Raw genomic sequence first — 55,961 nt, 5'->3', positions numbered from 1 at the left:
GATGCGGAAAAGCGTTCCAGCACGACCTTGGCGGTCAGCGTCACCAGCGCCAGCAGCGCCAGCAGCGATGCGACCGCAAAGGACGCCATGAACTGATACTCGTTGTAGAGAATTTCGATGTGCAGCGGCATGGTGTTGGTCTCGCCGCGGATGTGACCCGACACCACCGCGACCGCGCCGAACTCGCCCATGGCGCGTGCGTTGCACAGAAGCACGCCGTAGAGCAGCGCCCATTTCACGTTCGGCAGGGTCACGCGCCAAAAGGTCTGCAGACCGGACGCGCCGAGCGAGATCGCGGCTTCCTCTTCCTGCGTGCCCTGCTCCTGCATCAGCGGGATCAGTTCGCGCGCCACGAAAGGGAAGGTCACGAGCACGGTTGCGAGCACGATGCCGGGCAACGCGAAGATGATCTTGATGTCGTGCTCGATGAGCCAGGCGCCGAAGAAACCCGACGCGCCGAACAGAAGCACGAAAACGAGGCCCGAGATCACCGGCGAGATCGAAAACGGCAGATCGATCAGCGTGATCAGGAAGCTCTTTCCGGGGAACTCGAATTTCGCGATCGCCCAGGCCGCGACCACGCCGAAGATCAGGTTCAGCGTCACCGAGATCGCGGCAACGATCAAGGTCAGCTTGATCGCCGCCACGGCATCCGGCTCGGTCAGCGCGTTCAGATACGGCACCACGCCGCGCGCGAACGCCTGCACGAATACGGTGACCAGCGGCAGCAGAAGGAAAACGCCGAGAAACGCCAGCGCCGTTGCGATGATCAGCCAGCGCACGAATGCCGGCTCGCTGCGGGTCGCCCGATAGCGCTCCGCGCCTTTCGCGCGCGCGCGGCCGTTGAGTGTGGTTGCCGGACCGGCCATGTCAGCCTCCCGCTTGTCCGGTACGGGTTGCCGACCAGCGTTGCAGCCGGTTGACGGCGAACAGGATCGCGAACGACGCGAGCAGCATCACCACGGCAATCGCGGTGGCATCGGCGTATTTGAACTCCTCCAGCCGGATCACGATCAGCAGCGGGGCGATTTCCGAGACATTCGGCAGATTGCCGGCAATGAAGATGACCGAACCGTATTCGCCGACCCCGCGGGCGAAAGCGAGCGCGAAGCCCGTCAGCAGGCTCGGCAGCACGATCGGCATCAGCACACGGGTAATGGTCTGCCAGCGGGTCGCGCCGAGCGTCGCCGCGGCCTCCTCGATTTCGGAATCGAGATCTTCCAGCACGGGCTGCACGGTACGCACCACGAACGGCAGCCCGATGAACACCAGTGCAACCAGAATGCCGAGCGGCGTGAACGCAACCTTGATCCCCAGGGGAGCCAGCAATCCGCCGAGCCAGCCATTCTCGGCAAACAATGTAGTGAGCGCGATGCCGGCCACCGCCGTCGGCAGCGCAAACGGAATGTCGATCGTCGCGTCGACCAGCCGCTTGCCGAAGAAGTCATAGCGAACCAGCGCCCACGCAACGACCGCACCGAAGAACAAATTCACGAACGCCGCGACGAGCGACAACCCAAAGCTGATCCTCAGGGCGTTGAGCGTGCGCGTGCTGGTGATGATGTCCCAGAATTGCGCAGGACTCAGTTCCGCGGTCTTGATGAACAGACCGGCGACCGGAATCAGCACGATCAGGGCAAGCCAGGTCAGCGTCAGCCCGAGCGTGAGACCAAAACCGGGTATCACGCTCCGGCGGCGCTGGTTGCGACGGCGATCCAACGATGTCGTCCCGCGACTGTCCAGACGATCGAGAAGTGTATGGGTGACGACGCTCATTGGCTATAGATTTCGTCGAACACGCCCTTGTCGTCGAAATGCTTCTTCTGCGCGGCACGCCAGCCGCCGAACGCTTCATCGACCGTGATCAGATTCACGTCCGGGAATATTTCCGCGAAGCGCTTTGCGACTTCGGGATCCCGCGGGCGGTAATAGTGTCTGCCCGCGATCCGCTGGCCTTCGTTGCTGTAGAGGTAATTCAGATAGGCTTCGGCTACGGCGCGCGTTCCTTTCCGGTCGACAACCTTGTCGACGATCGTCACCGGGGGTTCGGCGAGAATCGATATCGATGGAACCACGATCTCGAACTTGTCCTTGCCGAGTTCATTGATGGCGAGGAATGCCTCGTTCTCCCACGAGATGAAGACGTCGCCGACACCACGCTCGACAAAAGTGATGGTCGAGCCGCGCGCACCGGTATCCAGCACCGGCACATTCTTGAAAACGGCGCGCACGAAATCCTTTGCCTTGTCCTCGGAGCCGTATTTCTTCAGCGCGTAGCCCCAGGCCGCGAGGTAATTCCAGCGCGCGCCACCCGATGTCTTCGGATTGGGCGTGATCACCTTGACGTCGGGACGGACGAGATCGTCCCAGTCCCTGATCTTCTTCGGATTGCCGGCGCGGACCAGCAGCACGATGGTCGAGGTATAGGGAGACGAATTCTGCGGCAGCCGCTTCTGCCAGTTCTTGTCGATGAATCCTCGGTCGGCGATGGCATCGATGTCGTAGGCCAGCGCGAGCGTCACCACGTCGGCGCCGAGGCCATCGATCACCGAACGCGCCTGCCGGCCGGAGCCGCCATGCGACTGCCGCACCCTTACGGTCTTTCCGGTATCCGCCTTGTATCTGGCGGCGAAGGCCTTGTTGAATTCGGAATAAAGCTCGCGGGTCGGATCGTAGGACACGTTCAGCAGCGAAATGTCCTGCGCCGCGGCCGAGACTGTCATTGCCGCGATTGCGATTGCTGAAGCCAGAAGACGCATCTGCCACCTCCTTCGGCCGGACCCACAACGCCCGGCAGGAGTCGCGGGTTGCGACCGGACGACCGGTTCCGCGACATTCATGGTTTGCGATGTGACCCGCTGGCTGGCGCCCAAGGCGACGAACGAACCAAAGCGACGAACGACCTGCGCTCCGGTGCCCCCCACCAAGTCACAGGAATGGACGGGCGACCCGTCCAACCCCCGGACGATCCGACCATCTAATTCTGACTAAATCAATCAGAATAGTATTATTTATACAGGGGGGTTCGGAGAGGATTTTTCTGCGGCCGCCTGGGCGAGCGTTGTTTTTTCGAGGATTTTCGCGGTCGCGTCGCGCGCCGCAATCAGCGCCGGGCGAAGCTGGCAGATGCGCAAATCGACGCAGTCCGGGCATTGCCGGAATGCGGTCTGGCTCGCGCAGGGCGCCAGCGCCAGCGGCCCGTCGATGTGACGGATGATTTCAGCGAGGTTGATATCCTTCGGCAGGCGGCTCAGCAGAAAGCCTCCCTGCTTGCCGCGGGTCGACACCAGGAGGTTGGCACGCTTCAGCTCGGAGAATATCTGCTCGAGAAACGCGCGCGGGATTTTCAGATCCTGCGCGATGTCGCGCACCGAGACCGGGGCGGCGCCCCGGTGGTCGGCGAGATAGATCATCGCCCGGAGGGCATATTTGGCGCGGCGCGAGAGCATGGGTGAGAATTACGCCGTTCGGGGGAAACGGCCAAGTCGGACATCCCCGCTCAAACCACCATCGGCACGATACTCGCAACCAATAGCAGCGCCATCGCGATGTTGAAGATGCGCGCGTGTTTCGGATCGGACAGCACGCGGCGCAATGCCACGCCGAAGCCGGTCCAGGTCGCGACCGCAAGAATAGTCGCGATCGTGAACACGATCTGCAGCAATGTGAAATCGGTCAGCCAGTGCGCCGGCCGCACATAGAGCGCAATGCCGCTCAACGCTGCGACCAGTGCCTTGGGGTTCAACCACTGAAACAGCGCGGCCTGCAAAAAGGTGATCGGCTCCGCAACCTGTCCTGCATCGTCCGTCGATGGCGCCGCGGTCGCGATTTTCCAGGAGAGCCAGAGCAGATAAACCGCGCCTGCGACCTTCAGCACGACCTGCAGCGGCGGCCACGCGGCGAAGACCGCGCCGACGCCCGCGGCGCAGACCGAGACCAGAACGAAAAACCCGAAGGTAATGCCGAGGATATGCGGGATCGTGCGCGTGAACCCGAAATTCACGCCCGATGCGGTGACCATGATGTTGTTGGGACCCGGCGTGAACGCCATCGCGCACGCGAACGCGACCAGCCCGAGGAACATGTCGATCGGCATGAAGGCAGCGTCACATCGCCTCCGGTCCGCGCCCGATCGCGACCACGCCGGTGCGTGACACTTCGACCAGCCCGAGCGGAAGCATCAGTTCCACGAACTGGTCGATCTTGTCGCTCTTGCCGGTGATCTCGAACACGAAGCTCTCGGTGGTGGCGTCGATCACCCGCGCGCGGAAGGCATCCGCGAGCCGCAGCGCCTCGACACGATGGTCACCCTTGCCGCGCACCTTGACCATCGCGAGTTCGCGTTCGATCGCGGGGCCCGACACGGTGAGATCGTTGACCCGGTGCACCGGCACGAGGCGCTCGAGCTGATGCTTGATCTGCTCGATCACCATCGGCGTGCCGCGCGTCACGATGGTGATTCGCGAGAGATGCTTCTCGTGCTCGGTCTCGGAGACCGTGAGCGAATCGATATTGTAGCCGCGGCCGGAGAACAGGCCGATCACGCGCGCAAGCACTCCGGGCTCGTTGTCGACCAGCACCGACAGCGTATGCCGCTCGACGGTCTGCGCCGCCGGCGCTGCGGGGTAATGCGAAGTGGATGGCACGTTTGCGTTCACGATGATAACCTTTCACTGAGCCTGTCATGCCCCGCGAAAGCGGGGCATCCAGTAATCGCAGCCTTTCGTGTCTACTGGATCGCCCGCCTTCGCGGGCGATGACATCGACAATGGCCGCAGCACCTACACCAGCATCTTGCCTTCTTCCGTGATCGCCTCGTCGAGACTCTCCGCGGCGTCGCCGAGAATCATCTCGTTATGCGCGCGCCCCGACGGGATCATCGGGAAGCAGTTTTCCTTCTGATCGACCACGCAGTCGAAGATCACCGGCTTGTCGATGTCGATCATTTCCTTGATCGCATCGTCGAGATCGCCCGGCTTCTTGCAGCGGATACCATGCGCATGCATCGCTTCCGCCAGCTTGACGAAATCCGGCAGCGCTTCCGAATAGCTTTCCGAATAACGGTTGCCGTGCAGCAATTCCTGCCATTGGCGAACCATGCCCATGTACTGGTTGTTCAGAATGAACACCTTGATCGGCAGCCGGTACTGCACGGCCGTCGAAATTTCCTGCATGGTCATCTGCACCGAGGCTTCGCCGGCGATGTCGATCACGAGCGACTTCGGATGCGCCATCTGCACACCGACCGCAGCCGGCAGGCCGTAGCCCATAGTGCCCAGGCCGCCGGAGGTCATCCAGCGGTTCGGCTCCTGAAACTGGTAGAACTGCGCGGCCCACATCTGGTGCTGGCCGACCTCGGTGGTGATGTAGGTGTCGCGGTCCCTGGTCAGCGCGAACAGCCGCTCGATGGCATATTGCGGCTTGATGATGTCGTTCGATGGCCGGTAGCTCAGCGACTTGCGGGCCCGCCACCTGTCGATCAGCTTCCACCATTCCGCCATCGCCTTCTTGTCCGGCTGAACCGATGACGTGCGCCACATGCGCGTCATGTCCTCCAGAACATGTGCGCAATCACCGACGATCGGCACATCGACCTTGACGTTCTTGTTGATCGACGACGGGTCGATATCGATGTGGATCTTCTTCGAGAACGGCGCGAACGCATCGAGCCGCCCGGTGATGCGGTCATCGAAGCGTGCGCCGATGCAGATCATCACGTCGCAATCATGCATCGCCATGTTGGCTTCGTAGGTGCCATGCATGCCGAGCATGCCGAGCCATTGCGGATCGGCGGCCGGAAAGGCGCCGAGCCCCATCAGCGTCGAGGTGATCGGAAAGCCCGTCAGCTTGACCAGTTCGCGCAGCAGATGACTCGCCTCCTTGCCGGAATTGATGACGCCGCCGCCGGTATAGAACAGCGGACGCCTGGCCTTCGCCATGAGTTCGACCGCCTCCTTGATCTTGCCGAGATCGCCTTTCACCTTCGGGTTGTACGTCTTGTGCTTGATGTTCTGCGGGCCGGAATAGGTCCCCTTGGCGAACTGGATATCCTTCGGGATGTCGACCACGACCGGCCCGGGACGGCCGCTCGCTGCAACGTAGAATGCCTCGTGCAGCACGCGCGGCAGATCCTCGATCCGCTTCACCAGATAATTGTGCTTGGTGCAGGGCCGCGTGATGCCGACGGTGTCGCATTCCTGAAACGCGTCGTTGCCGATCAGATGGGTCGGGACCTGCCCGGTGATGCACACGATCGGCACCGAATCCATCAATGCGTCGGTCAGCCCGGTCACGGCATTGGTCGCGCCCGGCCCCGAGGTCACCAGCACGCAGCCGACCTTGCCGGTCGAACGCGCATAGCCCTCCGCCATGTGCACCGCGCCCTGCTCGTGGCGCACCAGCACGTGCTTGACCTTCTCCTGCTGGAAGATCGCGTCGTAGATCGGCAACACCGCTCCGCCCGGATAGCCGAAAATGTGCGTCACGCCCTGGTCGGCGAGCGCCTCAATGACCATTTCGGCCCCGGTCATTTCCTTGCTCATGATCTCTGCTCCACTGACTTCGTCGCACTGGAATTAAAAAAGGGCCGTGAGGCCCTCTGGTTACGGCGCATCATCCGGCGTGGATGGCTTTAGCCACCCCCGGCGATGCGCCTCCCTACGATGACGAGCGACGAAATAAAATTACGTGACATGGCCCTGCTCGGTACGAACGTTGCGCGACCATATAAGGGCTAATCCCCGTCCGGTCAAGCGTCAGGCTCACATGGCGGCGGCCAATGCGAGCTATACTGAAATCGGTTCCACACATACGGCGAGAGGCGTCGATGGCAAAATCACGAATTCCGGCGGCTGCTCTTGCCGCCATCCTGTTGGCGGCCCCGGTCGCGCAGGCGCAGACGCCACCGGCCGCCGCACCGAAGGCCGAAGCCGCGCCGGCAAAGGAAACCTTCCGCACCTGGACCTGGAACAAGGTCGCCGGAAACTGGAAGCGCGTGAAAGGCTCGGTCAAGGAACGCTGGGGCAAGCTCACCCACAACGAGATCCAGCAGGCTCAAGGCCGGCGCGAAGCATTGAACGGGTTCATCCAGTCGCGCTACGGCATCGACGGCGAGAGTGCCGACCGCGAGATCGACGCGTGGCTGAAGACCCTGAAGTGAGCGCGACGTGGCTGACATCACGACCGCTCCGGCACCGGCGCCCACACGCACGCGGCTGACCGCGCGTGCGCTTCTCGTCGGCGAGCGCATCGATACCACCGGCCTCGAACGCAGCGACGTCATCAACACCGTGCCGCTCGCCTTCCGCACCGGAGAGGGTTACGTCGTGCTGTTCCGCTACGGCGTCGCTGTTCTCGTCGGGCTGTCTCCGATCGAGGAGGACGAGACGTTGCGCGGGCTGGGCCCGCGGATCGTCACACCAGCGACGCGCGTCGAGGACGAGACCGCGACCATCGATATCGGGCCGGACCAGGACGACCAGATCGATCCGGGCGGCGCCATCAAGGTCAAGGACCTCTCGCCGGCACGGCTCGTGGTGATCGCCGATGCGCTCGCCAAGAATGTCGTGCTCGCGCATCAGGAACGCGAGGTGCGCGGCGTGTTCGATATCGTCGAGCCGCTGGCCGCGAAGCTCGCCGCCGGCGGGCGCACGCCAACCGACCGCAGCAGCATGATGAAAGTGATCGGCCAGTCGCTGCTGGTGCGGCAGCGGCTCACCGGCCGCGTCGAGGTCGAGGAAAAGCCGGACGTGCTGTGGGACCGTTTCGACCTCGAACGGCTTCACGCCCGCCTTGCCGACGAATACGAACTGAAGGAGCGCGCCGCCGCGCTCGCACGCAAGATCGATGTGGTCGGCGAGACCGCACGCGCGCTCACCGACCTGATCGACGCCTCGCGCAGCCTGCGGCTCGAAATGGCGATCGTGGCGCTGATCGTGATCGAGGTGCTGTTCACGTTCTACGAATTTTTCAAGCACCTGAAGCTGATCGGCTGAACCTGCGATCGCAGGGACGGTCGCCTCACTCGTTCGATTTCTCCGTTGAATCGGAGCCTTCACGCGCGGCCTCCGAATTTGTCGAAGCGGGCTCGGCGGCCGGCTTGTCCGGTTCGGGCGCCGGCGCCGCCGGAGACGGTGACACTTCGGCCGCCTTTTCGGCCGGTGCCACCGGGGCCGGTTCGGGAGCGGGGGAAACATCGGGCGAGACAGGAGCCGGCGCCGATACCAGTGGCTGCGGCGCGGGTTCCTGCGGCGCGGATGGAGCGGCCGGCGGCGCTTCCGGGATCGCAGCCTGCGGCGCGGGCGTGGCCGGGGCGACGACCTGGGGCGCGGGCGCGGGCACAACCGGTGCTGCCGGGACGACTGCCTGCGGCGCTGGCTCGGGCGCGGCCGGTGCTGCCGGCGCGACCGCCTGCGGTCCCGGTGCGGGCACAACCGGGACCACCGGGGCAACGGCCTGGGGCGGAACTGCGACCGGCTCCGGCTTCGGCAGGGCGGCGACGAAATAGGCTTCGTCGGCGGCCGAAATATAGAAAGACGGCACCTGCTCGTTGCCGGTGGCCTGCACCACGTCGTCGCGGACCCGCTTCATGAGTTGAATGATTTCCAGCCCCGGCTCCTCGATGTGTTTCAGCAGCGCTGTGGTGAACGGGCTGTTGCGCCCCTCGCCATCCGCGACCTTGCGGCCCGCGCCGGTCGCGAAGCTGACCAGCACGTTCTTCGGTTCCTCGACCTGCCGCTTGAGGCCGGCTGGCAATCTCTGTTTCGCCGCTTCGTTGAACGGATCGTTGCGCGCCGCATCCACGAAGACCATCCCGATCTTCTCGACGCCGTCGAGCTGTTCGAGAATTTCCGGCAGGCTGACGGAGCCTCTGGTGATATCGGCCAGCGAGCGCGCCTGCCCATCCGTCGCGAGCAGCCAGGCCACACCGTCCGATTGCAGCGCATGTCCGGAATAGAACACGACCGCAACATCGGCGAGCCTGGCCTTGTCACCGAACTGCTTCAGCGCGCGCTTGATGTCGGCGAGGGTGGCGTTGCTGAGCGAAGTGACCGCAAATCCGATGCGTTTCAGCGCGGCGCTCATATCGGCGGCGTCGTTGACCGGGTTCTTCAGCGAGAACACGTTCTTGTAGTCGGAATTGCCGATCACCAGCGCGACGCGCTGGTCCTGGGAGAGGGCGGGCTGCGCCGCAAGGATCCCGAAAGTGATCGCGACACAGCCAAGCAGGCGGAAAATCCGATTCAACATGGCATCCTCTCTATGTCCTGTTCGGTTGCTCAGCGCGGTGTCAGGAACTGATCGCCGCTCAACGTCGCATGGCTGAACGGGATCTGCTTGCCGCCGGTCGCCGCCAATACGTCGTTGCGCACCCGCCGCATCAACTGAACGATGTCCTGACCCGGTGTCTCGATATGCGCCAACAACGCCGCGGTGAAGGCAGAATTGCGTCCCTTCGCCTCAACCGTCTTCTGACCGGACGCAGTGGCGAACGCAACCAGGATATCCTTCGGCTGCGGCTCGGATTCGACCACGAGCAGCTTTGGCTTGTCTTGCGTCTTGCCCGCCGGAAACGGATCGTTGCGCGCGGCGTCGATCAGAACGACCCCGAATTTCGCGGCGCCTGCCACGGCCGCCGTGACGCGGTCGAGCCTGAACGCCGACGACCTTATGGCGAGAAGCGAGTCCGTCCTGGCATCGACCGGGATCAGCCACGCATCGCCGCCGGTCTGAATCGCATGTCCCGCATAGAATACCAGCGCGATATCGGCGGATTTTGCGGTCTGCCCGAACGCGGTGAGGGCGCGGTCCATCGCTTCGTTCGAGGCGTTGCTCAGACTGGTCACCGAAAAGCCCATGCGGGCCAGCGCGGCGCCGAGATCAGCCGCGTCATGCTCGGACGTCTTCACCGCGGGCGCATGCTGATAATCGCCGTTTCCGATAACGAGTGCGACGCGATTGGGCTGCGCGGCGGCCGGTGACAGACATGCCAACGCGACTGCGCATGCCGCGATGAATCGAAACATCATGATCCTCCGCTGGAGCGGGAGTATTTGACGCGCTGGAGGTTTGGTCGCCCGCCGCGGGAGCCAGGTTCAAGTCTGCATCAAAGTTTCGACGGCCGCCATCCCTTCTTCCGGCGCGACCAGGGTCCAGCCCGGCATCTGATTGCGGAACCATGTGACCTGCCGCTTGGCGTAGCGGCGCGTATCCATGATCGATCCCGCCGCCGCCGCGTCGAGCGAAATTTCGCCGCCGAGATGCCGGCGCAGCCAGGGCACGCCATGCGCCTTCATTGCGGGCAATGTGTCGGGCAGATGACGCGCGGCAAGCGCGCGCACCTCCTCGATCGCGCCTGACTTCAGCATCGCAGCGAATCGGCTCTCGATCCGGGCTTTGAGTTCCTCCCGCGGCGGATTGAGAAAAATCTTGATCGCCCGATCCGGGTCGATCACCGGCGGCTGACCGTCCTGATGCCAGTCGGCGATCGGACGGCCGGTTGCCTCCAGAACTTCCAGCGCGCGCAGGACGCGGGAGCGGTCGCGCGGCATCAGACGGGCGGCACTGCCGGGATCGCGCCGCGCGAGTTCCGCATGCAGCCTCTCGACGCCGTCGCGCTCCAGCCTGGACCGAAAGGCGTCACGGATCGCCGGATCGATAGGCGGGATCGCGGCAAGCCCGCTCATCAGCGCTTTGAAATACAGTCCGGTGCCGCCCGTGAAAATGGCCGGCCGGTCGGCGAGACCCTCGAGCACACGCGAGGCGTCGGCTACATAGGCCCCGACGGAATAATTCACCGACGCGTCCACATGTCCGAACAGAAGGTGCGGCGCAAGCGCCTCCTCCTGCGCGCTCGGCCGCGCCGTCAGCACCCGCAGGTCATGATAGACTTGCATGGAATCGGCGTTGATCACCACGCCGCCCAGACGTTCCGCGAGCGCAAGCGCGAGCGCCGACTTGCCGCTCGCTGTCGGCCCTGCGATAAGCACCGCCGTCTTCATCGCAGCGCCTGCCAATGACTCACGTCGCAACTCTCATTGCCGCCGCCGATACGCGCCTCACGGACGACTCGCTCGCGCGGGCGCAGGCGGCGCTGCCACAGGCCACCGATATACAATGGCTCGCGCGCGGCGTGGCGGCCGATATTGAGTTCATCCCGGACGCCAGCATCGACCAGAGGCAGGTCACGGATCACCTGCGCGCGGCGCTTGCCGAAACGCCGGTCGACATCGCGGTCCAGCCGCTCGCCCACCGGCGCAAGCGGCTTCTGGTTGCCGATATGGATTCCACCATGATCGGCCAGGAATGCATCGACGAGCTTGCTGATCTGGTCGGCCTCAGGGCGCATGTCTCGGCGATCACCGATCGCGCCATGCGCGGCGAGATCGCGTTCGAGCCGGCTCTGCGCGAGCGCGTGGCGCTTTTGAAGGGGCTGCCGGCATCGGTCATTGACGAGGTGATCGCCGACCGCATCACGCTGATGTCCGGCGCCCGGGCACTGGTCGGCACCATGCGCGCTCACGGCGCTCATACGGTTCTCGTCTCCGGCGGGTTTTCGCTGTTCACGCGGGAGATCGCGGAGATGATCGGCTTCGACGAAAATCACGCCAACACGCTGCTGGTCAGGGACGGGACGCTGACCGGCCATGTCGAGGAGCCGATCCTCGGACGCGAAGCCAAACTGGACACGTTGCTGGAGGTCGCGCGCTATCTGAAGCTGCCGCTTGCGGAGACCATGGCGGTCGGCGACGGCGCCAACGACCTCGCCATGATCGGCCGGGCGGGACTTGGCGTTGCCTATCATGCCAAGCCCGCGGTCGCCGACGCTGCGCAGGTGCGGATCGACCACGGCGACCTGACGGCACTTTTGTATCTGCAGGGCTACCGGCGAGACGAATTTGCGGAAGCCTGACGACGCTTCAATTGGACGTCGCCGAGACCCGCTCGATCTTGTAGAACGGCACCCATGCGCCGCTGCCGCGCCGAAAATACAGTCGTTTCCCGGTGATATCGAACCGCAGATAGAGATCGCGCAGGTCGTCGTAAAGCAGCACTTCGGTCGCGGTGTTTTTCTGCTCGGCGAAACGTAATCGGGTCGACGCGTCGGTGCGCTGCGTCTCAATCCAGTTTCCCGCATCGTCGCGGCGGAATTCGGCTTCAACATATTGGGAGCCGTTATAGCCGCGCGTGGAGATGGAGCGGACCGCCGCAGGCGGCAAGACAGACTGCTGGCGGGGCGGCGGAGCCATTTGCGGCAGCGCGGGTTGCGGCGGAGCAATGTTCGGCGGACGGGCGGCGGGATCGAGCCCAGCAAGATAAACGTCGCCCAGCAGGGACGAACTGTCCCACGGCACCTGGGCGCCGCGGGTGATGTCCGAAACGTCCTTGCGCACCCGCGTCAGAAATTGCCGGATTTCGAGCCCCGGCGTGCGCAGGTGCCTGACGAGACCGGTCGTGAACGGACTGTTGGTGCCCTGCCCGTCCAGCGCGACCTTTCCGGGAGCGGTCGCAAACGCGATCAGCGTTCCGGTGCCTGGATTGGTATAGGCGGCAAGGCCGGTACCGACCGCAGCCGAGCGCGACGCTCCGAGCCGGCTGGCAAACGAGCGCGCCAGCGGATTGTCGCGGCAGGCATCCAGCATCACCACCGTCGCACGCTGCGGATCGTTCAGGCTGTCGAGCAGGCGGTCGAGATCGATGGTTTCGAAATTCAGATCCGTGGCCACTTCGAGCTTCGCGTCGATCGGCACGAGATAGTTGCGGCCGTCGATCTGCATGCCATGGCCGGCGTAGAACAGGATCGCGACCTTCGCGCCGGAGGACTTGCGCAGGAAGTCGCGGATCAGCCGTTCCATGGCGTCGCGGTCGAGATCGATCCCGTCGGCCACCTCAAACCCGATGGAACGCAGCGCCTGCGTCATCGCGCGGGCATCATTGGCCGGATTGGGCAATTCGCCGGCATGAACATACTTGCCGTTGCCAATCACCAGCGCGACGCGCTCCCGAGCCGCGGCCGGAACGAGCGCTGCGAACGACAGCGCGCATATCAGAAGGAAACGGCGTGCATCCATCGCCTGACGATCCAGCGGTCGACCGCTGGATCGTAAAGCAGCGGAAACAAAAGAAAAGGGGGGCTTGACCGGCCCCCCTTCACCTCGTCGCGCGGCCCGGCCTATTGCAGGCTGAGCGTCACGAAGCGCAATTCGCCTTCCGGATTAGCCACCAGCAAGAGCGCGATCTTGCGGCCATCCTGCTTGAGCTTGTCCACCTTCTTCTGGAAGTCGTCGGTGGTGCCGATCGCTTCCTGCGCCACCTCGACGATGGTGTCGCCGGCGTTGAGCCGCTTTTCGGCCGCGGCAGAATTCTGGTCGATCCCGGTGATGACCACGCCCTTCACGCTGTCCTTGATCTTGAAGCGCTTGCGCAGATCGGGCGAGATATTGGCGAGGTCGAGACCCAGCGCCTTCTTCACGACCGACTTGTCGTCGGGCGCTGCATCGCTTTGCACCGATGCAGGCTTCGCCTTCTCGGCATCCTCCAGACGGCCGAGCTTCACCGTCTTCTTTTCTTCCTTGCCTTTGCGCAGAACGGTGACTTCGACCTCCTTGCCCACCGGCGTATCGGCGACGATGCGCGGCAGATCGCGCATCTCCTTGATGTCGCGGCCATCGAACTTGACGATGATGTCGCCGGCCTCGATGCCCGCGGGCTTGGCTGGTCCCTTGTCGTCGACACCCGCAATCAGCGCGCCGCGGGCCTGTTTCAGGCCGAGGCTCTCGGCAATGTCGTCGGTCACCTGCTGGATGCGCACGCCGAGCCAGCCGCGCCGCACTTCCTTGAACTCGCGCAGCTGATCAATCACGCCCATCACGACCTTCGACGGAACGGCAAAGCCGATACCGATGGATCCGCCGGAAGGCGAGATGATCGCGGTGTTGACGCCGATCACTTCGCCGTTGAGGTTGAACAGCGGCCCGCCCGAATTGCCGCGATTGATGGCGGCGTCGGTCTGGATGTAATTGTCATAGGGGCCGGATTGAATGTCGCGATTGCGCGCCGACACGATGCCCGCGCTCACCGATCCGCCGAGGCTGAACGGATTGCCGATCGCGATCACCCATTCGCCGAGCCTGACCTTGTCGGAATCGCCGAAATTCACCGCCTTGAGCGGCTTTTCAGGCTTGATCTGCAGCAGCGCGATATCGGTCTTGGGATCGCGGCCCACCAGTTCCGCCTTGATGCGCGATCCGTCGTTGAACACCACATTGATTTCTTCGGCCTCGGCGATGACGTGATTGTTGGTCACGACCAAACCCGACGGATCGATCACGAAGCCGGAGCCGAGCGATGAGGTCCGGCGCGGCGCGCGATTTTCGCCCTGGCCGCCGGGACCGCCCGGGCCGCCGCGGCGGTTCTCGAAAAAGTCCTTGAAGAAGTCCTCGAACGGAGAACCGGGGGGAAGCTGCGGTCCCTGATTCTGTCCGGGCCGCTCCTGCTGACGGGGACCTCCCGGCCGGCTGGCGGTCTCGACCCGCTGCGAGGTGGAAATATTCACCACCGCATCGATCACCGTTTCCGCCACGTCGGCAATTTTCTCGGGGCCGCGGGCCTGCGCCTGTGTCTGGCCCGACAGCGTGGGCAGGATCAGCACGGCGACCGCCATTCCGGCCAAGGCCGGCCGACGAAAGGCACTGAGAATCTTGGCGATAGAAGCCGTCATGGCTGCGAATTCTCCTGCAAAACCGCCTCAACACTGCCCCCGACCCGTGCATGAAGCAAGAACAATACCGGACCGCAAACGGGGACGTGATTGCGGCAGCCACGCGGCTGGATGGCGCGATTTTTCAGGCAACAACCAGGTCCCTGTTCGCGCCGGCTTGGGCGGAACCCGGCTGATCCGCGCGCTGGTCTTCGATCGAAGGTGCCGGCGCAAGACGCGATGTCATCGCGAGACGATCGGCGTCGTATCGCCAATGCCCTCGCATCCGTTACAACCCCGCTCCGGCGCCAAAATGCCAGTGACAGAGCCGGATTTCACAAAAGCAAAGAGGTTGCGGATGCACCGCCGGCAGGCGCCGGTGATCGTCCGGTGATCTCGGCACGGTCCCGTCCCAGTATCAGCTGCGCACCAGCCAGATGATCACGATTCCCACGACCGCGCACGCAATGCCAACGCCGCGCAGGATCTGGTCCGGCGTCTCAAGCACGTTCGCCATGGCCTGCTTCGCGGCGCCCGGGAACGCCGCAAACAACAAGCCCTCAAGCGCGAGCACGAGCCCGATCGCGACGATGAAGTCCCACATCCCCCGCTTCTATCGATCGTGATGCTTTTACCTCGCGGCGGTCGGCGATCCGAGCTGCTGTGACGGCTGCTGCGGCGGCGAAGTCGCCGAACGCCCGCTCGGATCCACGAAATAGCGGAAGAATTCGGAATCCGGCTTCAGCACCATACGGGTATCGTTGTTGCCCAGACCCTGCTCGTAGGCCTGCATCGAACGGTAGAAGGCGAAGAAGTCCGGGTCCTTGCCGAACGCTTCCGCGAAGATGCGGTTGCGCGTGGCATCGCCTTCACCGCGAATCTGCTCGCCCTTGGCATTGGCCTCGGCCAGCAGCACGGTGACGTCGCGGTCGGCGCGTGAGCGGATTTCCTGCGCACGCTGCGAGCCCTGGGCGCGGAATTCGGCGGCCTCGCGCTGACGTTCCGTCTGCATGCGCTGATACACCGCCTGGCTGTTCTGCTCCGGCAGGTCGGCGCGGCGGATGCGGACATCGATCACGTTGATGCCGTAGCGCTGCGTTTCGCGATCGAGCTGTTCGCGGATTCGCGTCATCAGCTTGTCGCGTTCGTCGCGAACCACGTCCTGGAACGAGGATTCGCCGAGTACGCGGCGGAGCGACGAGTTCAGGAGGGTCGCAAGCTGCGAATTCGCGGCGGGTACCGTCCCGATAGCCTGGTAGAAGCGCAGCGGCTCGACGATCTTGTAACGCGCGAAGGCATCGACCACGAGCCGCTTCTGGTCGGCTGCAATGATTTCCTGCGCGGGGTTTTCGAGATCGAGTATGCGCTTGTCGATATAGACGATGCTGTCGATGAAGGGCGCCTTGAAATGCAGACCGGCCTGAGACACCACGCGCTGCGGCTCACCAAGCCGGATCACGATCGCCTGGCGCGTCTCCGGCACGGTGAATATCGAGCTGTAGCCTACGAAAGCCGCGATCAGGACGAGGACCAGCAGCACGCCGCCCGCGATACCGAGTTTCATGGGTCTCTCCTCTAGCGGCGCTGTTGCGCTTGCGGTTGTTGCTGCTGCGGCTGCGCCGGCCGCTGGCGGTTCTGGTCGAGAGACAGATACGGCACGACACCCTGCCCGCCGGTACCGGTGCCGGGATCGAGGATGATCTTGTCGGTACCGCTCAACAGCCGCTCCATGGTCTCCAGATACATGCGCTGGCGCGTCACCTGCGGCGCCTTGGCGTATTGCTCGAAGATCTGGTTGAAACGCGCGCTCTGGCCAGTTGCGTCGGCAACCGTCTGCTCGCGATAGGCTTCCGCATTCTGCAAGATCTGCGCGGCACGGCCGCGCGCTTCAGGCACCACGCGGTTGGCGTAGGTCTGCGCCTCGTTCTGCGCGCGTTCAAGGTCGGCGCGGGCCGCCTGCACGTCGCGGAACGCGTCGATGACCTGCGTCGGAGGGTCGACCTTCTGCAACTGCACCTGCGTGATCAGAATGCCGGACTGGTAGTCGTCGAGCGTTTTCTGCATCAGCTCCTGAACGGCCGTTTCGATGTTCTGCCGCGCGCCGGTAAGAATCGGCTGGATGTTGGAGCGGCCGACGACCTCGCGCATCGCGCTTTCGGCGACGGCCTTCACGGTGCCTTCGGGATATTGGATGTTGAACAGAAACTTGCCGGCGCCCCCGTCAGGCTGGATCTTCCAGAACACCGAGAAATCGACATCGACGATATTCTCGTCGCCGGTGAGCATCAGGCTCTCTTCCGGCACGTCGCGGCTCGTGGTGCCACGGCGGGCATCGTCGACAACGCGCATGCCGACATCGATGCGGTTGATGCGCTCGATATTGACCTTGGTGACCGCGCCGACCGGATACGGCCACGTATAGCCCCAGCCCGCCGGCGCATCGCGCACATACTTGCCGAAGCGCTGGATGACGCCGAGTTCGCCCGGCTGGACGACGAAGAAGCCTGAAATTCCCCACAGGAACAGCGCCACGACCAGCGCCGCGGCGATTCCGACCTTGCCGCCAAAGCTGCCACCCGGCAGGACGGTTTTCAGCTTGTCCTGGCTGCGCCGCAGCAAATCCTCCAGATCGGGCGGCTGCGTCCCGCCACCGGATTGCGGCCCCGAACCCCATGGCCCCTTTGGGCCCGAACCCCAGGGTCCGCCACCGCCACCACCGCCCTGATTGCTCCACGGCATTTCAATCCTCCTCGAGCGCGGCCATACGGCAGGCGCGCCAATGTTTCGGCGGGGTTATAGGGGACGGCCCTGCCCCTTACAACGCGCGCTCATGCCGCGCCGGCACGTTCGTAATGAACGATAGTAAAGCCATATTCATCGTCCGGCCCCTTTGGCTGCGGCAGCCGTTCGGCTTCGCGCCAGGCCACAGGGTCGATCGCGGGCAAATAGGTATCGCCCGGCGGTTTTGCATGGACCCGCGTCAAAATTAACCGGTCGGCCAGCGGCATGGTTTGCGCAAAAATTTCCGTCCCCCCGATCACCGCGATGGCGTCGGCCGCCCGCCGCAAGGCATCGCCACGCGCCACGGTCAGCGCCTGATCGACGCCGGGCGCCGCGACGATGCCGGGCGCGGCGAAATCCGGCTGCCGGGTCACCACGATATTGGTGCGGCCCGGCAACGGTCTGCCAATCGAGACAAAGGTCTTGCGCCCCATCACCACCGGCTTGTTCATGGTGACGCTCTTGAAAAACTTAAGATCGGACCTGATCCGCCACGGCAGCTTGTTGTCGCGTCCGATCACGCCGTTTTCGGCGACGGCGACCACGAGGATGATGGAAATACTGTTCGACGCACCGGCATCACGCCCGCTCACACCGCCACCTTCGCCTTGATATGCGGATGCGGATCGTAACCTTCCAGCGCGAAATGCTCGTAACGGAACGAGAAGATATCCTTCACCGACGGATCGATCGTCATCACCGGCAGCGCCCGCGGGCTGCGCGACAATTGCAGCGCGGCCTGCTCGCGATGATTCAGATACAGATGTGCATCGCCGAATGTATGGATGAATTCGCCCGGCTTCAGTCCGGCGACCTGCGCGACCATGATCGTGAATAGCGCATAGGACGCGATGTTGAACGGCACGCCGAGGAAGATGTCGGCGGAACGCTGATAGAGCTGGCACGACAGCCGGCCTTCCGCGACATAGAACTGGAACAGGCAATGGCACGGCGGCAGCGCCATCCTGCCGATATCGGCGGGATTCCACGCCGTCACGATCAGGCGCCGCGAATCCGGGTTGCGTTCAAGGTCGCGCATCAGGTTCGCGATCTGATCGATCGTACCGCCGTCGCGCGCCGGCCAGGAGCGCCATTGCGCCCCATAGACCGGGCCGAGATCGCCATTCTCGTCCGCCCATTCATCCCAGATCGTGACGCCATGGTCCCGCAGATATTGAACATTGGTATCGCCGCGCAGAAACCACAGCAATTCATGCACGATCGATTTGACATGCAGCTTTTTGGTGGTGACCAGCGGAAAGCCGGAGCTGAGGTCGAAGCGCATCTGATGGCCGAACACCGACAGCGTGCCGGTGCCGGTACGGTCGCGCTTCTCCACGCCGTGGCGCAGGACGTGTTCCATCAGATCGAGATATTGCCGCATCGGTTCATCCGGATTGGTCGTCGGACCTTATCAAAGCGTCGCTGCGTCGAACCGCAAGCTATCCGATTCCCCCAAAAAAAGGGGCGACCGTCACCGGCCGCCCCTCGCAAGCAGGTTTCGTGGAACCCGGTTACTGGGTAATGCCCGACGCCTTGATCACCGGCGTCCAGCGTGCAATCTCGCTCTCGACCAGCTTGTTCAGGGCCGCCTGGCCACGCCGGTCCGGGCCCGGAATGTCGCTGCCGAGATCGGCCAGCCGCTTGCGCACGCCCTCGTCGTCCAGCGCCTTCGACAGCGCGTCGGACAGCTTGTCGAGCGCCTCTTTCGGCGTCCCCTTCGGCGCGAAGATCGCGTTCCAGGCCGAGACCTCGAACTCCGGCAGGCCTGCCTCCTTGGTCGTCGGCACATCCGGCAGAGCCGGATTGCGGTCCGGCGTCCCGATGCCGAAGGCCTTGATGTTGCCGGCCTTGATCTGCGGCACGAGGTTGACGATCTGGTCGCACATGTAATCGACCTGACCGCCGAGCAGCGCGTTCAGCGCGGGACCGGTGCCCTGGAACGGAATTGCGGTCGGCTTCACGCCAAGCACCGAATTCAGCAGCAGGCAGCTCGTGAACGACACCGAGCCGACGCCCGCATGGGCCGCATTCACCTTGTCGGCGTTGGCCTTCACATATGCCACGAACTCCTTCAGGTCCTTGGCCGGAAAATCCTTCTTCGCCACGATCAGGACCGGCGTTCCGGCGGCAAGCCCGACCGTCTCGAAATTGTTCAAGGGGTGATAGGCGAGCTTCGGGTAAAGCGCGACCGCCGCGGCATGGGTCCCCATATGCCCCATGATGACGGTGTAGCCGTCCGGCTTGGCGCGCATCGCGCGGGTCGCGCCGGTGGTACCGCCGGCGCCGACCACGTTCTCGATCACGATCTGCTGGCCAAGTGTCTTCGACATGTGGTCGGCGACGATACGCGCGACGATGTCGGTCGGACCGCCGGCCGCGAACGGCACGATCATGGTGATCGGGCGGGCCGGATAGGTCTGCGCCTGCGCGGGCGCCGACAGCGCCGCAAGAGCGGACAGGCCGGCGAGCGCGCCGGCCAGACGATGTAGCAAAGGCATGATCTGAAGTCCTCCGAAGGGGGCGTTTCCAATCGCTTCTAGCGGCCCGATCCCGCCTGTATCCGGCGGAACAGAGTTCGGGCGGCGTTTCATCGAAACGCCGCCCGAAAATCAAGTACGCAATTGGACTGAGAGAGACAGCCCTAGCCCTCTTCGACAAACACCTCGTCGCGCTTCTTGCGGATCATCGGCAGCAGCGCGATGATCAGCATCAGGGCGGCGAATCCAAGCAGGGCGGCCGAGATCGGCCTGGTCAGGAACACCGTCCAGTCGCCGCGCGCGATCAGCATGGCGCGGCGCAGATTTTCCTCCATGAGCGGGCCGAGCACGAAGCCGAGCAGCATCGGCGCCGGTTCGAAATCGTGCTTCACCAGCCAATATCCGACCAGCGCGAAAGCAGCCGTCAGATAGACGTCCGTCGGCGCATTGTTCACCGAATAGACGCCGATGCAGCAGACGATCAGGATCAGCGGATACAGCAGGCGATACGGCACCCGCAGCAGCCGCACCCACAGCCCGACCAGAGGCAGGTTGATGATGACCAGCATCAGGTTGCCGAACCACATCGAGGCGATCATGCCCCAGAACAGATCGGGCTGCTTGGTCATCACCTGCGGACCCGGCACGATGCCGTGGATGGTCATGGCGCCGACCATCAGCGCCATCACCGGATTCGGCGGGATGCCGAGCGTGAGCAGCGGGATGAACGAGGTCTGCGAGGCGGCGTTGTTTGCGGTCTCCGGTCCGGCCACGCCTTCGATGGCGCCGCGGCCGAACCGTTCCGGATGCTTGGACAGCTTTTTCTCCAGCGTGTAGGCCGCAAAAGCCGAGATCACCGAACCGCCGCCGGGCAGGATGCCGAGTGCCGACCCAAGGATGGTGCCGCGGCCGATGGCCGGCGCCGCCGCAATCAGATCCGCGCGCGTCGGCATCAATCCGGTGATCTTGGCCTGAACGATGTCGCGATTATGCGTCACTTCGAGATTGCGCAGCACCTCGGCAAAGCCGAACACACCCATCGCGATCACGACGAAACCCAGACCGTCGGCCAGTTCGGGAATGTTGAAGTTCAGCCGCCCGGCGCCGGTCTCGAGGTCGGAACCGATCATCGACAGCACCAGACCGATCAGGATCATGGCGATCGCCTTCACCACCGATCCCTTCGCCAGCACCACCGCGAAGATCAGGCCGAGAACCATCAGCGAGAAATATTCCGCCGGTCCGAACAGCAGCGCGATGCTCGTCAAGGGCGCCGCGGCGGCCGCGATGATGACGGTCGCGACGCAACCGGCAAAGAATGAACCGATCGCCGCGATCGCAAGCGCGGGGCCGGCTCGGCCCTGCTTCGCCATCTGATGGCCGTCGAGCGTTGTCACCACGGACGCGGATTCGCCGGGTATGTTGACGAGGATGGCGGTGGTCGAACCGCCATACATCGCCCCGTAATAGATGCCGGCCAGCATGATCAGCGCACCGACCGGGGGCAGACCATAGGTGATCGGCAGAAGCATCGCGATGGTCGCGACCGGACCCAATCCGGGCAGAACGCCGATCAGCGTTCCGACCAGCGCGCCGATCAGACACAGCATCAGGTTTTGCGGCGACGCCGCAACACTGACGCCAAATGCAAGATTGCTGACGAGATCCCACATGGCGTCACCGTGGCCAAAGCTGAAGCGGCAGATTCAGCCCGTAGATAAACAGCGCGACACAGGCCGCAGTCAGCACGGCTGACCAGATGATGCTTTCGACCCAGCGCACATCCTTGGACGCCGCGGAGGCAATCATCAGCGTCAGAAAGCTCGATATGATGAGCCCCCACGGACGCACGGTCGCGCCGAAAAATAGCACCGACGCGATAAACAGAACCGGTGCGCGAATTCCCCACTTTTGCAGCGGGGGACCGTCCGAGATCACCCCGTTCACAAGAATGATAACGGACACCCCGAACAGCAGCCAGCCGAACAGCCGCGGCGCCGTACCCGGCCCGAACGCGAAGCCTCGCATGCCCGGAAGATCGCTGCCCGCCCAGAGCGAAAACAACGCCAGCAGAGCAAGAGCAAGCCCGCCCCAGAAATCCTGCGGCCCGCGAATAATCCCCGTCGCTCGCGGTGATCCCGCCGGCTCCCCTGCGCCTCCCGCCATACGCCCTCCCCACGCCGTAGTTTTACAGTGTCCCCTCTTGGATCTTCGCCCAAGCTGAGGCTCTTGTCTAGCAAATCGCTGGCCGGAACCGGAAGAAACAATTGCAGGCGTGTCAGATCAGGCCGGCCGCGCCTATTATCGCGGCAAAGCCAAACACCCAGAGTGGATTAATCCGAGTAAAATATCCGATTACGACCGTGATCCCCGTGATACCGGCCGCCGCGACTCCACTGTCATTCGCGAATGCCAGAATCCATGCACTCGCGGCGAGAAGCCCGATTGAAACAGGAACGAGACCGGTCTGGATCGCAGCGCGCAATGGTGCATCGCGAAAACGATCCCAGACCTGCGTGATGAAATATGTCGCGATGCAGGTTGGCCCGACCATTGCAACTGACGCGACAAAAGCACCCGCGATACCCGCGACCTGATATCCGATGAGTGTCGTGATGATTACGTTCGGCCCCGGCGTCACCTGCGCGATTGCGAACAGATCGGAAAATTGTTCGGCCGTCAGCCAGCCCTCGAGCTGTACCGCGATCCGATACATTTCAGGGATCGCTGCGTTGGCTCCGCCGATTGCAAACAGCGACAGCAACGCGAAGTGGCCCGCAAGCAGCATCAGCGGGTCGGAGGCCTTCATCGTCGTTGCCACCATGCAGCAAGCGCGATGCTCGCGGGCGCAATCACCAGCAGCGTCCAGACGAGCGGCCAGCGTGCGACGCCGATTGCGAGGAATGTCGCGGCCAGCACGAACGGACCCGGAACCAGCCCCTGTCGCAGCAGCGGTTCCGCCATTCGCGCAATGACCACGATCATCAGGCCAATGGCGGCGGCGGCAATCCCGGTCAGGATGCGGCGAAGGATTTCAACATCGCCGTAGACGGAATAGAGCGCAGACAGGGCGGTCGCGATCAGCGCAGGCGGCCCCAGCAGACCGAGCAACGCAACCACGGCACCGGCCGCGCCTCGGATACGCGATCCGAACACCACCGCGAGGTTGACCACATTCGGCCCGGGCAGGAATTGCGCAAGCGAGAACGTCTCGTTGAACTCCTCCGGCGTCATCCACTTTTTTTCGTCGACGATCAGACGGCGCGCCCATGGCAGGATCATGCCAAAGCCGGAGACCGAAATTTTCGCAAAGCCCAGGAAGAGTTCGAGCAGCGTGATGCCGGCTGGCGAAGGCGACGATTCGGACATGCAGCCTTCTATATCACGTCGCCGGACGGGACCGCCCGGCGACGTGCCATTGCTGCTTACGCGGTCGCGGGCTTGGCGCTCACCTCTTCGTCCGCAGCGAGCGCACGGTCCTCGGCATCGTCAGGCAGGAACAGCGTCATCAGAATGGCGGCCAGGCCGCTCAGCGTGATCGGCGAGCCGAGCACCTTCTGTGCGACATCAGGCAATCCTTTCAGCGCATCGGGGACGAGCGCCACGCCGAGACCGAGCCCGAACGACACCGCCATCACATAGACCGCCTTGCGGGTGATCGGCTGGTTGGCGAGGATGCGGATGCCGGCCACAGCAATCGAGCCGAACAGCACCAGCGTCGCGCCGCCCAGCACCGGCTTGGGTATCAGCGTGAAGATCGCCGCGAAGATCGGGAACAGTCCGAGCACGACCAGAATGCCGGCGACGTAATAGCCGACATGGCGGCTGGCGATTCCGGTCATCTGGATCACGCCGTTATTCTGGCTGAAGGTGGTGTTCGGGAAGGTGTTGAAGATCGCGGCGAGGCCCGAATTGACGCCGTCGGCGAGAATGCCACCCTTAATGCGCGACATATAGAGCGGGCCCTTCACCGGCTCGCCCGAAATGGTCGAGTTGGCGGTCAGGTCGCCGGTCGTTTCGATCGCGGTCACGAGATAGAGAAACGCGATCGGCAGGAATAGCGCCCAGTCGAAGGACAGGCCGAACATGAAGGGCCGCGGCAGCGCAAAGATCGGCTGTCCGCCGATGGCGCCGAAATTCACCTTGCCGAGCAGGGCCGCGACCACAAAGCCTGTCACCAGCCCGATCAGCACCGCGCTGATGCGCAGGTAGATGTTGCGCTGAAAGCTGAGCGCGAGAATCACCGCGATCACCAGCAGCCCCAGCCCGAGATTGACAGGGCTGCCGAGATCCTTGGCACCGACCCCGCCCGCCAGATCGGTGAAGCCGACCTTGACCAGGCTGAGCCCAATCACGGCAATCACGATGCCGGTGACGGTCGGCGTGATGATGCGTTTGAGCTTGTCGACGAACTGGCTGAGCACGACCTCGATCAGGCAACCGGCCAGGCACAGGCCGAAAATCATCGCCAGGATGTCTTCGGGCGTGCCGCCGCGGCCCTTGACCGCAAAACCGGCGGTCAGGATTGCACCGAGAAAGGCGAAGCTCGTGCCCTGCAGGCTGAGCAGGCCCGACCCCACCGGACCGATGCGCCGGCACTGGATGAAGGTCGCAACGCCGGACACGAACAGCGACATCGAAATCAGATAGGGCACATAGCTGCCGAGCCCGAGCGCGCCGCCGATGATCAGGGTCGGAGTCACGATACCGACGATGCTCGCCAGCACATGCTGGGAGGCGGCGAGCAAGCTCGTCATCGGATCGGGCCGGTCGTGGAGGCCGAAAATTATGCCGCTCGGCTTCGGCAAATCACGCGCACCGGTCATGGATGTCCTCCTCAAGTGACCAAGTCCCCGGCGCCAGGTCAGCTTAGGTCAAAGGCCGTACTGCATGGAACCGTCTGGCCTGCGCAAAGATTGGACGAACCGGCCCGCAATTGCCTTGCGCCTGCGCAGTGGCACCCTTCCCTCCCGGCGGTGCTGCCCATATATTCCGTCTGCCGGCGTCAGCCGGCTATGGCGATAAACGGACTTCGCAATAAACCTTTCGGACCCGGGGGCAGTGCCCGGCGCCTCCACCACCAGCGGCTCCAGAAATATCCGGCCGGCCGTTGCTGATGGGGGCGAAACAGGATCGACGAGGGCGTAAAGGTTGTACTTTCGCTCGGTATGGTACCCGCCGTTATCGGGCCAAACGTATAGTTGCCAACGACAACTATGCTCCGGTTGCTCAGGCCGCGTAAGCGGTTTGAAAGACCAAGTCTAAAGCCCTGACGGGTTAAGCTCCGTCAGGCGGGGTTCGGAGGCACCTGGCAACAGAAGCCTCCACTTTCGTTTCAGCCCAGTCCGCTGTGTTTCCGCCTGCCCACGGGCTGACGGAGGGGTCGCGCCGGGCTACCATGGCAGGCGATTCTTGAGGCGGCTTCTGGTGCAGACACCGATGGCGACCGACCATATCCGTTACGACCTTCTCGCGCAGGACGCACTGCGCGGTCTGGTGCGCAAGGTCCTCACCGACACCGCCAAGAGCGGGCTGCCCGGTGATCACCATTTCTCGATTTCGTTCCGAACCGACGCGGAAGGCGTGAAAATGTCACCGCGCCTGCGCGAACAATTCCCGGGCGAAATGACCGTGATCCTGCAGTATCAGTTCTGGGACCTGAAGGTGACCGATTCCGGCTTCGAGGTCGGGCTCTCGTTCGGAGGCGTACCGGAAAAGCTCGCCGTCCCGTTCAGCGCCATCAAGAGCTTCTTCGATCCGTCCGTCCAGTTCGGCCTGCAATTCGAGACCATTGAGGCGGACGCCGGCGCCGCAGAAACGCCGCCGGCACAGCCCGCTCTGGCCGATGGCAAGCCGGCCGCGCCCGCCGCAATGCCCGAGCCGACCGATAAAGTTGCCGCCGCGGACAAGCCGACCGGCGAAGTGGTGCGGCTCGATCGCTTCCGGAAGAAATAGTTTCGATCAATTCCGGGTCAGGCGGCTTTGGCGTGCGCCGGCTTGGCGCTACATTCATACATGGCCAATCGCAAGACTGACACGCGTACCAACGTCAAGACCCGCACCGAAACCGACAGCTTCGGCCCGATCGAGGTGCCTGCCGATCGCTATTGGGGCGCACAGACGCAGCGATCGCTTCAGAATTTCCGGATCGGCGGCGACCGCATGCCGGAGCCGCTGATCCGCGCCTTCGGTATCGTCAAGCGCGCCGCGTCGGAGACCAACATGGCGCTCGATCTCCTCGACAGGAAGCCCGGCAATGCCATCATCGCCGCGGCGCAGGAGGTGATCGACGGCAAGCTTGCGGCCGAGTTTCCGCTGGTCGTCTGGCAAACCGGGTCCGGCACCCAGACCAACATGAATCTCAACGAGGTGATCGCCAATCGCGCGAACGAAATGCTGGGGGCGCCGCTCGGCTCCAAGACGCCGATCCATCCCAACGACCACGTCAACATGAGCCAGTCGTCGAACGACAGCTTTCCGACTGCCATGCACATCGCCGCGGCGCTTGAGATCGTGAACGGACTCATTCCCGCGCTGGAGCACCTGCACGCGGCGCTGCGCGCCAAGGAAAAGGAATTCGCCGGGATCGTGAAGATCGGCCGCACCCACACGCAGGACGCAACCCCCCTCACCCTCGGTCAGGAATTCTCCGGCTATGCCGCACAGCTCAAATTCGGGATCGCGCGCATCAGGCTCGCGGTGAAGGAGCTTTACCCGCTCGCACAGGGAGGGACGGCGGTGGGCACCGGTCTGAACTCGCATCCGAAATTCGCGAACATGTTTGCAAAGCGCGCAGCAGCGATCGCGGGCCTGCCCTTCGTCAGCGCGCAGAACAAGTTCGAGGCGCTCGCGGCGCATGATGCCTATGTGTTCGTGCATGGCGCGATCAATGCCATGGCGACCGGCCTGTTCAAGATCGCCAACGACATCCGCCTGCTCGGCTCCGGCCCGCGTTCGGGCTTTGGCGAGTTGATCCTGCCCGAGAACGAGCCGGGCTCCTCGATCATGCCGGGCAAGGTCAATCCGACCCAGGCCGAGGCGCTCACCATGGTGTGCTGTCAGGTATTCGGCAATCACACCACGATCACCGTGGCGGCGAGCCAGGGTCATTTCGAACTGAACGTGTTCAAGCCCGTCATTGCATTCGCCATGCTGCAATCGGTTCGGCTGCTGGCCGATGCTTCACGCTCCTTCGCCGACAATTGCGTGGTCGGCATCCGCGCCAACGAGGCGCGCATTCGCGAATTGATGGAGCGATCTCTGATGCTGGTGACCGCGCTCGCACCGAAGATCGGCTATGACAATGCAGCCAAGGTCGCCAAGCGCGCGCATCAAAATGGGACAAATTTGAAAGACGAAGCCGTCAATGGCGGCTTCGTCACCGCGGAAGAATTTGAGCAGCTGGTCCGCCCGGAGCGCATGATTCGTCCGCAATGATCGGACGTTTCGCGCGGCGCATCAAATCGTCCGGCACCTTGCGGTGCGATTTTCCGCGATCGGCTTAATCGCCTGAAAACTCCCTTTTCTGTTCGTGGCCAATTCCGCCTTGCCCCTGCCACGCTAATGGCGCAATCAACAGCCGGTATGTGTCAATAGATTTGGGCCCGAGGGGGTCCAAAGATAGCCGGTAACTGCCGGGTCTTTGATGGGCGACGTCTTTAATCTTCGGCTGGCGCGGAAGAGGCGTGACCGGCAGCGTGACGCGGATGACGCTGCGGCGCATCGACTGGTTCATGGTCGATCGAAGGCGGAGCGCAAACTGGAAGGGGCGCAACGTGACAAGTCTGCAAGCAATCTCGACGGCCACCGGATTGGAAGCGGAGAGGCCAATGAAGTCGCCGGTCGTGAAGCGATCGATCGTAATAGCGGGACACAAGACAAGCGTTAGTCTCGAAGACGCATTCTGGAAGGGCCTCAAGGAAATTGCCGACGCGCAGAACATGACGCTCTCGGACATCGTGGCGAAGATCGACTCGCAACGGCGGCATGGCAACCTGTCTTCCGCGATCCGGCTGTTCGTGCTAGATCACTATCGCGGGCAATCCGTCGACAAGGACACGCGCGGCTGATCGCGCGGCAGCTTCGATCCACGCCTATCGACGCATTTCAGAAAATCGGATGCAGCCGCTGGGGTGACCGCGGTTGCACGACGGGCGGCGGCGGCGCCCGGCCGATTGGCTGTGGGAACGGATTGGCGCCGAGCGGACGCTGCGGTTCGGCGCGCGACGGCTCGGCTCGCTGCTGCGGCGGCGGTGCGGCGCGGCGGCGGTCTCCGGCGGCTGGCCGGATTTCGACCGCTGGCGGCAGTGCCTGCACGGGTTGCGGCGGCTTTCGCCGTGGAACCGCATGGGTCTGCGGCTTCTCCGGCTCGGTCTCCTCCTGCACCGGATGCGGCGGCGCCACCGCGGGAGCACCCTGCTCGATGGCTTCGAGCTTCTTGGTCTGCCTGTCCACCGAGCGCAGCGCGAGCCATCCGGTCAGCGCCGACACATCCAGCATGCGGTCGGGGGCGGAAGCCGGCCCCCGCAAGACCACCGCGATTTCGGGCTGCAGCGAGGCGCCCGCATCGGATCCCGACATCGAGAGCCGTGCATCGATCCGGGAATCGGAAAAATCATACGAGCCCGTCACCGCGAGATCGGCCGCCTCCGCCTGCGCCTTGAAGGTGTTGATGCGCACGACCCCCGCCGCGAGCGTCAGCGTCGCCTCCGCATGCGGCACGGCAAGGGGCCCGGCATCGAGAGCGCGGCCCGCCACTTCCCGCACGCGCGCCGCATCGATCGAAAGTCCCTGGTCAACGCTGAGCATCGCCGCGCTGAAGACATTGGGAGCAAGCGCTGCGATCCGGGCATGATCGAGCGTCAGCGTGCCGGATCCGTTGAGCGAACCGATCAGGGCGCGCGGGCTGCGGCCCTGACCTTCGAAACGCAGGGTCAGGCCGGCCTGACCGGTCAGCGGTCCCGCTCCGTCGCCGAACAGCAGCTGGGTCGCATCTGCGCCCACAATATTGACCTGCCCCGCCAGTCCCAAACCATCGTCACCGCGCCGCAGTGTTCCGTGGCCCGACAGGTGGCCGCCGAGCAATTCACCCTCCACGCCTTCCACCGCCACATTCATGTCGGCGAAGCGCAGCACCGAGCGAAACTTCGAAACCAGCAAGGTCGGCGACAGGATGGCTTGCGCCGCGCTGAAGGTCAGACTCCCGGTCATTTTCGGAAACGCCGGCAGCGCAAACGGTGTCTCGCGCCAGCGTCTTTCCTCTCTGGCGGAGGGCGCAAACCCGGCAAGGGTGGCGAACACCGCAGTGATGTCGACCGTGTCGGTGCGTACTTCGCCCTCGACCGCCGGAGCGTCGCCGAATGTGAGGCCGAGCCGGCCACGCAGGGCAGAGCCTGCCACGCTAGCTGACAGATCCTCGAGCCGTACGCTTGCGCCGTCGGCCAGGAGTCGGGTCTTGATCGCCAGCGGAACGGTTCTCGCGGGCTCGCCCGCCAGCACGATGTCGAGGCTTCCGACCGCAATGTCGAGCGACGCGCGACGGCCGTCCTTCGCGAAGGGGCGGATCGAACCGGTCGCGCGGGTGTCGAGATTGGCGGAGACAATCCGGGTGTCGAGTCTCATGTCGCCGGCCGGACTGCCGTTCAGCGACAGGGTGTAGCTGCCCGGCTGTCGCGGCACCGACACCACGCGTTCGGCGCCGGCGACCTTGAGCAAGGCGTTCACGTCGGCGGCGTCAAGCGAGCCTTCGAGCGCGATATCGGCCGTGGCCGGCTCGCTCCATCGGCCGGTGAGCGCGGTCTTCAGCTTGAAGTCCATGGCGCCGATCGGCCCTTCGATCGATACCGTGGCGCGGCTGTCGCCGCCCGGGCCGGAGGGCTCGACCGTTGCGGTGCCGGCCAGTCGTGCCGGTGCGGCATTTCGCGCCGCGCGCTTCAAATTCTCGACGAGAACCGCCGGCGCAAGCTTTGCCAGATCCGACAATCCTTGCGGATCGCGCATGGCAAGATTGAACGACATCGATCCGCGAAGTGCCGGCATGTCCATGCGGCCTTTGCCATCGAATGCAAGCCCGGCGAGATCGGCGATCGCGAACCGTTCGATCGAAAGCACTCCGTCCTTCAGGCCGAGCTTCAGATCGGCTCTGTCGCCATCGAGCCCGGCGAAGCGAACGCGACCGAGCGCCAGCACAAGTGCCAGGTCCTCCGGGGGAGCCACCGCGGACAGCAGCTTGACCGATTCCGCGGCCTCCATCAGCGCATCGAGATCGAGTTCGTCGGCGCGCAGAGACGCATCGAGGCGCGCCGGCACCGTGCCCTGCGCGAAACGATAGGCGAGATCGCCATGGAAGCTCTTGCGGTCGAAGCTGGCCTGCATGCGGGCGATCGCAATGCGGCCGGCTCCGAGCATCACGTCGCCGCGAACCTGAACCGGTCGCGCCGGCAGCGCGCTTGTGCCCGGGGCACCTTCGAGCCAGTCGGCAAAGGCGCTCGGATCGGTCGAGGCTATATCGAGGGGACCCGCGAATGACAGCCGCCCGTCCGTCTTGTCGAGGCGTCCACTGGCGCGCAACTGCGTGAAGCCGGGCGCACGCAGTTCGAATGCGCTCAGAGTCATGCTGCCGCGACTGAACTCGATATCGCCTCTGATATTCTGCAGGCTGGTGCCGCCCAGCGTCAGGGCGTCGACGCCGAAGCCGACCTGGGTCGGGATTGGCGGCCCGACAATTCGTTCGACCGCGGCGATCAGAGCCACCAGCGCGTCACGCGGCGGCAACCTTTCGCCGCCGGCATCGCCGAGCAGCTTGTCGGCATCGAGCGTACGCGCCGTGAGCACCGCGTCGATCCGCGGCCGCGCGCCGAACCTCGCTTCCGCGGTCCCGTGCAGCTTCAGCGCCCGGTCGTCGGGGCCATACTGATATTCGACCTGCTCGAACAGAGCCGATGCCGCATTCGCCTTCAGCCGCGCGCTGATGCGCCAGGGTGCCGCGGTCTCGCCTGCGGCCGGAGCGCGCCGCGCAACGGTCGCGGTTCCTTCGAACCTTGGCGCCCCGTCCGCGCCGGCGGACAGCAAACCTTCGGCCTCGGCATAGACGGGCCGGTCGGCGGGATCGATCGTGAGCTTGATGCGCGACCCGTTCGCTTCCGGCCGCGCGGTCGCGACGCGGTAGCCGTAGAGCACGCCGTCCATCACGAACGCGCCTTCGCCGCGGATCGGCCCCGGCAAGGACTTCACGTCGCCGTTGAACCAGAGCTTGGACAGGGTTGCGCTCGCGCCGCTTGCGGCATCGGCCAGTTGCAGGCTGGCATCCTCGACCACAAACTTGTCGATCGACAGCGCCTCGGTATTCACGCCGGCCAGCGCATTCGGCAGCAGGGCGCGGCCGTCCTGTGTCAGCGACACGCGCATTTCAGGCGCGATCAGGCGCAGTTCCACCGCCCGGAGTTTGCCGGACAGAAGCGGCGGCAGCGCGAACTCGATCCCGAGCGCCTTCGCCCGCAACGCCTGCGCGTCACCTGGATGGCCGATCTCCACCCCGGACAGCACCAGCGACGGCGACGGCAGCAGCCGCACGTCCATCGGACCGGTCACCCTGACCGGCAGCCCGATCACCTGGCTCGCCTGCTGCTCGAAGGCGGCGCGATGGGCGTTCCAGTCAACGAAATGCGGCCCGACCAGCGCTGCGAGCAGCGCCAGAATTGCGGCAATCGCCAAGGTCAGCAATGTTGCCTGCACGGAACCACCTGAATCGCCAGCCACAAAGATGAGCCCATGCCTCCCGCACCGCAAGGCGGAGGTTTACGCAGGACTCAGGGCTTGTGAACGCCGACCCGGATACCGCTCGTTGGCGGCAAATCTATGATGATTGCGTTGCTCTGTGATGGGAGCGCTGACCGCTCAACCCCGTCATTCCGCCGGCACCAGCTTGCCCGGATTCATGATGTTGTCCGGGTCGAGCGCAGCCTTGATCGCACGCATGGCCGCAAGCGCCGGGGCGCCGTGCTCCGCCAGCAGATATTTCATCTTGCCCTGCCCCACCCCGTGCTCGCCGGTGCAGGTTCCACCCATGGCCAATGCGCGCTCCGCGAGCCGGCTCAGGAATTTCTCGGTCGCCAGCACCTCCGCGGGGTCGTTGCCGTCGACCAGCAGCGCCACATGGAAATTGCCGTCTCCGACGTGACCCACGATCGGCCCCAGCAGTCCCGTCGCCTGAAGGTCCGCTTGCGTCTCGGTGACGCATTCGGCGAGCCGCGAGATCGGGACGCAGACGTCGCTGGCCAGCGGCAGCGAGGCCGGCCGCAGCGCTTTCGCCGCCCAATAGCCGTCATGGCGCGCCTGCCAGAGCCGCGTGCGGTCTTCCGCCTTCACCGTCCATTCGAACGGACCGCCTCCGAGATCGGCCGCGATCTCGCCGAAGCGCTCCGACTGCTCGGCGACCCCCGCCTCGGTGCCGTGGAATTCCAGCAGCAGCAGCGGACTCTCCGGCAGCGACAGCTTCGAATAGGAATTGCACGCCCTCACCTGCACCTCGTCGAGCAGTTCGATGCGCGCGACCGGAATGCCGGACTGGATGGTCATGATGGTAGCGTTGCAGGCGGCCTCGACCGACGGAAACGGGCAGATCGCCGCCCCGATCGCTTCCGGGATGCCGTGCAGTTTCAGCGTGATTTCGGTGATGACGCCGAGCGTGCCTTCGGAACCCACGATAAGCCGGGTGAGGTCGTAGCCGGACGATGACTTGCGGGCGCGCGTCGACGTCGTCATGACCTCGCCATTGGCGAGCACCACCTTCAGCGCCATCACATTGTCGCGCATGGTGCCGTAGCGCACCGCATTGGTGCCGGAGGCGCGAGTCGCCGCCATGCCGCCGAGCGAAGCGTCGGCGCCGGGATCGATCGGGAAGAACAGGCCCTGATCGCGCAGATGCTCGTTCAGAAGCTTGCGGGTGACGCCCGGCTCGATCACACAGTCGAGATCCTCGGCATGCACGGCGAGGATGCGGTTCATGTCGCGGAAGTCGATCGAGACGCCGCCTTGCGGCGCGTTGACATGGCCTTCCAGCGAAGTGCCGGTGCCGAACGGGATCACCGGCACCCTGTGGCGCGCGCAGATGCGCACCGTCTCCTGAACGTCGGCCGTCTCCTGCGGAAACACGACCGCGTCCGGCGGCTGGTTCGCAATCCAGGTGGTGGTATGGCCGTGCTGCTCACGCACCGCCTGCGAGGTCACCAGCCGGTTGCCGAAGCTTTTTGCCAGATCCGCAATCGCGGCTTGGATCGCCCGCGCATCGCGTCTCGGCTCGGAATAATTTGCAGCGGCAACGGCCATCGGCGCCCTCATTGCGTAAGGGCGCCGACCCTAGCAGAGAGCCGGGCCGCCGCAAGGCAAGTCGCGGTATCCCCCGCTTTCGTCACCGCTCCGGCAAGGAGACGGGGCGGACCAGGCCTGTTGCAAGTTCTTGCCGCGGCTTCGATCCGGCCGATCCGCCGAGGAACGGCACAATCATCGACACCCGCTCGCGATAGCGCCGGTAATCGTCACCGAACTGGGCGACCAGATCGCGCTCCTCGAGGAAAATGCCGACGAAGATGTAGCCCGTGGTCATCACCGCGAAGAGCAGGTGCCCGACCGTCATCACCGGTGCCGCCCAGAAGGCGATGATGAAGCCGAGATAGATCGGATGCCGCACCACCTTGTACAGCGACGGCGTCCTGAAGCGCATGTCCGGCGCATGCCGGCCGGTCAGGTTGTTGAACACCTGGTGCAGGCCGAACAATTCGAAATGGTTGATCAGGAAGGTCGCGACCAGTACCAGCGCGATGCCTGCGATCGATATCACCTGCACGGCAACCGCAAGTTCCGGATATGGCACCTGCCAGACCACGGCCGGGATCGGGCGCCATTGCCAGAACATCAGGATCAGCACCAGGCTGGTGGCCAGCACGTAAGTGCTGCGCTCCATCGCATGCGGGACAGTGCGGGTCAGCCACGCCTTGAAGGCGCGCCGGGCCATGCCGCTGTGCTGGACCGCGAACAGCGTCAGCAGTGACAAATTGACGGCAAGCGCTTCGGCAAGCGGCACCACCGTTCCGTTGTCGAGATGCTTCGGGACCACAAGACCGGTCACGAAGCCGATGGCGTAGCAGAAGGTCGCAAAGAAAATGACATAGGCCGCAAGGCCGTAGAGGAAGATCAGGACGCGTTGCAGGGCCTGGGACAGGGTATTTGACACGGCTTGGGTCATGGGGCGTCTCCATCCGGGGCTTGAAGATGGCCGGTCACATAAAGCCAACGCTGCCGATCCCGAATGACCGCCCTTCCGCACAAATTGATCGGCCGTCCAATGCGTTTGATCGGGCTTCCGCAGAACCTGACCGAACGTCCACGCGGTGCCGCGGCAAAGCCCCAAATTTTTCTAAAATGACTACATTGCCTGTGTTTTCGATTTACACATCGCGTGCGCTGCAGCACAATTCTGTCATGCTGGACCGCTGCGATTTCGAGCCCGTTTTCTTTGCTCCGTTCGTCTCCTCCGTGATGACGGTCGAGCGATCCTGGATCGATCTCAACGGCCATATGAACATGGCCTATTACCACGTGCTGTTCGATCGCGGGGTCGACGAGATGTACGGCCTCGCCGGAATTGGCTGGGACTACCTGAAGACCCGCAACCACTCGTTCTTCACCGCCGAGGTTCATCTGCGCTATCTGCGCGAACTGAACGAGGGCGATCCGGTGCGGGTGACGTTCCAGTTGCTGGACTACGATTCAAAACGGATGCACTTCTTCCAGCAATTGTTCCACGCCACCGAGGGCTGGGTGTCCGCGACCTGCGAAAACCTGTCGCTGCATATCGACATGGCGGCGCGCAAGGTCGCACCGTTCCCGCCCGATGTGCTGAAGCGTCTTGACGAGATCAAGACCTCGCACGGACGACTCCCCCGCCCGGAAGCGACCGGCAAGCGCATCGCCATGCCCGCGAAAGCGTAAGGCCTTCAGTTCTCCGGGAGCCTTGCGAGCAGGCTTTCGATTCGTGGATTGTCATCCGGACGGCCGCCATCCGCCCCGGATTCCGACCGCGCAAGATAACCGTCTCCGACCGCCACGTCATGCCGCCCGCCGCAATCGGGGCAGCGAACCCGAAGCCGCAACGGCTGCAGGGCGAAGAATGTGGACCAGTCGGTCTCGATCCCGGTTCCGACCGATCGGTTGGTCACCGGGCAGAAAATGCTGATCGGATTCACCGCGATGATCCTCGCTGGAACCGCCCCGTCCGGGTTTGCCGCAATCATGGTTAACGACGCGTTAAATCATTGGCGCATTCACGCCTTTCGCGCCCGGCGCGGACGAAGCCGCTCAGTCGCGGAAGAAGGGATCATTGTCCCGGCGCGACTCGATCCTGCGCGGCGCCACTTCCGCGGCTTCGCGGCGCTCCGGCCCGGTTCGCGGCGGAGCCTTCGCCTGTTCCCTTTGCGCATCCTCGCCGATGATGGTGCGGCGCTTCGGCGGCTCAATTGGTGACGGCGTGTAGTCGTATTTCGCGGTCGGCACGATCCAGACCGGGACGCGGTTCGGATCGGCCGCCGTCTCTTCATCCCTCTCACGCTCCCATGCGCCGGCGCGGCCGTCGGTGCTCGCCAGCACGGGCGACTCCTGTGTCCCATTGCTCACGACCGACAACACACCCGCGAATACCGCTGCGGCGACAGCGGCCACAGCGGCGAGATAGGCAACCATGCCAATCACGAGCTTCATGCCGCATGAACGCGAGGCGGGCTTGCGCCGTTCCACACCATCCCACCGGACTGATACGATCCGGCGAGATGGTGCGTGCTTGACGGCGCGAACGTCACCGATACGATTCAAATAGCGTCGAAAAATGCATGTACCGGATCACGGTACAGGGAGGATGAATGTCCGCGCCCGCGTCACCACTGGTTCATGCGCGCTCGTCCCGCAACGAGAATCCTCCCGTCATCCGGACCCACAAAATCCCCTCCCCGAAGTCCGAGCCCTATATCTGCATGGAAGGCCCGGACCGCGCGCTGTGGTTCTGCGAAAGCGGCGCCTCGAAGATCGGCCGCTTCGATCCAGTCAACGCATCGTTCCGCGAATTTGCGCTCCCTGTCGATCACGCCATGCCGATCGGCATCACCGTCGGCGGCGACGGCAACATGTGGTTCTGCGCCAAAAAGGCGAACAAGGTCGGCCGCATCACCATGCAGGGCGACATCACGCTGTTCGACCTGCCGACCCCCGGCGCCGGACCGGACGGAACGCTCAACGGACCGGACGGCAATGTGTGGTTCTCTGAAACCGAACTGAGCCGGATCGGGCGCATCACGCCGGACGGCAAGGTCACGGAATTTGCAGACGGCATTTCGCCGGGCGCGCGCCCGCTGTCGATCGCCGAGCGCGATGGCGCGCTGTGGTTTTCCGAGGCCGCCGGCAACCGCGTCGGCCGCATCACCATGGACGGCGCGGTTACGGAATTCCCCATTCCGAGCCACGACAGCCAGCCGCGCGCGATGGCGACGCATCCGGACGGTTCGATCTGGTTCGTGCAGACCTCGACCAACGCGCTCGGCCGCATCGACCGGCAAGGGCACATCACCGAGCACAAGGTGACGACGCCGGAATCCTCGCTGCGCGGGGTCTGCGTCGGACCGGAGGGCGACCTCTGGTTCACCGCCAACTTCGCCAACAAGATCGGCCGGATGCGGCCGGATGGCAGCATGGTCGGGGAATATCCGATCCCGGTCCCGAATGCCGGGGCGCGCTGCATCTCGCCGATGTCGAACGGGCGATTGTATGTCACATTGTTCGATGCCGGGATGATCGGCGAAGTGATCCCGCAATAAACGTATTCGGCTTTTTTGGTGGAGGAACGCGTGGCAGTCGAAAGAATCAAATATCAGGCCGGCAATGTAACGGCGCATGGCGCGCTGGTCTGGAATGACAAGATCGCCACCAGGCGGCCGCTGCTGCTGGTGATGTCGAACTGGCTCGGCGTCACCGACACCATCATCAAGCGCGCGGAAAAGATGGCGGGCGACAAATACATCGCGTTCGTCGGCTGCATGTATGGCGAGGGCAAAACCGCCGAAGGCCCGCCGGAATCGCAGGACCTGATGATGGCGGTGCGCTCCGACCGCGTCGAGGGACGCAAGCGCGTCAACGCCGCCCTGCAAACGATGATTGCCGAGGCCGAAAAGCGCGGCATCGGCGATTCATCGAAGAAGGCCGCGGTCGGCTTCTGCTTCGGCGGCGGCAACGTGCTGGAGCTTGCGCGCAGCGGTGCCGATCTCGATGCGGTGGTGTGCCTGCACGGCGATCTCGCCACCTCGATGCCGGCGAAGAAGGGCGACATCAAAGCCGCGATCTTCGTCATCCATGGCTCGAAAGACCCGGTGGCACCGAAAGCCGACCGCGACGCGCTGGAAGCCGAACTCGATGGCGCGGAAGCAAACTGGCAATTGCTGGATTTCGGCGGCCGGCTGCATTCCTTCTCGGAGGAAGAAACCGACATGCCGGGCTTTGCGAAATATCACGCCGGTGCCGCGCACCAGACCTACCGCATGCTGGACGATTTCATCCAGGACGCGTTCGCGAAGCGGCTGTAGCAACGGCTGCGATTGAAGCGGCGGCCTGAGTCGTTCCGGGGCGCGCCGAATGCGCGAGCCCGGAATGGCGCCGGTACTGACCCAACAGCGGCGAGGTGCGCGCCGCAACAGCGGACCGGGTGATGTCAGTTTTTCGTAAAGCGCATCTGGCATTGTCCCGAATGCGCCGTCGAAATCGTGCCGGCCATCCGCATGGTGGAGCCGGAGCTGGACAGACTGAGATTGAGATGGTCCGAATATTGCCCGAACGTTCTGACGAAACTCACGCGATTGCCGCTGATCCGTCCGTTTGAAATGGTCCCGCTGTCCCACATGTTCGTTCCGCCATGGGACGCGCTGAAGGTGTTTCCCGACTGGCTGATGGTCAGGGTTCCGGTATAGGGCTCGGTAAACCGCGTGCATTGTCCGGTCCAGCGCCACAGACCGCTGAGCGAACGTGTGGCGCGAGCCTCCGGCTTTGCGGCCTTGGTCGCGGCTCGCGACTTGCGCGGATTGACGGGACGCGGCTCGGGGCGCGCCCGCTTTGGCACAACGACCTGCTGACTGCCCGAGACCGACTGGCCTTTCTTGCCGATGCTGCCGCCAACGCTGCCGCCTTGGGCCAGCACGATGCCGGTCGCGGCAATAGTGATTGCGGCACCCGCGATCAGGACAGGGACAATCCTCAACCAGCCGGCAGGAGTCCGATCGCCAATCTGCATCTCTTTCTCCTTGTGGCGCTCTTGGCTATCAATCATTGGCAACGACGCGTTCCCCGCCATCCGCGCAAACGGCGGCGATCACCCGGCAGGCCCGCCCGCGCTTGCCGCAATCGGCGAGCGCGGTATCTTTCGCCAGCCTGGAATTGTCCCGGGCAACCAGCGCAAATGACGATGGCGAATACGCAAACGCGCCGCATTCCGTTCCGAAGAAGCTGATCTCGACGTTGCATTGCCTCGCGCTGCCACAGGTCGCCCGTGCGCTGGCAACCGCTTCCCGGCGCGTGGCCTTGCCCCAGCCCATGCCCCATTTCTCGCTGTTTCTGGCGTAAACGATCGCGCCCCATGGCTTCAGCGCATCGGTCCCGCGCAGTCGCCGCAACAATCCATGAGTCGGCTGCCCGGTCGGCGGCAGCCGGTTTGCCGTTTCGAATTCGCGGATAGCTGCGCGCGCGATGTCACGAAGCGGACCTTCCACCGGACCGGGATCGTAGTTCAGTTCGTACAGCCGCGTGCGAATTTCGCTGAGCAAGGCAGGATCGACGATCACAAGCTCATCCGGGGTGCTGCGTTCGGGTGCCGGCGTGTCCTCCCTGCTGATTGCCGTCGGCTCGACGGAGGCGTGTTGCTCTTTCGGAACCACGGCGGGCGGCGCCTGCCGCGACTCCTGCTCCTTGATTTCAAGCTTGAGTTCTTCGAGCCGCGCTCGCGCAAGGCTGCCGAAAATGGTGTCGCCGAACTGCCGAATGAAATCTTCCATTACCGCCTGGCTGGTTGTGTTCTCGACGACGGGCCAGGCGGCCGCGGCCGCTACGACCGCGGGTGCCTGCGGGATTGCGGGGGGAATGATATTCGGCCGGCCGCGCAGAAAATATTCGCCGATCAGGGACAGCGAGAGTTCGGGAAGCTGCGACCGTTTCGTGGCCTGATACACATCGGCGGTGATCCGGCGAAAGACCGTGCCGATCTCCTCGGAGGCCTCGATGTGCTTGAGAAACGCGGTCGTGAAGGGGCTGTTGCGGCCGGATCCGTCGTCGGCCGTTCGCCCGGCCTGCGTCGCATAGGCCACGATCATGCCTTGCGCGTTCTCGATCTTCGCGAGCCCGCGCTGAATGCCAGCCGCGCGGGACCTTCCGATCGATCGTCGAAGCTCATCCGCCAGAGGGTTGTCCCGACAGGAATCCAGCACCAGGATGCGCAGGTTTCTCGCCTGTTGAAGGTCGGCGAGAATATCGTCGACGCGCGCCATGCGGCGAAGATCCGCTTCGTCCGTCAGCTTGGCATCGACCGGCATCAGGTAGTTCACGCCGGCAAACTGCATGGCATGCCCGCTGTAATAGAAGATGGCGACATCGGCGTCGCGGGCCGCTCGCGCGAAGCGGATCGTCGCGTCTTCCATGCCGGGCTTGTCCAGATCGACACCGACGATGACCTCAAATCCGGTCCTGCGGAGAGCGCCACCCACGTCCTCCGCGTCGTTTCGGGGATTGGGCAGGCGAGGCGCATTGGCGTAATCGCCGTTGCCAATGATGAGGGCGACACGCTTCTCGGCCAGTGCCGGGGAGGAAAAGCCGGGAAGCAAGCCACTCGAGAGCGCGGACACCGCGAGCGCCAGCATAAGATGACGGGATACCCCCATAGCAAACCCCGCGCGCCCTCAAAGACCAAGCTTTTCGAAACATACACCCAACCAGCCTTTGTCGCACCTCCCACGCCGTTGGTTCAAGCGAGCAGGATCAAAAATCACCCGGCAGGCGCCTGGCGCCCCGGAGCCGGCTGGCAGGGGCTCGATTGTCGGCGGCCGGCTGCATTCCTCCGGAGGAGGAGAACGACCCGCGGCTCTGGTGAAATCTCATCAAGGCCCGGCGCAACAGACCCGGCGGATGCCCGGCGATGTCATTCAGGACGCGTTTGCTAAAAATCTCTGGCAGACAGGATGGCGCTTCTTTTGACGCGGCCATTGCCGGATGTGCTAACCTGACTTGACCGTCGCAGATTTGCATTGTGCTCTTGCAACGAGTTCGAGTGAATGGCGAAACGCCAAACACTGAAGCGCAAGGCGTCCATTCCGCGCAGGGCGGCGAAACCTGCCGCGGATGCAAAACCGGATATCGTCGCGCTTCAAAACCAGATCGCCGATACACAAAGGCTTCTCTCCGAGGCGCAAGAGCAGCAGGCTGCGAGCGCCGAGGTTCTCAAGCTTGTCAGCCGCTCCGCTTTCGATTTGCCGGCGCTGCTCGACAGGCTGCTGCAGACCGCAGCACGGATTTGCGAGGCGGATATCGGCACCATCCGTTATCGCGACGGCGCTGACTATCTCCTGGCCGCGACTTACGGCTGTACGCCCGAATGGCGCGATCATTTCGTCGGCTATTCGGTGAAGGCGGATCGCGGATCGGTGTTCGGGCGGACGATCGCCGAGGGTCGCACCGTCCATATCCCGGATGTGCTCGCCGACCGCGAATTCGCGCGGCCCGAGGCACAGAAGCTGATGGGTTTTCGCGCGGCGCTCGGCGTCCCGCTGGTGCGGGACGGCACGACCATCGGCGTGGTGAATCTGTTCCGCTTCGCGCCACGTTCTTTCGCCGAGCAGCAGGTCCGTCTGGTCGAGACCTTTGCCGATCAGGCGGTCATCGCCATCGAAAACACTCGTTTGCTGAAGGAATTGCACGAGCGCACCGGCGATCTCACCGAAGCGCTGGAGCAGCAGACTGCGACCAGCGAGATTCTTGGAGTGATCTCCGGTTCGCCGGGCGAACTCGCGCCGGTGTTCGAAGCGCTGTTGGCCAACGGGGTGCGGCTTTGCGGTGCCAGTTTCGGCGCGCTGATGCTGCGCGAGGGCGACGTCTTCCGGCAGGTCGCTTTCCACAACGTACCGCGGGCTTTCCAGCGGGCGTCGGCGCAGTTCGGTCGCATATTCCGCCCGCATCCCAATAGCGTACACGCCCAGATCGTCAGGAACAGGCAGGTCGTCAGTATCGAGGACATGCGGGCTGGAGTGCCTTACCGCGATGGCGACGCGGACGTCAGAGCATTCGTCGATCTCGCCGGCGCTCGCTCCGTGCTCGTCGTGCCCATGCTCAGGGACGACGAACTGATCGGAACCATGTCCATCTACCGCCAGGAAGTCCGCCCGTTCAGCGACAAGCAGATCGAACTGCTCAGCAATTTCGCCAGGCAGGCCGTGATTGCGATCGAGAACACGCGGCTGCTGAACGAATTGCGCCAGCGCACCGACGATCTCACCGAAGCGCTGGAGCAGCAGACTGCGGCCAGCGAGGTCTTGAGGGTTATTTCGAGTGCGCCGGGCGAACTGACACAGGTATTCGAGACGATACTGGCCAATGCGACCCGCTTGTGCAGCGCGACGATTGGCACGCTGATCCTTTATGACGGCGAGTTCTTCCAGAACGCGGCTCTTCACAATGTGCCGCGCGAATTTGCCGCGTCGGCCGCGCACACCTTGATCCGTCCCCATCCAAAGGGCGGTCTCGCCGAAGTTGTCAGGACACGGCAGCCGGTACAGGTCGCCGACTTGCGGCGTTCCCCAGCCTACCTTGAGGGCGATCCCGCCGTTGCGGCGATCACGGATGTGGCCGGCGCACGCACCTTGATCATCGTCCCGATGCTGAAGGAAGCCCGGTTGATCGGTGCCATCGGAATTTATCGCCAGGAAGTCGCTCCATTCGCGGCCAAGCAGATCGACCTGGTCAAGAATTTCGCCGCCCAGGCGGTGATCGCCATCGAAAATGCCCGTCTGCTCAACGAACTTCGTGAATCGCTGCAACAGCAGACCGCCACCGCCGACGTGCTGAAGGTCATCAGCCGGTCGGCCTTCGATCTGCAGACCGTGCTCGACACGCTGACAGAATCTGCAGCTCGACTTTGCGAGGCCGAGATGGCCTGTATCGTGCGGCCCGAGGGCGACTATTTTTTATTCGCGGCAAATTTCCAGTTTCCGCAAGCCTTCGTCGAGCTGGTAACGACAACGCCGGTCTCCGCCAGCGGAGGGACGCTTGCCGGCCGCGTCTGGACGGAGCGCAAGACGGTTCATATCCCCGATGTCCGCGCCGATCCGAAATACACTTTCAGCGAAGGCCAGAAGGCGGGCGGCTTTGCCTCCTTGCTGGGTGTGCCTCTGCTTCGCGAAGGGATGCTTATCGGCGTGATCGTCCTGGCGCGGCGTACCGTGCGTCCGTTCACCGCCAAGCAGATAGAACTGGTGTCCACATTCGCCGACCAGGCGGTGATTGCGATGGAGAACACGCGCCTGTTCAATGAAGTCCAGGCGCGGACCGAGGATCTCTCCGAATCGCTGCAACAGCAGACCGCCACCGCCGACGTGCTGAAGGTCATCAGCCGTTCCGCCTTCGATCTGCAGACCGTGCTGGATACCCTGACCGAATCGGCCGCGAAGCTGTGCGACGCCGATATGGCGGGAATCACGCGGCAGCGCGCGGATGGACAGGGCTTCTCTCACGTCACGAACTACAACTTTCCGCCGGACTGGATCGGCTACAACGCCGCAATCAAGATGGAGCCCGGGAGGGGCAGCGTCGTTGGCCGCGTCCTGCTGGACGGCAAGGCGGTTCAGGTTCCCGACGTGTTTGCGGATCCCGAATACACCTATCTCGAGCCCGCGAAGAAGGCCGGCTACCGCACGTTCCTGGGCGTGCCGCTGTTGCGGCAAGGACAGCCGATCGGCGTGGTCACGCTTGCGCGCAGAACGGTTGCGCCGTTCTCCGACAAACAAATCCAGCTGGCGCAGACCTTCGGCGATCAGGCCGTCATCGCGATCGAAAACACCCGGCTTCTGGACGAACTTCGTACGCGCACCGACGATCTATCCGAGTCGCTCGAGCAGCAGACGGCGACGAGCGAAGTTCTCAAGGTCATCAGCCGCTCGACCTTCGACCTTCAGACCGTGTTGCAGACGCTGGTCGAATCCGCGGTGAGACTGAGCGAGGCCGATCAGGGCACGATCGCCCAGTCGATGGGCGGGAATGTCTTCTATCGGACCGCCACCTTCGGCTTTTCGCCGGAATTCACCGATCTCGTGAAGGACCTGCCGGTCGCCCCGGAACGCGGCTCGGCGACCGGCCGCGCCCTTCTCGAGGGCCGCACCATCCACATCCCCGATATCGAATCCGACCCGGACTACACGTTCCACGACGCCAAGCGGCTGGGCGGGTTTCGCGCGATCCTCGCCGTTCCCATGCTGCGCGAGGGACAGCCGATCGGTGTTTTTGCACTGACACGGATCGAACCCCGCCCTTTCACCAGCAAGCAGATCGACCTCGTCTCCATCTTCGCCGACCAGGCGGCGATCGCGATCGAGAATGTGCGGCTGTTCGAGAGCGTGCAGGCGCGCACGCGCGAACTTGCCGCCTCGCTGGAAGAATTGCGCCTCGCGCAGGACCGGCTGATTCAGACCGAGAAGCTCGCCTCCCTCGGCCAGCTCACCGCGGGCATCGCGCACGAAATCAAGAACCCCCTCAACTTCGTCAATAATTTCTCGGCCATATCGGTTGAGCTGATCGACGAACTGCGCGAATTGCTGGATGGCCCGCATCCGGACGGCGATCGGCGTGCCGAAATCCGGGAGCTGATGGACATGATGCAGGGCAATCTCGAGAAGATCGTCCAGCACGGCAAGCGCGCGGATTCGATCGTCAAGAACATGCTGCTGCATTCCCGGCAGGGCTCAAGCGAGCATCGGTCCGTCGACATCAACAGCCTGGTCGAGGAGAGCCTCAACCTCGCCTATCACGGCGCGCGCGCCGAAAGGCAGGGATTCACCATCGCGCTCGAACGCTCGTTCGACCCGGATGCGGGCGAGGCCGACCTGTGCCCGCAGGAGATCACCCGCGTCCTGCTCAATCTGATCTCCAACGGCTTCTACGCCACCGCGCGCCGCAAGGCCGAACAACCGGACAACAGCTACGAGCCGACATTGTCCGCCGCCACGAGGAACCTCGGAGACCGCGTCGAAATCCGGATCCGCGACAACGGCACCGGTATCCCGCCCGAGGTGAAGGAGCAAATGTTCAACCCCTTCTTCACAACCAAACCCGCGGGCGAAGGCACCGGCCTGGGCCTCTCGCTCAGCCACGATATCATCGTGAAGCAGCACGCCGGCGCGATCGATGTCGAGACCAGCCCCGGCGCCTATACCGAGTTCCGGATCGTTCTGCCGCGCCTGGGTGCGACGCTCGCAAAGCCGCGAGACGATGCATGACCGTCCGTCACACCGACTGCGATCCGACGGGCAACTCAACTCTTGCGATGTACGGACTGAGGAAGCGGAAAATGTCCTCAAGGAAGACGCGGCTGGCGATCGCTGCACACGTTCGATCTCATGTCGAAATTGACAGGGATCGCGACACCTCTGCGAGCGGATCAGGGCCGCACGTCCAGGCGCCGCCTGCCTACGGCGTGACGCGCCGCCAGAATTCGTCAAAGGCGATGCTGTCGAAGAACGCATGCGCCCGGACGATCCTGCCATCCTTCATCTGCAGGAACCAGGCATAGCTGTTCGCATAGGGCTTGCCGTCGCGCGCGGTACCCTGCGCGTCGAACAGTGCGATCACCGTGTCGCCGTCTGCATAGAGACGGCGCACGGTCGGGATCAGGCGGTCGCGCATGCGGGCGTTGAACGGACGGATGACCTCGGCGAGAAAGGCCTCGCGACCGGGATAGCTCTTCGCAGCCAGCGAATTGCCCATGATGGTCCAGTTCGCATCGTCGGCCAGGATGTCATACGGGCTTCCGGTGCCGTCCCGCCACGCGTCGAATCCGTGCTGCACCAGCGTCCGGTTCTTTTGCTCTTCCGCGCTGAACTGCGCCGAAGCGGACGGCAGGGTGAAGCCCGTCACCACGACGGCGAAAACAAGCCCTTGAGCCAGGGTCAGCATGAGTGTCTTCATGGTCCCGCTTCCTTCTCTAGGTGTGAGCCGACTGCACTGCCTCGACAGCGGCATTCGCAACCTGACGGTCCTGTTCAACGCCGCCGCCCGAAACGCCGACGGCGCCGATCAAGGCGCCGCTGCCATCGCGGATCGGCATGCCGCCGGCGAACACCACGAGCGTGCCATTGGTAAGTTCGAGGCCCGGAGACGTGCCGCCCGGCTTGCAGAATTCACCGACGGCCTCGCTGGTCATCCCGAACAAAGCCGAGGTCTTGGCCTTGCCGAGCGCGATATCGATCGAGCCGAGAACCGCACCGTCCATGCGCGCGAAGGCCTTGAGATGCGCGCCGTCATCCAGCACCGCGATATTCATCGGAACGCCGATGCTGGACGCGGCCTTGCGCGCCGCCGCGACCGCCGCTTGCGCAATCTTCTCGGTCAGGCTCATGGTTCCCGCTCCGCAGATCAGATCGTGTTGTCCCAGGCGGCGAGTTGATGCGCCTTCAGCATGTCCTCGATCACCGTCGGCATGACGTTGCGGAACCTGCCGGTATCGGCAGGCACGATCTCGATCATCCGGTCGATCATCTCCTGCGGATCCATTTTGCCTTCGGGCGTCGCAAAGAAATCGTCGAACCCCTTGCGCAGATCGGCACGCTTGGTGAAATGTTTCTTGTCGTCGAGCCAGCGGAACGGATTGTCCGCCATGGTTTCGTTGTAGCCGGTGTAATAGGCGCCTGGATTGATGGTCTGCACCTTGATGCCGTAGGGCGAAAGCTCCTGCTGCAACGCCTCCGCAATCGCTTCCAGCGCATGCTTGGTGGAGACATAGGTGCCCCAGTTCGCCGGCGTGAACAGCCCTCCCATCGACGAGGTGAACACCACCTTGCCCTTCCGGCCCTCCTCGACCCAGCGCCGCACCACCCCCTGCGTCAGAACCAACGGCAGGAAGACGTTGACTTCGTAGTTCTTGCGCACGAGATCGACCGGAATTTCCCAGACCGGCCCCGCCTCTCCCATGCCGGCATTGTTCCAGAGCACATCGATGTCCCAGCCGTGAGCCTGCGCGATGTCATAAGGGTCCGTGAGATCGAGCCGCTCGACGCGTAGGGTCCTGTCGATGCCAAGCGCTTTTGCTTCTTCCCGCAGCGGGGTGACCTGCGAAGAGACCTGCGTAGTGGCGATGACGGCGTGGCCGTTCTTCGCCATGCCGATGGCGGCGGCCCTGCCGAAGCCGGAACCGGCGCCGGTGACGAGAATCCGTTTGCCCATGACAGTCTCCCCGCGTGCAGTTGCGCGGAAGACGCCATAGCGCTTGCTTCGACAAGGAACCGTCGCGCCGTTGCGATCACTATCGCGGCGTTGCGACGATCCGCGCGCGCGATACGGCACGGTCACGATCGGCGCCGGTCCGCACGCCGGGATCACCGCGCCGGGCTCTCTATAATGAGCGGCGAAACATCCGCGGCGTCACGCCGGTGTTTCTGCGGAAGGTCGCCGAAAATGCCGAGGGCGTGGCATAGCCGACGGAGAGTGCGATTTCGCTGATCGGGACATTCGGATCGGCAAGCAGCCGCCGGGCCAGCATCATGCGCTGCCCGGTCAGCCACGCATGCGGCGTCACTCCCGTCGAAAGGCGGAACGCCGTGCAGAAGTGAAAACGGCTCAGGCCGACCTGCGCCGCCAGTTCCTCCAGCCCGATCGACCGGTCGATATGCGCCAGCATGTAATCGCTCACGCGTCTGAGCTGCCATCGTGCAAGCCCTCCGCGGATGGGGGTCGCGGTCCGCGGCAGATCGGCGGCACTGTGATTGCGCAGCAGCTGGATGCAGAGCAGGTCGACCGCGCGCTCGACCAGCAACCGCGCGCCGGGATCACCGATGACGTCCGGATCGCTGAGAATGGCGAGAATATGCGACGTCACCGCATCGTCCCGGCCGACGCGACGCACAAGCTCCACATTGCCGCGTCCACCGACAAGCGTCCTGCAATTCTCCAGGCGTTCGTTCGTGAGATAGACGTGCGACACATCGAGCGGGCCTTCGACCTCCCAGTCGCCGTCATGCCGCTCCGGGACCACCGTGATGGCATGCGCCCTCAGCGGAGCTACGAGCCGCTGTCCCTCGACCGTCCAGGCGCAATGCCGCGCATCGCCGTAATAGGTGCCGACGAGGTGGCCGGGCATGCCGGGCGCATAACCGTAGCGCGTCCCGCGCGTGAAGCGATGGCTGAGTTGCGTCCCGCAGGCCATCCCGATCGGCGCCAGTGGCGGCGGCGCCGCCGCCAGAAGGCGCGTCATCGCCTGCGACGGATTGCGCTCCCGCGCGGTTGCGCTGCTCGATCGGGTCGGAAAATCGCTGGTCCGGTTTGTCACGTCTGATCGCAATCGCTTGACCGCAAATCCTGACCCGACCCGCGCCGGCACGCGGGCAGAGCCGATAATCAAGAATATCATATCCCGCGGTGATCGGCCATCGGACATGCGCGTGGCGCGTTTGCCGATCGGACGATCCGCCGATTTTTATGTCTCGTGTACCGCATGCCGGTTTGCCTCGCTTGAAGCGGCACGGGACTTGGCGCACCTTTTGAGCACGAGCAGAACACTGCCGACAACAACAACGATTTCAGGGAGACGCACCATGAGATGTCTCGCGCGCATCTGCGCCGGCGCCTTCATCGCCGCATCGCTTGCACTTTCACCGGCTGCCGCGCAAACCTATCCGGACAAGCCGATCCGCCTGATCGTGTCGATCGCCGCGGGCAGCGTCACCGACGTGATCATGCGCGCGGCGGCGAAGGAACTGGAGCCGAAACTCGGCCAGCCGCTGGTGATCGAGAACCGCGGCGGCGCGGCGGGCATCATCGCCGGCCAGGCTTGCGCGCAGTCGGCGGGCGACGGTTACACGCTCTGCGTCATCTATCACTCGACCATGTCGTACAACCCGGTGCAGTTCGACAAGCTGCCCTACAATGCCGACGAGCTCGTGCCGGTGACGCGGCTGTTCTTCCTCACCGAAGGGCTGTTCGTGAATGCCGAACTGCCGGCGAAGAACGTCGCCGAGTTGCGCGCGCTGGCGCAGGCAAAGCCGGACGGGCTGAACTACGCGACGCTCGGCAACGGCTCCTTCCCCGATCTGTTTCGCGTCTGGCTGAACAATCAATGGGGCACGAAGATTGTGGGCGTGCCCTACAAGGGCGGCGGCCCGGCCGCGCAGGCGCTGGCCGCGAACGAAGTGCAGCTGACGCGCTTCGGCGTCGGCAATTTCCGCGGGCTGATGGATGCCGGCAAGGTGCGCATGCTGGCGATCGCGGCGGATCAGCGCTCCAAGCAATTCCCGGATGTGCCGACCTTGAAAGAGGCGGGGCTCGACTATCCCGGTCAGGGCTGGTGGGGGCTCGCCGCGCCGAAGGGCACACCGGCTGCGGTGGTGGAGAAAGTGAATGCGGCATTCGTGGCCGTATTCAGCGATCCGAAATTCACCGCTTTCCTGGACAAGCAATTGGTGGTTCCGGCGCCGACCAGTCCTGCGGCGTTCGCGGCCTTCCTGAAAGAGGACCGCAAGGCGGCGGAGGCGCTGGTCAAGATCGCCAACGCCCCGCGCAAGGAATACAAGCCGCAATAGGCCGGACGGCAGCGCCGAACGTCGCCGACCATCGCCGATGCTCGCGCCGGACAAGGCCGCGCATCGGCCGGAGGATCGCGGATAAAGGTCGATAAAGATTGGGGTTCCGCCCGCAAAGCGGCGCGGCCCCCTCCCGTTTTGCGTCCCGCAATGCCATGTTGGACCTTGAGATTCGCATGGCAGAACACGCAAAAAGTCCAGAGAAATCAGGCCAGAAGTCCGGTCAGGGATTGGGCATCGCCGCGCGCGCGATGCAGGCCGTTCAGGGCGGGCCGCCGGCCGATTACCTCAAGGCGCTGAATCCGGAGCAGCGGCTTGCGGTCGAAACCCTCGACGGCCCGGTGCTGGTTCTGGCGGGCGCCGGAACCGGAAAAACCCGAGTATTAACAACGCGGATCGCCCATATCCTGCGGCTCGGGCGGGCGCATCCCTCGCAGATTCTCGCCGTGACCTTCACCAACAAGGCGGCGCGCGAGATGAAGCTGCGCATCGGCGACATGGTGGGGCAGATTGTCGAGGGAATGCCGTGGCTTGGCACTTTCCACGCGATCGGGGTGAAGATTTTGCGCCGCCACGCCGAACTGGTTGGGCTGAAATCCAATTTCACCATTCTCGATGTGGATGATCAGATCCGGCTGATCAAACAGCTCCTAGAAGTGGCGAACGTCGACGAAAAAAGATGGCCGGCAAGGATATTCGCCGGGATCCTCGACGGCTGGAAGAATAGAGGATTGACGCCCGATAAGGTTCCGGCCGGCGAGGCCATGGCATTCGCGAACGGCAAGGGCAAGGAGCTCTACGCCGCCTATCAGGAGCGGCTCAAGACGCTCAACGCCTGCGACTTCGGCGATCTTCTGCTCGAACAATTGCGGCTGTTCCGCGAGCATCCGGATGTGCTCGCCGACTACCAGCGGCGGTTTCGCTATATTCTGGTCGACGAGTATCAGGACACCAACGTCGCGCAATATCTGTGGCTGCGGCTGCTGGGGCAGCCGAAGGCGGCGCCGCGAACTCCGTTACCCTCTCCCCTTGAGGGAGAGGGTGGGTCGGCGCGAGCGCACGCGAGCGACGAACCGGGTGAGGGTTCACACTCTCACCATGACCCCTCACCCGGTTCGGAGCAAGCGGCGAGAACACACCGCAACATCTGCTGCGTCGGCGACGACGACCAGTCGATCTATGGCTGGCGCGGCGCCGAGGTCGACAACATCCTGCGCTTCGAGAAGGACTTCCCAGGCGCGACCGTGATCCGGCTGGAACGCAACTACCGCTCCACCGGCCACATCCTCGCCGCCGCGTCGCATCTCATCGCGCATAACGAGGGCCGGCTCGGCAAGACCTTGCGCACCGAAGCCGTGCTGGGCGAGAAGGTCACCGTCACCGGCGCGTGGGACTCGGAAGAGGAAGCTCGCGGCATCGGCGAGGAGATCGAGCAGCTGCAGCGCAACAAGCACAGGCTGAACGAGATCGCGATCCTGGTGCGCGCCTCGTTCCAGATGCGCGAGTTCGAAGACCGCTTCGTCACGCTCGGCCTGCCCTATCGCGTGATCGGCGGCCCGCGCTTCTACGAACGCGCCGAAATCCGCGATGCGCTCGCCTATCTTCGCGTCATCAACCAGCCGTCCGACGATCTCGCCTTCGAGCGCATCGTGAATGTCCCCCGCCGGGGCCTGGGCGACGCCACGGTGAAGCAACTGCACGATCACGCGCGCATGAGCCGCGTCCCGCTTACCGAGGCCGCGCGCGCCATCATCGAGACCGACGAACTGAAACCGAAACCGCGCGCCTCGCTGCGCGACCTGATGACCGCGTTCGAGCGCTGGCGCACGCAAAGCGAACACCTGCCGCATACCGAACTGGCCGAAATCGTGCTGGATGAATCCGGCTATACCGAGATGTGGCAGAAGGACCGCTCGGCCGATGCCGCAGGCCGCCTGGAAAACCTCAAGGAGCTGATCCGCTCCATGCAGGATTTCGAGAATCTCAACGGCTTTCTCGAACACATTTCGCTGGTGATGGACCGCGACGCCGAGGGCATCGACGACGCCGTCAGCATCATGACGGTGCATTCCGCCAAGGGGCTGGAATTCGACACCGTGTTCCTGCCCGGCTGGGAGGAAGGCCTGTTTCCGCATCAGCGCTCGCTCGACGAAAGCGGCCGCGCCGGGCTGGAGGAGGAGCGCCGGCTCGCGCATGTCGCGATCACGCGGGCGCGCAAGCGCGCCAAGATCTGTTTCGCCACCAACCGCCGCATGAAGGGCCTGTGGAATTCCACCATCCCCTCGCGCTTCCTCGACGAATTGCCGGAGGCGCATGTCGAGGTGACCGAGGCCAAGGGCGGCATGAGCGGCTATGGGTTCGGCAATCCGGCGGGTTATGGCGGGCGTTACGGCGCGTCGCGCTTCGATACGTTTGCGCCCGCCGGCTCGAGCTACGCCACGCCCGGCTGGCAGCGCGCGCAGAAGCGCAAGCGCGACGACGATGAGTTTGGCGGATTTGGCGACGAGGCCGCCGAATATGAGGCCGATGCGCGCCACGCTGATGATGACGACAGCGGCGCGGCATACGCGGACCACCTCTCCGCGCACTCGTCTTCACCTCCCCCCTTGAGGGGCAGGTCGGCCGCCCAACGGGCCGACGCGGAGCGTCGCCCGATGACAGGCTCCGGCGGCCGGGAGGGGGTTGATTTCGGCGGGCGCGCGGGCGCTCATTCGGGACGCGGCACCGGCACATCCAAAGGCCGCTTCGCCGCCCGCCGCGAGCCGCTCACCATCGAGGGCGAACTCGTCGCGAAAAGCACCGGCGTGTTATCGGCATTCCGCAACGGCGACCGGGTGTTTCACATCAAGTTCGGCAACGGCAACGTGGTGGCGGTGGACGGCAACAAGCTGACCATCCAGTTCGACAAGGCCGGCGAGAAGCGCGTGGTGGATAGTTTCGTGGAGCGGGTGTAGCGCGACTGCGCCCTTCCCTCTCCCGCTTGCGGGAGAGAGTGGCGAGCGAATGCGAGCCGGGTGAGGGGTGACGGTGAGACTATGACCCCTCACCCGCCTCGCTCGCAAAAGCTCGCTCGGCACCCTCTCCCTCAAGGGGAGAGGGAAACGCGGGCTTCGCCCGCGCCCCGGAATGACGTAAGCTAACGCCATCGGAGCCGCCCATGGCCGCACGCGACAAGGACGCCGACATCGGCCTCGCCCCGCCCGCCGATCCGCGCGCGGCGTATGAGCGCGACTTCTATTCATGGCTGATGGAGCAGGCGCGGCTCATTCGCGAGGGCCGCTGGTCCGCGATCGACCGCGACAATCTCGCCGAGGAGATCGAGAGCCTGGGGCGCGAACAATTCAACAAGCTGGAAAGCGCGCTGCGCGTGCTCCTGCTGCATCTCCTGAAATGGGACTTCCAGCCGGAGCGGCGCTCGCGCAGCTGGGACTTGTCGATCGCAACACAGCGGGTCGAAGTCGACGATGTCCTGACGGACAACCCGGGCCTGAAGCCGCGTATTCCCGAAGCCATCGCACGCGCTTATCGCAAAACGCGTCTCGACGCCGCCAAGGAAACGGGCCTGGACGACTCAGCATTTCCGAAAACGTGCCCCTATGATTTCGAGGCGATCATGACGCGGGCTGTGAGCCGTTAGGGCGAGCACCTGATTTTTCGCGTCACGTTCGGTGGCAATGTGGTGGCGGTGGACAGCGACAAGGCGGACCATCCAGTTCGACAAGGCCCGCGAAAAGCGCGTGGTCGACAGTTTCGTGGACCGGGTGTGACGAAGGCGGTACGAAGGGCGATGAACAAGCACGTCGCGTCGTAGGATGTTCGCCAAGGTCAGATTCCGGATTTTTGAGGCGTTGGGTTGGGCGCTATGCGAGCTCGCGTTCAAGACCGATTGCCGCGGTCCGGCCGCATGGGCGTATCGCGCAGGCTGCTGGTGCTACGGCCGAGCGGACGACGTCAAAGCCTGATCGACATCCTCACCTTCATCCTACGCCCCATATCTCTTTATCCACATCGTCGCAGGCCCGCGCCCACTCCCGCCGCACATCGTCGCACCCCGAACCACCCGCGCCTCTTCGCGTTATGCTGCAAGTCTATCCGGGGAGGCCGCCATGCAAGGGATGACGCTGCTCGTGACGTTTCTGGTCATCGCGCTGGTCGCTGTGGTGATCGCGGCGACGATCGGAATCGTGCTGGACAATTTCCCGAACATTCACGACATGCTCAGCGTGCTGGGTTTCTTCGGTACGCTGGTCATCCTGCTGCCGCTCAGCTGGGTGCTGGCGGTGCGGGTGACCGAGCCGCGCGAGCCGACCGCGACGTAAGGTCAGGCGCCCGACACACGCGTGCTGCCACACGCGTGCTGCGCCTCACGCCTGGTCCTTCCACGCGCCATATTTCTTCATCCAGAAGCCCCAAGCGAGCGCGATGGCCACGCCGATCACCAGCATGGTGGCGGTGCGCGCGGTGCCGTAATCGCCGTTCCACCACAGCATGAAGGCGGTCCAGAAGATCGCGAAGATCGCGATCATGAACATTTGCCGCGCGTTGAATGGCATGGTGCCCCCCGCCGTCCGCTCGTTGACCCGGCGCAGCGTCACACGGCCCGCCCGGCTTGTCCACGATGGCGGGCCGCAGCCACGGTTCACGCCGCGCCCGCGGCCGTGCTAGCCTCCTCCCGTCATGATGAAACGCGAGCAATTCGAGATCGCCCGCATCTATGTGCCGGTGAAGCGGCGCGCCACGCTGGAACCCGCCAAGGTCGACGCGCTCGCCGCTGCCATCCTGGCCGAGGGCATGCAGACCCCGATCCTGGTGCGGGCGGACGGCGACCGCTTCGTGCTGGTCGAAGGGCTGCATCGGCTCGAGGCCGCGAAGTCGCTGGGCGAGACCACGATTGCGGGCTATCGCGTCAGCGCGCGCAAGCACTGATTTGCTGCGCAATCAGTGATCGGAACGCGAGCCGGATCGGGGCATAGTCCGCATCGCGGCAACCTGCGCGTCCGGCAAGCGGGCGCTTCAGCTCCAGCGTCCGAAGCGCTTCATCGACCAGGCCCAGATCGCGGCGACGACAATGCCGGTCACCGTCAGCATCACGATATGAGTGGTGCGGTAGTCGGCGGTCCACCAGATCATGAAAGCGATCCAGAACGCGGCAACAAGGGCGGTCTGGGCGAGCTGACGAGCGGTCATGGCGTCCTCCGATGCCCTCGTTGGTGTCACCAGCCGGGGCGAAGGTTCAGCGCCGCCGTCATCGCCGCCGTGCCCGGGGTACGCCGGCCGGGCGGCGCACCAGATCGCCCTTCCTCAAACGAGAAAGCCCCGGCTTGCGCCGGGGCTTCCCGCCTGATGACCTGCGCCTTCGTTAGTTGTCGGCTCCGATCGCGCCGGCTCCGCCGGTCCCCAGTCCGTAGGGTCCATAGCCCGGAGCGTAGCGGAACGGTCCATAGGTCGGCTGCGGAGCATAGGAACTGTAGCCGCCAACATAGGGCGGAGGCGCGCCATAGCCGAGCGGTCCGTATGTCGTCGGACCATAGCTGCGCGGCTGGTTCGGGGCGCCGGTCTGCTCTGCGCCGGTGTTCAGCGAGCCGGGATTGACGTTGCCGGGTGGCGGCAGGTTCTGCGCCGCAGCCGGCGCGATCGCGAGCGCCGCTGCGAGTGCTGCCGCAGTGAGTGTGGTGAGGGTGCGGTTCATGACTGAACTCCTTTTTTCCGTGACGCGCCGCCCGATGCGGGGGTCCGCATGCGCGGCTCGCCAACCGCAGCTCAATGCTGCGCTGCGGCGCGACGTTCCGTGATGCAGCGTGACCATGTCGTGACCTTTTCGCCGCGCGCAGGCGATGAAAGTCCGGTCGGAATGTGACGTGGCTAAAGGCGCGCAAAGGAAACAGCCGCAAACGAAGAAAGCCCCGGCGTGGTGACCGGGGCTTTCGTTCAGGTCGCGAGACAGGTCGCGGCCGATCGCTTCGTCGTTACTCCGTGCCGCGCGGCTTGGGAGCCGCCGCGCCGGACGGCACATCGGCATTCGGAGAGCTTGGCTTCACGTTGGCATTGATGCCGTCGCGGTCGGTGCCGGTGCGCGGCTCGGGCGCACTGATACCGGAACCGGTCGTGCCCTTGATCGCGCCGGTATTCTGGCTGCGCGGCTGGTTCGGCGCACCGGTCTGCTCCGCGCCCGACTGCATCGAGCCGGGGTTTACATTGCCCGGGGGCGGCGCGTTCTGTGCCTGCGCGGCAGTGGCCGCAATCAGTCCAGCGGCCGCGAGCATCGCGAGGGTGCGATTCATGAGAGACTCCTATGCGTTTGATTCATGACATCCCGGAATCGAATTCAGGATGGTGTCTGTTGTTGCTTTGCGCTCGGTGGCGCTCCAGACGTAAGGCTAATGCCGGAACAGGCGCACCGTTCCGAATTCTGTCGCAGAATGCGTCCGCACTGCCGCCTTCCGTCGCATTCCGCGCGGCGGCGATGACGCAGATGTGAGCGGCGGCGGCGCAGCAAGGCGTCAACGGAGATGACGGATTTGCGCGCAATTGCTGCATTTGTCGCGACATCCGATTAGGCTTTCTCCTTAAGCACGCGCGCATTTGCGCCTTAATTCCTTCCGCGAATTTCCCTATGCTGTGCGCCATGTCGAGGTCCATCATGCGTCCCACGATCTTGTTTGCGTCACTCTTTGCGCTCGCAGCGCAGCCTTCCCTTGCCGACGTTCAGATCACCGTCGACAAGAGCGCGCAGACGCTCACCGTGTCACGGGACGGACAGGTGCTGCACAAATGGCCGGTCTCGACAGGTCGCGTCGGACGTTTCACGCCGGCCGGCAGCTATCAGGCGTTCCGGCTGGAGAAGGATCATTACTCGCGCGAATTCGACGACGCGCCGATGCCGCATTCGATCTTTTTCACCAAGCGCGGGCACGCGATCCATGGCTCGTTCGAGACCAGGAAGCTCGGCCGCCCGGCTTCCGGCGGCTGCGTGCGGCTCGCTCCGGAAAACGCGAAGGTGCTGTTCGACCTCGTGAAGGCGGAAGGTGTATTGAAGACCAAGGTCACGATCGCCGGCGACGAGCGCATCGCACTCGCCAGGGCCGACCGTCAGTTGACGCAGGGCGGGCCGCGCCAGGCCGGAGGCGGCACCGGGCTGCCGCCGACCTATTC

Annotated in this window: 56 protein-coding genes and 1 other RNA gene (2 of these 57 cut by a window edge); 18 read left to right on the top strand and 39 right to left on the bottom strand. The window is 64.2% G+C overall.

The genetic code is table 11. The annotated features are described in order from the left end of the window. The 7 genes from cysW to AB7F49_RS00515 all read right to left on the bottom strand — a co-directional run. Positions 1-869, bottom strand: the 5' portion of a protein-coding gene (gene cysW / locus AB7F49_RS00545) for a sulfate ABC transporter permease subunit CysW (protein ID WP_428519201.1). 10 nt of this gene lie to the left of the window's left edge; only the first 869 of its 879 coding nucleotides appear in the window; the start codon lies at positions 867-869; its stop codon lies off the left edge, out of view. 1 nt (position 870) lies between these two features. Beyond that, positions 871-1,776, bottom strand: a complete 906-nt coding sequence (gene cysT / locus AB7F49_RS00540) for a sulfate ABC transporter permease subunit CysT (RefSeq protein ID WP_428519199.1) — start codon at positions 1,774-1,776, stop codon at positions 871-873. Further along, the gene (locus tag AB7F49_RS00535) at positions 1,773-2,759 is read right to left on the bottom strand and encodes a sulfate ABC transporter substrate-binding protein (protein ID WP_428519197.1); all 987 of its coding nucleotides are present in this window, start codon (positions 2,757-2,759) and stop codon (positions 1,773-1,775) included. Before AB7F49_RS00535 ends, cysT begins: the two co-directional genes overlap by 4 nt. A 252-nt stretch (positions 2,760-3,011) precedes the next feature. After that, positions 3,012-3,449: an RrF2 family transcriptional regulator gene (locus AB7F49_RS00530; protein ID WP_428519195.1), complete on the bottom strand. Its 438-nt coding sequence runs from the start codon at positions 3,447-3,449 to the stop codon at positions 3,012-3,014. A 50-nt stretch (positions 3,450-3,499) separates the two neighbouring features. Then, complete coding sequence (locus AB7F49_RS00525) at positions 3,500-4,096, bottom strand: LysE family translocator (RefSeq protein ID WP_428519193.1); 597 nt, start codon at positions 4,094-4,096, stop codon at positions 3,500-3,502. A 10-nt stretch (positions 4,097-4,106) separates the two neighbouring features. Beyond that, positions 4,107-4,658 (bottom strand): acetolactate synthase small subunit, encoded by a 552-nt coding sequence (gene ilvN, locus AB7F49_RS00520; RefSeq protein WP_428519191.1) that lies wholly within the window; start codon positions 4,656-4,658, stop codon positions 4,107-4,109. A gap of 123 nt (positions 4,659-4,781) precedes the next feature. Further along, positions 4,782-6,542, bottom strand: a complete 1,761-nt coding sequence (locus AB7F49_RS00515) for an acetolactate synthase 3 large subunit (protein ID WP_428519189.1) — start codon at positions 6,540-6,542, stop codon at positions 4,782-4,784. A gap of 284 nt (positions 6,543-6,826) precedes the next feature. On the opposite strand from AB7F49_RS00515, the gene AB7F49_RS00510 reads away from it, so the two are divergent. Beyond that, positions 6,827-7,159 carry a CsbD family protein gene (locus tag AB7F49_RS00510; protein WP_428519187.1) on the top strand — a complete coding sequence of 111 codons (333 nt, stop codon included), beginning with the start codon at positions 6,827-6,829 and terminating at the stop codon, positions 7,157-7,159. A 7-nt stretch (positions 7,160-7,166) separates the two neighbouring features. Beyond that, positions 7,167-7,994, top strand: coding sequence for an RMD1 family protein (locus tag AB7F49_RS00505; protein ID WP_428519185.1), 828 nt, complete (start codon positions 7,167-7,169; stop codon positions 7,992-7,994). Between the two features lie 25 nt (positions 7,995-8,019). On the opposite strand, the gene AB7F49_RS00500 is transcribed toward AB7F49_RS00505, so the two are convergent. The 3 genes from AB7F49_RS00500 to miaA all read right to left on the bottom strand — a co-directional run bounded on the left by AB7F49_RS00500 (position 8,020) and on the right by miaA (position 11,000). Beyond that, entirely contained in the window at positions 8,020-9,249 is a 1,230-nt protein-coding gene (locus tag AB7F49_RS00500) for a caspase family protein (protein ID WP_428519183.1), read from the bottom strand. Between the two features lie 29 nt (positions 9,250-9,278). Next, positions 9,279-10,025 carry a caspase family protein gene (locus AB7F49_RS00495; protein ID WP_428519181.1) on the bottom strand — a complete coding sequence of 249 codons (747 nt, stop codon included), beginning with the start codon at positions 10,023-10,025 and terminating at the stop codon, positions 9,279-9,281. Positions 10,026-10,094: 69 nt separating this feature from the next. Then, complete coding sequence (miaA, locus tag AB7F49_RS00490; protein WP_428519179.1) at positions 10,095-11,000, bottom strand: tRNA (adenosine(37)-N6)-dimethylallyltransferase MiaA; 906 nt, start codon at positions 10,998-11,000, stop codon at positions 10,095-10,097. Between the two features lie 14 nt (positions 11,001-11,014). Here miaA and serB point away from each other — a divergent pair, with 14 nt between their 5' ends. Then, on the top strand, positions 11,015-11,911 hold the full coding sequence (gene serB / locus AB7F49_RS00485) for a phosphoserine phosphatase SerB (RefSeq protein WP_428519177.1): 897 nt from the start codon (positions 11,015-11,017) through the stop codon (positions 11,909-11,911). Between the two features lie 7 nt (positions 11,912-11,918). Here the strand turns inward: serB and AB7F49_RS00480 are convergent, their stop codons facing one another. The 13 genes from AB7F49_RS00480 to AB7F49_RS00420 all read right to left on the bottom strand — a co-directional run bounded on the left by AB7F49_RS00480 (position 11,919) and on the right by AB7F49_RS00420 (position 24,785). Then, positions 11,919-13,070 (bottom strand): caspase family protein, encoded by a 1,152-nt coding sequence (locus AB7F49_RS00480; RefSeq protein WP_428519175.1) that lies wholly within the window; start codon positions 13,068-13,070, stop codon positions 11,919-11,921. A 101-nt stretch (positions 13,071-13,171) separates the two neighbouring features. Beyond that, positions 13,172-14,719, bottom strand: coding sequence for a Do family serine endopeptidase (locus AB7F49_RS00475; protein ID WP_428519173.1), 1,548 nt, complete (start codon positions 14,717-14,719; stop codon positions 13,172-13,174). 397 nt (positions 14,720-15,116) lie between these two features. Beyond that, complete coding sequence (locus AB7F49_RS00470) at positions 15,117-15,302, bottom strand: DUF2065 domain-containing protein (protein WP_428519171.1); 186 nt, start codon at positions 15,300-15,302, stop codon at positions 15,117-15,119. Positions 15,303-15,329: 27 nt separating this feature from the next. Next, positions 15,330-16,262 carry a protease modulator HflC gene (hflC, locus tag AB7F49_RS00465; RefSeq protein ID WP_428519169.1) on the bottom strand — a complete coding sequence of 311 codons (933 nt, stop codon included), beginning with the start codon at positions 16,260-16,262 and terminating at the stop codon, positions 15,330-15,332. An 11-nt stretch (positions 16,263-16,273) separates the two neighbouring features. Beyond that, a complete protein-coding gene (gene hflK, locus AB7F49_RS00460; protein WP_428519167.1) occupies positions 16,274-17,437 on the bottom strand; it encodes an FtsH protease activity modulator HflK in 1,164 nt (387 codons plus the stop codon). A gap of 89 nt (positions 17,438-17,526) precedes the next feature. Next, positions 17,527-18,072 carry a dihydrofolate reductase gene (locus AB7F49_RS00455; protein ID WP_428519165.1) on the bottom strand — a complete coding sequence of 182 codons (546 nt, stop codon included), beginning with the start codon at positions 18,070-18,072 and terminating at the stop codon, positions 17,527-17,529. Beyond that, positions 18,069-18,863 (bottom strand): thymidylate synthase, encoded by a 795-nt coding sequence (locus AB7F49_RS00450; RefSeq protein WP_428519163.1) that lies wholly within the window; start codon positions 18,861-18,863, stop codon positions 18,069-18,071. The genes AB7F49_RS00455 and AB7F49_RS00450 overlap by 4 nt, the downstream gene beginning before the upstream one ends. A gap of 130 nt (positions 18,864-18,993) precedes the next feature. Then, complete coding sequence (locus tag AB7F49_RS00445) at positions 18,994-19,980, bottom strand: tripartite tricarboxylate transporter substrate binding protein BugD (protein ID WP_428519161.1); 987 nt, start codon at positions 19,978-19,980, stop codon at positions 18,994-18,996. 143 nt (positions 19,981-20,123) lie between these two features. Next, a complete protein-coding gene (locus AB7F49_RS00440) occupies positions 20,124-21,632 on the bottom strand; it encodes a tripartite tricarboxylate transporter permease (protein WP_428519159.1) in 1,509 nt (502 codons plus the stop codon). Positions 21,633-21,636: 4 nt separating this feature from the next. Then, positions 21,637-22,125: a tripartite tricarboxylate transporter TctB family protein gene (locus AB7F49_RS00435; protein WP_428519157.1), complete on the bottom strand. Its 489-nt coding sequence runs from the start codon at positions 22,123-22,125 to the stop codon at positions 21,637-21,639. A gap of 112 nt (positions 22,126-22,237) precedes the next feature. After that, complete coding sequence (locus AB7F49_RS00430; RefSeq protein WP_428519155.1) at positions 22,238-22,768, bottom strand: chromate transporter; 531 nt, start codon at positions 22,766-22,768, stop codon at positions 22,238-22,240. Beyond that, positions 22,765-23,328: a chromate transporter gene (locus AB7F49_RS00425; RefSeq protein WP_428519153.1), complete on the bottom strand. Its 564-nt coding sequence runs from the start codon at positions 23,326-23,328 to the stop codon at positions 22,765-22,767. The genes AB7F49_RS00430 and AB7F49_RS00425 overlap by 4 nt, the downstream gene beginning before the upstream one ends. 56 nt (positions 23,329-23,384) lie before the next feature. Further along, a complete protein-coding gene (locus AB7F49_RS00420) occupies positions 23,385-24,785 on the bottom strand; it encodes a uracil-xanthine permease family protein (protein ID WP_428519151.1) in 1,401 nt (466 codons plus the stop codon). A gap of 133 nt (positions 24,786-24,918) precedes the next feature. Here AB7F49_RS00420 and ssrA point away from each other — a divergent pair. The 3 genes from ssrA (at position 24,919) to fumC (ending at position 27,396) form a co-directional block, all read left to right on the top strand. Continuing rightward, positions 24,919-25,288, top strand: a transfer-messenger RNA (tmRNA) gene (gene ssrA / locus AB7F49_RS00415). A 110-nt stretch (positions 25,289-25,398) separates the two neighbouring features. Next, a complete protein-coding gene (locus AB7F49_RS00410; RefSeq protein WP_428519149.1) occupies positions 25,399-25,914 on the top strand; it encodes an SspB family protein in 516 nt (171 codons plus the stop codon). A gap of 60 nt (positions 25,915-25,974) precedes the next feature. After that, complete coding sequence (fumC, locus tag AB7F49_RS00405; protein ID WP_428519147.1) at positions 25,975-27,396, top strand: class II fumarate hydratase; 1,422 nt, start codon at positions 25,975-25,977, stop codon at positions 27,394-27,396. 64 nt (positions 27,397-27,460) lie between these two features. Here fumC and AB7F49_RS00400 read toward each other — a convergent pair whose 3' ends face one another. Continuing rightward, positions 27,461-27,694, bottom strand: coding sequence for a hypothetical protein (locus AB7F49_RS00400; RefSeq protein WP_428519472.1), 234 nt, complete (start codon positions 27,692-27,694; stop codon positions 27,461-27,463). Here AB7F49_RS00400 and AB7F49_RS00395 point away from each other — a divergent pair. After that, positions 27,605-27,847, top strand: a complete 243-nt coding sequence (locus AB7F49_RS00395; RefSeq protein ID WP_428519145.1) for a DUF4169 family protein — start codon at positions 27,605-27,607, stop codon at positions 27,845-27,847. The two genes, AB7F49_RS00400 and AB7F49_RS00395, sit on opposite strands and share 90 nt — an antisense overlap. After that, a complete protein-coding gene (locus tag AB7F49_RS00390; RefSeq protein WP_428519143.1) occupies positions 27,789-28,028 on the top strand; it encodes a ribbon-helix-helix domain-containing protein in 240 nt (79 codons plus the stop codon). The genes AB7F49_RS00395 and AB7F49_RS00390 overlap by 59 nt, the downstream gene beginning before the upstream one ends. A 37-nt stretch (positions 28,029-28,065) precedes the next feature. On the opposite strand, the gene AB7F49_RS00385 is transcribed toward AB7F49_RS00390, so the two are convergent. From AB7F49_RS00385 to mddA, 3 genes are all read right to left on the bottom strand, one after another. Beyond that, positions 28,066-31,692: an AsmA-like C-terminal region-containing protein gene (locus tag AB7F49_RS00385; protein ID WP_428519141.1), complete on the bottom strand. Its 3,627-nt coding sequence runs from the start codon at positions 31,690-31,692 to the stop codon at positions 28,066-28,068. 171 nt (positions 31,693-31,863) lie between these two features. Beyond that, complete coding sequence (locus AB7F49_RS00380; RefSeq protein ID WP_428519139.1) at positions 31,864-33,285, bottom strand: FAD-binding oxidoreductase; 1,422 nt, start codon at positions 33,283-33,285, stop codon at positions 31,864-31,866. 82 nt (positions 33,286-33,367) lie between these two features. After that, positions 33,368-34,201, bottom strand: a complete 834-nt coding sequence (gene mddA / locus AB7F49_RS00375) for a methanethiol S-methyltransferase (protein WP_428519137.1) — start codon at positions 34,199-34,201, stop codon at positions 33,368-33,370. A 236-nt stretch (positions 34,202-34,437) separates the two neighbouring features. Here mddA and AB7F49_RS00370 point away from each other — a divergent pair, with 236 nt between their 5' ends. Then, a complete protein-coding gene (locus AB7F49_RS00370) occupies positions 34,438-34,947 on the top strand; it encodes a thioesterase family protein (RefSeq protein WP_428519135.1) in 510 nt (169 codons plus the stop codon). Between the two features lie 5 nt (positions 34,948-34,952). On the opposite strand, the gene AB7F49_RS00365 is transcribed toward AB7F49_RS00370, so the two are convergent. Both AB7F49_RS00365 and AB7F49_RS00360 read right to left on the bottom strand, forming a co-directional pair. Further along, positions 34,953-35,201 (bottom strand): hypothetical protein, encoded by a 249-nt coding sequence (locus AB7F49_RS00365; RefSeq protein ID WP_428519133.1) that lies wholly within the window; start codon positions 35,199-35,201, stop codon positions 34,953-34,955. 112 nt (positions 35,202-35,313) lie between these two features. After that, on the bottom strand, positions 35,314-35,712 hold the full coding sequence (locus AB7F49_RS00360; protein ID WP_428519131.1) for a hypothetical protein: 399 nt from the start codon (positions 35,710-35,712) through the stop codon (positions 35,314-35,316). A gap of 158 nt (positions 35,713-35,870) precedes the next feature. On the opposite strand from AB7F49_RS00360, the gene AB7F49_RS00355 reads away from it, so the two are divergent. Continuing rightward, entirely contained in the window at positions 35,871-36,818 is a 948-nt protein-coding gene (locus AB7F49_RS00355) for a virginiamycin B lyase family protein (protein WP_428519129.1), read from the top strand. Positions 36,819-36,848: 30 nt separating this feature from the next. Beyond that, positions 36,849-37,580 (top strand): dienelactone hydrolase family protein, encoded by a 732-nt coding sequence (locus tag AB7F49_RS00350; RefSeq protein ID WP_428519127.1) that lies wholly within the window; start codon positions 36,849-36,851, stop codon positions 37,578-37,580. Between the two features lie 125 nt (positions 37,581-37,705). Here the strand turns inward: AB7F49_RS00350 and AB7F49_RS00345 are convergent, their stop codons facing one another. Both AB7F49_RS00345 and AB7F49_RS00340 read right to left on the bottom strand, forming a co-directional pair. Then, positions 37,706-38,281, bottom strand: a complete 576-nt coding sequence (locus tag AB7F49_RS00345) for a hypothetical protein (RefSeq protein WP_428519125.1) — start codon at positions 38,279-38,281, stop codon at positions 37,706-37,708. A 28-nt stretch (positions 38,282-38,309) separates the two neighbouring features. Beyond that, positions 38,310-39,917 carry a caspase family protein gene (locus AB7F49_RS00340; protein ID WP_428519123.1) on the bottom strand — a complete coding sequence of 536 codons (1,608 nt, stop codon included), beginning with the start codon at positions 39,915-39,917 and terminating at the stop codon, positions 38,310-38,312. A 390-nt stretch (positions 39,918-40,307) separates the two neighbouring features. Between AB7F49_RS00340 and AB7F49_RS00335 the strand changes: the two genes are divergently transcribed. Beyond that, entirely contained in the window at positions 40,308-44,516 is a 4,209-nt protein-coding gene (locus AB7F49_RS00335) for a GAF domain-containing protein (protein WP_428519121.1), read from the top strand. A 190-nt stretch (positions 44,517-44,706) separates the two neighbouring features. Here AB7F49_RS00335 and AB7F49_RS00330 read toward each other — a convergent pair whose 3' ends face one another. From AB7F49_RS00330 to AB7F49_RS00315, 4 genes are all read right to left on the bottom strand, one after another. Further along, positions 44,707-45,204 (bottom strand): nuclear transport factor 2 family protein, encoded by a 498-nt coding sequence (locus tag AB7F49_RS00330; protein ID WP_428519119.1) that lies wholly within the window; start codon positions 45,202-45,204, stop codon positions 44,707-44,709. 16 nt (positions 45,205-45,220) lie between these two features. Further along, a complete protein-coding gene (locus tag AB7F49_RS00325; protein WP_428519117.1) occupies positions 45,221-45,634 on the bottom strand; it encodes a GlcG/HbpS family heme-binding protein in 414 nt (137 codons plus the stop codon). Between the two features lie 17 nt (positions 45,635-45,651). Further along, positions 45,652-46,458: an SDR family oxidoreductase gene (locus AB7F49_RS00320; RefSeq protein ID WP_428519115.1), complete on the bottom strand. Its 807-nt coding sequence runs from the start codon at positions 46,456-46,458 to the stop codon at positions 45,652-45,654. Between the two features lie 169 nt (positions 46,459-46,627). Continuing rightward, positions 46,628-47,560, bottom strand: coding sequence for a helix-turn-helix transcriptional regulator (locus AB7F49_RS00315; protein WP_428519113.1), 933 nt, complete (start codon positions 47,558-47,560; stop codon positions 46,628-46,630). A 265-nt stretch (positions 47,561-47,825) separates the two neighbouring features. Between AB7F49_RS00315 and AB7F49_RS00310 the strand changes: the two genes are divergently transcribed. The 4 genes from AB7F49_RS00310 (at position 47,826) to AB7F49_RS00295 (ending at position 53,128) form a co-directional block, all read left to right on the top strand. After that, positions 47,826-48,809 carry a Bug family tripartite tricarboxylate transporter substrate binding protein gene (locus AB7F49_RS00310; protein ID WP_428519111.1) on the top strand — a complete coding sequence of 328 codons (984 nt, stop codon included), beginning with the start codon at positions 47,826-47,828 and terminating at the stop codon, positions 48,807-48,809. 176 nt (positions 48,810-48,985) lie between these two features. Continuing rightward, complete coding sequence (locus AB7F49_RS00305; RefSeq protein ID WP_428519109.1) at positions 48,986-51,763, top strand: ATP-dependent helicase; 2,778 nt, start codon at positions 48,986-48,988, stop codon at positions 51,761-51,763. A gap of 203 nt (positions 51,764-51,966) precedes the next feature. After that, the gene (locus AB7F49_RS00300) at positions 51,967-52,446 is read left to right on the top strand and encodes a DUF29 domain-containing protein (RefSeq protein WP_428519107.1); all 480 of its coding nucleotides are present in this window, start codon (positions 51,967-51,969) and stop codon (positions 52,444-52,446) included. Positions 52,447-52,915: 469 nt separating this feature from the next. Continuing rightward, positions 52,916-53,128, top strand: a complete 213-nt coding sequence (locus AB7F49_RS00295) for a hypothetical protein (protein WP_428519105.1) — start codon at positions 52,916-52,918, stop codon at positions 53,126-53,128. Positions 53,129-53,173: 45 nt separating this feature from the next. Here the strand turns inward: AB7F49_RS00295 and AB7F49_RS00290 are convergent, their stop codons facing one another. Further along, entirely contained in the window at positions 53,174-53,404 is a 231-nt protein-coding gene (locus AB7F49_RS00290) for a hypothetical protein (protein WP_428519103.1), read from the bottom strand. Between the two features lie 82 nt (positions 53,405-53,486). Between AB7F49_RS00290 and AB7F49_RS00285 the strand changes: the two genes are divergently transcribed. Beyond that, positions 53,487-53,735, top strand: coding sequence for a ParB N-terminal domain-containing protein (locus tag AB7F49_RS00285; protein WP_428519101.1), 249 nt, complete (start codon positions 53,487-53,489; stop codon positions 53,733-53,735). 87 nt (positions 53,736-53,822) lie between these two features. Here AB7F49_RS00285 and AB7F49_RS00280 read toward each other — a convergent pair whose 3' ends face one another. From AB7F49_RS00280 to AB7F49_RS00270, 3 genes are all read right to left on the bottom strand, one after another. Continuing rightward, on the bottom strand, positions 53,823-53,996 hold the full coding sequence (locus tag AB7F49_RS00280) for a hypothetical protein (RefSeq protein ID WP_428519099.1): 174 nt from the start codon (positions 53,994-53,996) through the stop codon (positions 53,823-53,825). Between the two features lie 172 nt (positions 53,997-54,168). Further along, complete coding sequence (locus AB7F49_RS00275; protein WP_428519097.1) at positions 54,169-54,498, bottom strand: hypothetical protein; 330 nt, start codon at positions 54,496-54,498, stop codon at positions 54,169-54,171. A 277-nt stretch (positions 54,499-54,775) separates the two neighbouring features. Next, positions 54,776-55,090 carry a hypothetical protein gene (locus AB7F49_RS00270; RefSeq protein ID WP_428519095.1) on the bottom strand — a complete coding sequence of 105 codons (315 nt, stop codon included), beginning with the start codon at positions 55,088-55,090 and terminating at the stop codon, positions 54,776-54,778. Positions 55,091-55,449: 359 nt separating this feature from the next. Here AB7F49_RS00270 and AB7F49_RS00265 point away from each other — a divergent pair, with 359 nt between their 5' ends. Then, positions 55,450-55,961: the 5' portion of a L,D-transpeptidase gene (locus tag AB7F49_RS00265; protein WP_428519093.1), read on the top strand. 226 nt of this gene lie beyond the right edge of the window; only the first 512 of its 738 coding nucleotides appear in the window; its start codon is at positions 55,450-55,452; its stop codon lies beyond the right edge, outside the window.

Origin of the sequence: Pseudorhodoplanes sp., assembly GCF_050250235.1 — a bacterium.
Taxonomy (GTDB): Bacteria; Pseudomonadota; Alphaproteobacteria; order Rhizobiales; family Xanthobacteraceae; genus Pseudorhodoplanes.
This window is presented reverse-complemented; position numbering and strand designations above follow the sequence as displayed.

Excerpts from the sequence above, each read along its gene's own strand:
- cysT (WP_428519199.1), bottom strand. The coding sequence starts at position 1,776 with ATGAGCGTCGTCACCCATACACTTCTCGATCGTCTGGACAGTCGCGGG.
- AB7F49_RS00535 (WP_428519197.1), bottom strand. The coding sequence starts at position 2,759 with ATGCGTCTTCTGGCTTCAGCAATCGCAATCGCGGCAATGACAGTCTCG.
- AB7F49_RS00530 (WP_428519195.1), bottom strand. The coding sequence starts at position 3,449 with ATGCTCTCGCGCCGCGCCAAATATGCCCTCCGGGCGATGATCTATCTC.
- AB7F49_RS00525 (WP_428519193.1), bottom strand. The coding sequence starts at position 4,096 with ATGCCGATCGACATGTTCCTCGGGCTGGTCGCGTTCGCGTGCGCGATG.
- AB7F49_RS00515 (WP_428519189.1), bottom strand. The coding sequence starts at position 6,542 with ATGAGCAAGGAAATGACCGGGGCCGAAATGGTCATTGAGGCGCTCGCC.
- AB7F49_RS00510 (WP_428519187.1), top strand. The coding sequence starts at position 6,827 with ATGGCAAAATCACGAATTCCGGCGGCTGCTCTTGCCGCCATCCTGTTG.
- AB7F49_RS00500 (WP_428519183.1), bottom strand. The coding sequence starts at position 9,249 with ATGTTGAATCGGATTTTCCGCCTGCTTGGCTGTGTCGCGATCACTTTC.
- AB7F49_RS00495 (WP_428519181.1), bottom strand. The coding sequence starts at position 10,025 with ATGTTTCGATTCATCGCGGCATGCGCAGTCGCGTTGGCATGTCTGTCA.
- miaA (WP_428519179.1), bottom strand. The coding sequence starts at position 11,000 with ATGAAGACGGCGGTGCTTATCGCAGGGCCGACAGCGAGCGGCAAGTCG.
- serB (WP_428519177.1), top strand. The coding sequence starts at position 11,015 with ATGACTCACGTCGCAACTCTCATTGCCGCCGCCGATACGCGCCTCACG.
- AB7F49_RS00480 (WP_428519175.1), bottom strand. The coding sequence starts at position 13,070 with ATGGATGCACGCCGTTTCCTTCTGATATGCGCGCTGTCGTTCGCAGCG.
- AB7F49_RS00475 (WP_428519173.1), bottom strand. The coding sequence starts at position 14,719 with ATGACGGCTTCTATCGCCAAGATTCTCAGTGCCTTTCGTCGGCCGGCC.
- AB7F49_RS00470 (WP_428519171.1), bottom strand. The coding sequence starts at position 15,302 with ATGTGGGACTTCATCGTCGCGATCGGGCTCGTGCTCGCGCTTGAGGGC.
- hflC (WP_428519169.1), bottom strand. The coding sequence starts at position 16,262 with ATGAAACTCGGTATCGCGGGCGGCGTGCTGCTGGTCCTCGTCCTGATC.
- hflK (WP_428519167.1), bottom strand. The coding sequence starts at position 17,437 with ATGCCGTGGAGCAATCAGGGCGGTGGTGGCGGTGGCGGACCCTGGGGT.
- AB7F49_RS00450 (WP_428519163.1), bottom strand. The coding sequence starts at position 18,863 with ATGCGGCAATATCTCGATCTGATGGAACACGTCCTGCGCCACGGCGTG.
- AB7F49_RS00445 (WP_428519161.1), bottom strand. The coding sequence starts at position 19,980 with ATGCCTTTGCTACATCGTCTGGCCGGCGCGCTCGCCGGCCTGTCCGCT.
- AB7F49_RS00440 (WP_428519159.1), bottom strand. The coding sequence starts at position 21,632 with ATGTGGGATCTCGTCAGCAATCTTGCATTTGGCGTCAGTGTTGCGGCG.
- AB7F49_RS00435 (WP_428519157.1), bottom strand. The coding sequence starts at position 22,125 with ATGGCGGGAGGCGCAGGGGAGCCGGCGGGATCACCGCGAGCGACGGGG.
- AB7F49_RS00430 (WP_428519155.1), bottom strand. The coding sequence starts at position 22,768 with ATGAAGGCCTCCGACCCGCTGATGCTGCTTGCGGGCCACTTCGCGTTG.
- AB7F49_RS00425 (WP_428519153.1), bottom strand. The coding sequence starts at position 23,328 with ATGTCCGAATCGTCGCCTTCGCCAGCCGGCATCACGCTGCTCGAACTC.
- AB7F49_RS00420 (WP_428519151.1), bottom strand. The coding sequence starts at position 24,785 with ATGACCGGTGCGCGTGATTTGCCGAAGCCGAGCGGCATAATTTTCGGC.
- AB7F49_RS00410 (WP_428519149.1), top strand. The coding sequence starts at position 25,399 with ATGGCGACCGACCATATCCGTTACGACCTTCTCGCGCAGGACGCACTG.
- fumC (WP_428519147.1), top strand. The coding sequence starts at position 25,975 with ATGGCCAATCGCAAGACTGACACGCGTACCAACGTCAAGACCCGCACC.
- AB7F49_RS00395 (WP_428519145.1), top strand. The coding sequence starts at position 27,605 with ATGGGCGACGTCTTTAATCTTCGGCTGGCGCGGAAGAGGCGTGACCGG.
- AB7F49_RS00400 (WP_428519472.1), bottom strand. The coding sequence starts at position 27,694 with ATGAACCAGTCGATGCGCCGCAGCGTCATCCGCGTCACGCTGCCGGTC.
- AB7F49_RS00390 (WP_428519143.1), top strand. The coding sequence starts at position 27,789 with ATGAAGTCGCCGGTCGTGAAGCGATCGATCGTAATAGCGGGACACAAG.
- AB7F49_RS00380 (WP_428519139.1), bottom strand. The coding sequence starts at position 33,285 with ATGGCCGTTGCCGCTGCAAATTATTCCGAGCCGAGACGCGATGCGCGG.
- mddA (WP_428519137.1), bottom strand. The coding sequence starts at position 34,201 with ATGACCCAAGCCGTGTCAAATACCCTGTCCCAGGCCCTGCAACGCGTC.
- AB7F49_RS00370 (WP_428519135.1), top strand. The coding sequence starts at position 34,438 with ATGCTGGACCGCTGCGATTTCGAGCCCGTTTTCTTTGCTCCGTTCGTC.
- AB7F49_RS00360 (WP_428519131.1), bottom strand. The coding sequence starts at position 35,712 with ATGAAGCTCGTGATTGGCATGGTTGCCTATCTCGCCGCTGTGGCCGCT.
- AB7F49_RS00355 (WP_428519129.1), top strand. The coding sequence starts at position 35,871 with ATGTCCGCGCCCGCGTCACCACTGGTTCATGCGCGCTCGTCCCGCAAC.
- AB7F49_RS00345 (WP_428519125.1), bottom strand. The coding sequence starts at position 38,281 with ATGCAGATTGGCGATCGGACTCCTGCCGGCTGGTTGAGGATTGTCCCT.
- AB7F49_RS00340 (WP_428519123.1), bottom strand. The coding sequence starts at position 39,917 with ATGGGGGTATCCCGTCATCTTATGCTGGCGCTCGCGGTGTCCGCGCTC.
- AB7F49_RS00335 (WP_428519121.1), top strand. The coding sequence starts at position 40,308 with ATGGCGAAACGCCAAACACTGAAGCGCAAGGCGTCCATTCCGCGCAGG.
- AB7F49_RS00330 (WP_428519119.1), bottom strand. The coding sequence starts at position 45,204 with ATGAAGACACTCATGCTGACCCTGGCTCAAGGGCTTGTTTTCGCCGTC.
- AB7F49_RS00325 (WP_428519117.1), bottom strand. The coding sequence starts at position 45,634 with ATGAGCCTGACCGAGAAGATTGCGCAAGCGGCGGTCGCGGCGGCGCGC.
- AB7F49_RS00320 (WP_428519115.1), bottom strand. The coding sequence starts at position 46,458 with ATGGGCAAACGGATTCTCGTCACCGGCGCCGGTTCCGGCTTCGGCAGG.
- AB7F49_RS00310 (WP_428519111.1), top strand. The coding sequence starts at position 47,826 with ATGAGATGTCTCGCGCGCATCTGCGCCGGCGCCTTCATCGCCGCATCG.
- AB7F49_RS00305 (WP_428519109.1), top strand. The coding sequence starts at position 48,986 with ATGGCAGAACACGCAAAAAGTCCAGAGAAATCAGGCCAGAAGTCCGGT.
- AB7F49_RS00300 (WP_428519107.1), top strand. The coding sequence starts at position 51,967 with ATGGCCGCACGCGACAAGGACGCCGACATCGGCCTCGCCCCGCCCGCC.
- AB7F49_RS00295 (WP_428519105.1), top strand. The coding sequence starts at position 52,916 with ATGCAAGGGATGACGCTGCTCGTGACGTTTCTGGTCATCGCGCTGGTC.
- AB7F49_RS00285 (WP_428519101.1), top strand. The coding sequence starts at position 53,487 with ATGATGAAACGCGAGCAATTCGAGATCGCCCGCATCTATGTGCCGGTG.
- AB7F49_RS00280 (WP_428519099.1), bottom strand. The coding sequence starts at position 53,996 with ATGACCGCTCGTCAGCTCGCCCAGACCGCCCTTGTTGCCGCGTTCTGG.
- AB7F49_RS00275 (WP_428519097.1), bottom strand. The coding sequence starts at position 54,498 with ATGAACCGCACCCTCACCACACTCACTGCGGCAGCACTCGCAGCGGCG.
- AB7F49_RS00270 (WP_428519095.1), bottom strand. The coding sequence starts at position 55,090 with ATGAATCGCACCCTCGCGATGCTCGCGGCCGCTGGACTGATTGCGGCC.